Raw genomic sequence first — 55,474 nt, forward strand, 5'->3', positions numbered from 1 at the left:
GTGGAACAGCCGTCCGAGCCGCACGGTCTCCTCGCGGTAGCGCCGCAGGGAGAACGCGATCAGCACGTCGGAGGCGCGCACATCGGTCAGCACGGTGAGCGGCTGCAGTGCGTGCCCGTCCACGAGGAACACGTTGGACAGCGTGGCGGAGAGATCGGCGGTGAGCAGCTGCGCGTACGCGGCGGCCTTGCCCTCGCCCGCGACGTAGCGACGGCGGGCGCCGAGCAGGAGCGCGGCCGCCTGCGGCACCTGCGCCGAGCGGCTGAGCTCCTCGAACGTCTGCGCGAGGGTGCGCTGCTCGGTCTCGATGATGCGCGCCTGGATGCTCTCGGCCGACTGGTTGGTGCGGATGCGCTCGCCGAAGCGGTCGCGCGGTGAGACGAGGTCGCGGTCCTCGTGGTGGTGGTCGCTCATGCCGGGCCCTCCCCTGGTGTCGCGCGGTAGACCGCCGTCTGATCGTCGAGGCGCGTCGCCGCCACCAGGACCTCCCCGCGGTGGAACACCCCGGTCATGCTGCGCTCGAGGTCGCGGCGCAGCGCCTCGCGCTCGGCCGGGCTCAGGCGGCCGGGGTGCACGGGGATCGCGATCCAGGTGCCGTCCGGTGCGGCGACCGCGCGACCCCAGTCGTCCGGCCCGAGCGCCGGGGCGGACGGCGGCGTGGCACGCGGAGACCGCGTGGCGGCGGTGAGGTCCCACGAGACCACGAGCCGGTCGGTGTCGGGGCGCGCGTAGTAGTCGCGCTCGAACGCGATGCCGACGGCGCCGAGCGAGCTGAGGTTGAAGTGCGCGTTGCGCGACAGCAGCGGGTCGAAGGTCCAGCGCATGGTGCGCTGCCCCCACCGGAGGGCGACCGCGCGCTGCGCGAGCTTGAGGGCCTGACCGACGCCGCGGCCCTGCTGGGCGGCCTCGACGGCGGCCGCCTGCGAGTAGTGGAACAGCGTGCCGTCGGTGTCGCACCCGGCGAAGCCGTAGGCGAATCCGATGAGCGCGCCGTCGTCGGCGAAGGCCCCGATCGCCGAACCGCCGTTGCGGGCGAGCGCGGTGAGCAGGTTGGCGTTCAGCGCGTACTCGCTCTCGGTGTAGGCGAACACCCTGGCGTACAGCGCCGCGGCCTCTCGGAACTCGGTGTACTGGGTCAGCTCCCGACAGCCGTAGCCGATGCCCGCGTCAGCGGCCACGGAGAAATGAGGCACGATACGTTTCCTAAGATTGAAGAGTCCTGCTGCTCTGAGCGATGTTATCGGCGGCTTGCACGGGGATCAAGAGGCAGATACGGTTCGTAACTGTGACCACTTCTCCGGCGGCGCAGCACGCGGACCACTCTTCTGACGACATCATCGCACTCGTGCGCGAGCTCGTGTCGATCGAGTCGCCGAGCCGCGACACCGCCGCTAGCGCCCGCATCGCCGACGTCCTGAGCGCCCGCTTCGAGGCCATCGGCGGCACCGTCCGCCGCGAGCCCACGAGCGCCGGGACCGACCTGGTGATCGACGTGCCGGGGACGGGCGATCCGCTCCTGTTCATCGGGCACACCGACACCGTGTGGCCCGTCGGCGCCCTCGACGGCGAGGTGCCCTGGGTGGAGGACGGCGACGTCGTCCGCGGACCGGGCGCCTACGACATGAAGGCCGGGATCGCGGTGATGCTCGAGGCTCTGCGCACCCTCCAGCCGCTGGCGGTCGAGCGGCGCCGGGCCGTGCGGGTGGTGCTCGTGTGCGACGAGGAGATCGGCTCCCCCGTGTCCGGGCCGCTGCTGGCCGCACGCGCGCGCGGGACCGCGGCGGCGATCGGCTTCGAGTCGCCGCACCCCGACGGCGCCCTCAAGGTCGGCCGTCGCGGCAGCGCGCGGGTGCGCCTCTCGGTCACCGGGCGCGCCGCCCACGCCGCCCTCGATCCGGAGCACGGGATCTCGGCCGTGGACGAACTCGTCGACCAGCTGCTCGCGGTGCGACGCATCGTCGCGGATCCCGCCCTGCCCGGTCCGGTGCTGTGCAACGTCGGCACGATCGCCGGAGGAGCCCGCACGAACGTGGTGCCGGCGGAGGCGGCGGCGGAGATCGGCCTGCGCTTCACGGATCCCGTGACCGAACGCCAGGTGCTCGACGCCCTGGCCGCGCTGCACCCGGTGCGCGAGGGCGCGACCGTGACGGCGGAGGTGCTCAGCGCGCGGCCGGCCTGGCGGGCCTCCGCGCAGGACGCCGCCCTGCTGGAGCAGATCTCCGAAGCGGCGGCCGGTGTCGGTCAGCGCATCGAGGGTCGTCCGGCCGCGGGCGCCGGGGACACCAACCTGCTGGGCGGGCTCGGGCTGCCGACCGTCGACGGCTTCGGGCCACGGGGCGGGGGCGCGCACGCGGTGGACGAGCATTTCCTGCGCTCCTCCCTGCACGACCGGGTCGCGCTCCTGCGTGCCGTGCTCACGATCGCCGCGGACTGACGATACGATTCCCGTTCGCGTGCCCCGGGACCCCTGGCGAGGATACGTTCCGGATCTCCACGGTGACGATGCGACGCCGTCTCGGCGGTTCCCGCACGTGCGCATCCTGGCAGCCCCGTGTTTCCGCCGTGTTACACCCGAACGGCGCCGGGGGGTCTTCTCCACGACCGCAGTTTTTCTTCCGCGATACGCATCGAATCTCTTGACCCCGGGCCCGACTTCCGCTTGCATGGTCTCCACCGACCCGGCTTCATCGTGGATCCGGGCGGCGCCCGAAGGGACTTCTTCCATGCGTCTTGCCCCCCGCTCGAAATCAGTGCGAAGTCTGACCGCCGCCGCGATCGCGACCGCGCTTCTCGTCGCCGCGCCGGTCGGTGCCGCCCAGGCGCAGACCGCGAGCGCCGCCACCGAATCCCCCGCATCGGACACCACGCTGCGCATCGCGACGTCCGGGTTCGTCGACACGTTCAACCCGTTCATCTCGATCTACCTCACGCCGACCAACATCATCCGGTACGTGTACGAGTCGCTCGTGCAGAACGACGCCGAGGACGGCTCCCCGACCAAGGGTCTGGCGGACTCGTGGGAGGCCACCGACGGGGGCCAGACCTGGACCTTCACGCTGCAGGACGACCTGGTGTGGTCCGACGGCGAGCCGATCACCTCCGCCGACGTGAAGTACACGTACGACCAGATGCTCACGGTGCCCGCGCTGGGCACCGCCAACGGCAACCTGGTGTCGAACTTCGACACGGTCGAGACGCCCGACGACAAGACCGTCGTCATCACCCTGAAGACCCCGCAGGCCCCGAACCCCGGCTCCGAGATCCCGATCGTGCCGAAGCACATCTGGGAGAAGGTCGACGACCCGACCACGTTCGCCAACGACTCCGAGGTCGTCGGCTCCGGCCCGTTCGTGCTCGACAGCTACTCCGCCAACCAGTCCATCACCCTGAAGGCGAACGAGAACTTCTGGCGCGGCGCCCCCAAGATCGACGCGATCCAGTACGTGTACTACACGAACTCCGACGCGCAGGTGCAGGCCCTCAAGGCGGGCGACGTCGACCTCGTCACCGGTCTCACCCCCACCCAGTTCGAGGCGCTCGACGGCGTCGACGGCGTCACCACCCACTCCGGTGAGGGCCGCCGCTACCACTCGATCAGCATCAACGTGGGCCAGCAGACCCGCGACAACGTCCCCTACGGCACCGGCAACGCCGCGCTCAAGGAGCTCGAGGTGCGCCAGGCCATCCGCCTCGGCACCGACACCGCGACCCTGCTCGACAAGGTGCTCGACGGCGAGGGCACGCTGGCGACGAGCTTCATCCCCGCGTCCTTCCCGAAGTGGCACCTGTCAGAGGACGACGACGTGATCGTCGGCTTCGACCCCGAGGCCGCGCAGGCGAAGCTCGACGAGGCCGGCTGGACGCCCGGGGCCGACGGCATCCGCGAGAAGGACGGGCAGCGTCTCGCGCTGCGCCTGCTGATCGATGCCGACGACGCGAACGAGCAGTCCATCTCCGACTTCTTCGTGCCGTGGATGAAGGACATCGGCATCGAGATCACGGTCGAGTCCACCGACTCCGACACCATCAGCGCGAAGGCCACGTCCGGCGACTACGACCTGTACTTCAGCGGCTGGTCGGTCAACCCCGACCCCGACTACCAGCTCGGCATCAACACCTGCATGAACCTGCCGACCGCGACCGACGGCACCGGCGGCACCACGCAGGACGGCTACTGCAACCCCGAGTTCGACGAGATGTACGCCCAGCAGCGCTCCGAGATCGACGAGGAGAAGCGGCAGGAGATCGTGCACGACATGCTCGCGCTGAACTACACCGACACCGCGCAGGTGGCCACCTGGTACGCCAACTCGCTCGAGGCGTACCGCTCCGACCGCTTCACCGGGTTCACCCTGCAGCCCAAGGACGGCGGCATCATCGCCAACCAGGCCGGCTACTGGGGCTACCTGACCGTGGAGCCGGTCGAGGGCGCGACGGCCGGCGGCACGGGCACCAACACGGGCCTCATCATCGGCGGAGTCGTCGTGGGAGTGATCGTCGTGGGCGCCCTGGTCTTCTTCCTGATCCGACGCCGCAACATCGCCGACGTCGAATGAGCCCCGCGAGACGTCGCGGGCGGCGATAGCCCGCCCCCGCGACGTCTCCGGCTCCGCAGCAAGGAGACCCCCATGTCCAACGCGGTACCCCCCTCCACCTCGGCCATCGCCACGAGCGCGGCCGCCGAAGAGCAGCCGACCGGCGTCGGCGCCCTCCGGTACATCCTCGGCAAGCTCGGCGGCGCGGCCATCAGCCTCGCGATGGTGATTCTCCTCGGATTCTTCGCCTTCAAGATCCTGCCCGGCGACCCGGTCGCCTCGATCGCCCGCGAACGCGGCATGAGCGCCGAGCAGGCCGACCAGCTGCGTGAGCAGCTCGGCCTGAACAAGCCGCTGTGGCAGCAGTTCTTCGACTACCTCGGCAACGTCTTCACCCTCAACTTCGGCACGAGCTACGTGTACCGCACGTCGGTGTCCGAGCTGATCGGCCAGTACTTCTGGAACACGATCCTGCTCACCGGGACCGCGGCGGTGATCGCGATCGCGCTCGGCCTGTGGCTCGGCCAGAAGGCGGCGTGGAAGCACGGCTCCACCTTCGACCGCATCGTCTCCGGCACCTCGCTCGTGTTCTGGTCGGTGCCGACGTTCTGGCTGGCCCTGCTGCTGCTGATGATCTTCGGCGGCACGCTGCACTGGTTCCCCACCGGCGGCATGGTGTCTCCCAACCCGCCGACCGACCCGGTGGGCATCGTGCTCGACGTGATCTCGCACATGGTGCTGCCGGTGATCACGATGGTCGCCGTGGTGTACGCGCAGTACCTCATGGTGATGCGCAGCTCGCTCCTGGAGGAGATGGGCGCCGACTACCTCACCACCGCACGCGCCAAGGGCCTCCGCGAAGACCTCGTGCGCCGCCGCCACGCCGTGCCGAACGCGCTGCTTCCCACCGTCACCCTCGTGTTCATGCACATCGGCGGCCTGATCGCGGGAGCCGTGACCGTGGAGACGGTGTTCTCCTGGCCCGGCCTCGGCAAGCTCACGTTCGAGGCGATCTCCGGCCCCGACCTCCCGCTCCTGCAGGGCACCTTCGTGGTGTTCTCCACGATCATCATCGTGATGAACCTCATCGCGGACCTCATCTACCGTCAGCTCGACCCGAGGGTGAGGCGCGCATGACCACGGCATCCCCGACCATCCGTTCGCCCCGCGCCCTGGCATGGCACCGCCGCGGCGTCGCCTTCACCGGCTTCTGCCGGGAGTTCGCGCACCACCGCGCCGGCATGGTGGGGCTCGTCTTCCTCATCATCGTGGCGCTCGTCGCGATCTTCGCGCCCGTCATCGCCCCCGCGAGCATGCTCGACGTGACGAAGCTCGTCGACGTGCAGCGGTTCGCCCCGCCCTCGTGGGAGCACCCGCTGGGCACCGACCACCAGGGTCGCGAGATCTGGGTGCGCATGGTGTGGGGCGCCAGGGTGTCGCTGCTCGTCGGCCTCGCCGCCACCGCGATGTCGATGATCATCGGCACGCTCGTCGGCATCGCCGCCGGACACTTCACCGGCTTCTTCGGCGGCCTCATGATGCGCATCATCGACTTCTTCCTGGTGCTGCCGTCGCTGATCCTCGCGATCGTGCTGTCGTCGGTGCTGAGCCGCGGAGTGTGGACGATCATCATCGCCATCGGCCTCACCTCCTGGGCGGGCACGGCCCGCGTGGTGCGCGCGCAGACGCTGTCGGTCGAGTCGCGCGACTACATCGAGCGCTCCCGGGCGCTCGGCGCCGGCCACTGGCACATCATCCTCAAGCACCTGCTGCCCGGGGTGCTGCCGCTCGTGCTCGCGAACACGACCCTCACGGTCGGCTCCGCGATCATCTCCGAGTCGACGCTGGCGTTCCTCGGCCTCGGCGACACGACCCTGCAGTCCTGGGGCTCGATCCTGAAGAACGCGATGGACGTCTCCGCCGCGACCAGCGGCTACTGGTGGTACGTGCTCGTGCCCGGTATCGCGATCGTGCTCGTGGTGCTGGCCTTCACCGTGATGGGCCGCGCGGTCGAGAACATCACCAACCCGACGCTGAGGAGCCGCTGAGATGCCCGACCTGATCTTCGACGACGTCTCCATCACCTACCGCACCTCCGGCCGCTCCGGCCGCGACGAGGTCGCCGCGGTGCGCAACGTCTCCCTCACCCTCCCCGCCGGGCAGACCCTCGGCATCGCCGGCGAGTCGGGGTCGGGCAAGAGCACCCTCGCGATGAGCGTGCTGCGCCTGCTCCCCCGCAACGCCCGACTCAGCGGACGCGTGCTGCTGGGCGACCAGGACGTGGCGACGCTGTCGTTCGGACAGCTGCGCGCCGTGCGGTGGGCGCAGACCTCCATCGTGTTCCAGGGCGCGATGCACTCGCTGAACCCGGTGCGCACGGTCGCATGGCAGCTGAACGAGGCGCTGGAGCTGCACGCCTCCGATCGCTGGAAGACCGAGAAGGCGCGGAAGGAACGGGTGCGCGAGCTGCTCGACGTCGTCGACCTTCCGCCGCAGAAGGGCGAGGCGTATCCGCACGAGCTCTCCGGCGGGCAGCGGCAGCGCGTCATGATCGCGATGGCTCTCGCGTGCGACCCCGAGGTGATCATCGCGGACGAGCCCACCACCGCGCTCGACGTGATCGTGCAGAAGCAGATCCTCGACATGATCTCCCGGCTGGTCGCCGAGCGCGGCATCTCGATGCTGATGATCAGCCACGACCTGTCGGTGCTCGCGACCGCGTGCGACCGCATCGCGATCATGCGCAACGGCGAGCTGGTCGAGGTCGGCGAGAGCTACGCGGTGTGCACGACGCCCGAGCAGGCGTACACGCGCCAGCTCGCCGACGCGTTCCCCACCATCGGCGACCCCGCCTCCCGCATGGCGCCGGTGACCCGGCACGGACGCGACGCCGACGACGTGCCGGAGATCGTCCACGGCGACGAGGTGCTGCTGGAGGCGAAGGGCCTCAACGTCACCTACCGCTCGGGCGGCCGCCCCGTGCACGCGGTGCGCGACGTCGACCTCGCGGTGCGGCGCGGCGAGATCGTGGCGCTGGTCGGCCAGTCCGGCTCGGGCAAGTCGACCCTCGCCCGCGCCCTCATGGGACTGCAGCCCGCCGACCCGGGGTCGCAGATCCTGTTCGAGGGCTCTCCGATCGCGGCGAAGGGCCGGGCGCTCGCGCAGTTCCGCTCGCAGGTGCAGCTGGTGCTGCAGGACCCGTGGGCGGCGCTCAACCCCAAGCACAGCGTGTACGAGTCGGTCGCCGAGGGCCTGCGCGTGCAGCGCTACCCCGGAGACGAGCGCGAGCGCGTGGCGCAGAGCCTCGCCGACGCCGAGCTGACGCCGCCCGAGCAGTACTTCGGCGCGATCCCGCAGGAGCTCAGCGGCGGTCAGCGGCAGCGCGTCGTGATCGCCGGGGCCCTGGCCGTGCAGCCGCAGATGCTGATCGCCGACGAACCCGTCGCCTCGCTCGACGCCTCGGTGCGCGGCGAGATCCTGGGACTGCTGCTCGACCTGCGCCGCCGCCTCGGGCTCTCGGCGCTCGTCATCACGCACGACCTCGGGCTCGCATGGAACATCGCCCACACGGTCGCCGTCATGTACCACGGGCAGATCGTGGAGCACGGCCCCACGGAGGAGGTGCTGCTGAACCCGCAGCACGAGTACACGCGGCACCTGCTCTCTGCGGCACCGCGCATCGAGGAGAGGACCGCATGACCGACACGATGGAGGGCACCGCGATCGGCACGGACTCGCCCTACCTGGACTCCGCGCCGCTGCGACCGGGCGACACCGTGGCGATCGTGTCGCCCTCGGGCCCCGGCAACGAGGAGAACACGCAGCGCGCCGTCGACTACTACGAGTCGTGGGGCCTGAACGTGAGGGTGGGAGAGCACGTGCTCACGCCGCACCCGCGCGCCTCCTACCTCGCCGGCCCCGACGACCTGCGCCGCGCCGACCTCGTGGCCGCCTGGCTGGACCCCGAGGTCGACGCGGTCGTCACGGCCCGCGGCGGCTACGGCGCCCTGCGGCTGCTCGACGGCATCGACTGGGCGGCCATGCGGCGCGGAGCCCTCCGGCGCGACGGACGGCCGAAGCTGCTCACCGGCTCGTCCGACGTGACCGCGCTGCACGAGACCTGGCGCGCGCACCTCGGCGTCGCCACGCTGTTCTGTCCGATGGCGGGCAACAACGTGTTCCGCGATTCGCCGACCGTGCGCGACGACGTGCAGCGCTGGCTGTTCGAGCCCTGGCGCGGACGCGAGCTCATCGGCCCGAAGACCGAGATCATGACGCGGGGCCGGGCGGAGGGACGCTTCACCGGCGGCAACCTCAGCCTCCTGGCGGCGGGACTGGGGGCGCCGGAGGCCGCCGTCGCCGCCCCGGGCATCCTGTTCCTGGAGGACATCACGGAGGAGCCGTACCGGCTGGACGGCTTCGTGACGCAGCTGCGCCGGGCCGGGCGGCTCGCCCAGGCCTCGGGCATCGTGCTGGGCTCCTGGCACGAGTGCGGCGACCTCGAGCTCGTGCACGCCCTGATGCGCGACGAGTTCCAAGACCGCGGGGTGCCGGTGCTGTGGGAGCAGGGCTTCGGCCACGACCCGCACGCGCTCACGATCCCGCTCGGCGTGGACGGGGTGCTCGACGCGACCGGGGACGAGCCGCGCCTCACGGTCGGGCTGCCGGCATGATCGCCCTCCCCCCGCTCGACCCCCGGGCGACCTGGTCCGTCCGGCTGCTCGACGCGGACACCGGGGCGACCCTGGCCGAGCACGACCCGGACGTGCAGTGCGAGACCGCGAGCATCGGCAAGATCTTCCTGCTCATCGAGGTCGCCCGGCGGCTGGAGGACGGGACGCTCGCGGCGGACGCGCGCATCGACATCCCCGACGAGCACCGTGTCGAGGACTCGGGGCTGCTGTACCGGATGCACGACCAGCGCGTCACCGTGCACGACGCGGCACTCCTCGTCGGCGCCGTGAGCGACAACCTCGCCACGAACGCGCTCCTCCACCTCTGCGGACTCGACGCCGTCCGCGCGGTCGCCCCGGAGCTCGGCTACCGCGACACCGCGCTGCACGACTACATCCGCAACGAGCGCACGCCCGACCTGCCGTGGACGCCGTCGTTCGGCACCGCGGCCGAGCTGTCCGACGTGATGCGGCGGCTCGGCGCCGGCGAGGTCTTCTCCCCCGCCGTGAGTGCGCGCGTGCTGGACTGGCTGGCCGCCGACACCGACACGTCGATGGCCGCCGACGCGTTCCTGCTCGACCCCCTCGCGCACGTCGAGGCCGAGTACCAGGGCCTGGTGCTGCGTCACAAGACCGGCAGCGTGGGCTTCGCGCGGGTGGACGTCGGACTGCTGCGCGGCCCGGAGGGCGCGGTCGCCTACGCCGTCGCGGCGAACTGGAAGACCGCGGGCACCGATCTGCGAGCGCCCGTGCTCGACGGCATGCGCGCGGTCGGCGAGCTCATCCGGGCGCACGTGACCGGACGCCCGCGCGACGACGGAGGGGACGCATGAGCGCGATCGACGTGGAGCTGCCGAGCGGGAACGGCACCGTGTGGTCGGTGCTCGTGCAGGACGTCGACACCGGCGAGGTGCTGCTGCGCCACGACCCCGAGGCCGTGCAGGACACCGCGAGCGTGGGCAAGATCTTCCTGCTGCACCGGCTGCTCGCCGAGGTCGACGCGGGCACCCGCACGCTGGAAGAGCGCGTGACCCGGCGCCCCGTGGAGGCCATCGAGGACTCGGGGCTGTGGTACCTGCTGCAGGCCGACGAGCTGTCGCTGTACGACGTGGCGGCGCTGATCGGCGCGGTGAGCGACAACGCCGCCACCAACACCCTGGGCCGCGTGATCGGCATCCCCGTGGTGCAGGAGCACACCCGCGCGCTCGGCTACACCGCCTCCGCGCTCGACGACATCGTGCGGTGGCCGATCCCGCCCGGCGCTCCCCGGACGCTGTCGCACGCGAACGCCGCGGAGCTCGTGCGCTTCATGTCGCGGCTCGCCGACGGCGCCGATCTCTCGCCCGCGTCGGCCGACACGCTGCGGCGGTGGCTCGGTGCAGGCATGGACCTGTCGATGGTCGCCTCGGCGTTCGAGCTCGACCCGCTCGCGCACTGGGGTTTCGACCGTGGCGTGTGGCTGCTGAACAAGACCGGGACGATCTCGCGGGTCCGCGCCGACACGGGCCTCGTCATGTCCCCCACCCGGCGCATCGCCTACGCCGTGCTGGCCACCTGGAACAGCGGTGCGGACGGCCGCGGCCCGGTGCTCGCGGCCATGCGCCGGATCGGCGAGGGCATCCACGCCGCGCTCGCCGACTGAGCACCGCTCGCACCGCACGACATCCGGGCGCGGTTGCCGCGACACGTCGCGCGTCCGTCCTCCACGGCGACGTTTCCCCCCCGCCGGTCAGACGACCCCGGCGCGCGCCAGGCGCTCGCGCACCCGATCGATCGGCACCGCGTGCGCCGTCCGCCCCTCGGGGCCCACGGTGGTCTCGGCGGCCAGCACGGAGTTGATCAGCGCCTCCTCGACCGCGTCCATCGTCGCGGCGAACAGCGGCGAGAGCTCGTCGTCCGCCGCGAGCCCGCCCGTCGCCGGGTCGTGCACGGAGAACGCGATGGCGTAGTCGCCGCTGCCCTGCGCGTAGTCGGCACCGACGCCCCGCATCGCGAACACGGCGCGGTTGGCCACGCGCCCGAGCTGGCGGCCGTCGACCGGCGCATCGGTGGCGACGACGATCATGCAGGAGTTCCCGACCGGCTCCGCAGGGTCGTCCGTGAGCAGCTCCTCCGCGGGCAGGGGCACCCCGGCGATGCGCAGCGTGCCACTGAAGTTCGTCTGCACGAGCGCGCCGACCGTGCACGGGGTTCCGGCCACGTCGACCACCCGTGACGCCGTGCCGATGCCGCCCTTGTAGCCGAGGGCGACCGTCCCGGCACCCGCACCGACACAGCCCTCCGCGACGGGACCGGACGCCGCCGCCTCCAGTGCCGCGACCACCTGCTCCTCGCCCACGGCCCGCCGACGGATGTCCGAGAGGAACCCGTCGTTCGTCTCCCCCACCACCGGGTTCAGCGTCGTCGTGTGCGCGTGCGCGGGTGTCGCCAGCAGGTGCCCGAGCAGCGCGTCGGCCACGCGGAACACCGACAGGGTCGACGTGAGGAGGATCGGCGTCTCCAGCGCGCCGAGCTCGCGCAGCTGCGTGGCACCGACGAGCTTGCCGTAGCCGTTGCCCACGGAGAGGTTCGCGGGAAGGCTGCGGCGCCGCGCGGTGAGCGCGTCCGGCACGATCGCCGTGACCCCCGTGTGCAGACCGTCGCCGTGCAGCGTGGCGTGGCCGACCCGCACCCCGGGCACGTCGGTGATCGCGTTCTCCGCACCGCGCGCGAAGGCTCCGGGCGCGACGCCGAGGTCGGCGAGCCGGGGACGGGTGGACGAGGACGACGGCGATGTCATGCTCCGATCCTCCCAGTCGCGGCGGGTGCGGGTCCGCGCCGCGCCGAGTGCCCGCCGCGGTCGAGCGACCCGCCCGCACGCTCGGTAGACTGGGCGGCACCACCCACACTCAGGCACGCTCACACAGTGCCGCATACATCGCTCGAGGAGACCTCCATGTCCGCCATCCCTGACAAGCCCGCACTCGAAGGTCTCGAAGCGAAGTGGGACGCCGCCTGGGCGGAGCAGGGCACCTACCTGTTCGACCGTCTGCGCGCCGCGGAACTCGGCCGTGAGGGCGTGTACTCGATCGACACCCCGCCGCCCACCGCCTCGGGCAGCCTGCACATCGGGCACGTGTTCTCGTACACCCACACCGACGTCAAGGCGCGGTACGAGCGGATGCGCGGCAAGACCGTGTTCTACCCGATGGGCTGGGACGACAACGGCCTGCCCACCGAGCGCCGCGTGCAGAACTACTACGGCGTGCGCTGCGACCCCTCGCTCCCCTACGACCCCGACTTCACCCCGCCGTTCGAGGGCGGAGACAACAAGTCCAGCCGTGCGGCCGACCAGCAGCCCATCAGCCGGCGCAACTTCATCGAGCTGTGCGAGCGCCTCACGATCGAGGATGAGAAGCAGTTCGAGGCACTGTTCCGGCAGCTCGGCCTGAGCGTGGACTGGACGCAGACCTACCGCACGATCTCCGACGACACGATCCGCCAGAGCCAGCTCGCGTTCCTGCGCAACATCGACCGGGGCGAGGCTTACCAGGCCCTCGCGCCGACGCTGTGGGACATCGACTTCCGCTCCGCCATCGCGCAGGCCGAGCTGGAGGACCGCGACCAGCAGGCCGCGTATCACACGATCGAGTTCCCCTTCGCGGACGGCTCCGGCTCGATCGCGATCGACACCACGCGTCCGGAGCTCCTCCCCGCGTGCATCGCGATCGTGACCCACCCCGAGGGCCCGCACAAGCACCTGATCGGCACGAAGGTGCGCACCCCGTTCTTCGGTGCCGAGATCGAGATCCACGGTCACCACCTCGCCCAGCCCGACAAGGGCACCGGTGCCGCCATGGTGTGCACCTTCGGCGACGTGACCGACATCGTCTGGTGGCGCGAGCTGCGCACGACCGATGGTCGCGACCTGCCGAACATGACCACGATCGGCCTCGACGGCCGGTTCCTCCCGGAGGCTCCGTCTCTCGTGGCCGACGCCGACGCCCGCGCCTGGTACGCGGCCGAGGTCGCCGGCAAGACCGTGTTCAGCGCCCGCAAGGCGATCGTCGAGAAGCTGCAGGAGACGGGCGACCTGACCGCGGTCGGCAAGCCCTTCCAGCACGCCGTGAAGTTCTTCGAGAAGGGCGACCGTCCGCTCGAGATCGTGTCCACGCGCCAGTGGTACATCCGCAACGGCGCCCGCGACGGCGAGCTGCGTGACCAGCTACTCGCGCACGGGCAGGAGCTCGCGTGGCACCCCGACTTCATGCGCGTGCGGTACGAGAACTGGGTCGGCGGTCTCACCGGCGACTGGCTCGTGTCCCGGCAGCGCTTCTTCGGCGTGCCGATCCCCCTCTGGTACGCGCTGGATGAGAACGGCGACCGCGACTACGACCGCGTGCTCGTCCCCGACACCGCGAGCCTGCCGATCGACCCGACCACCGACGTGCCGGCCGGGTACACGGAAGACCAGCGCGGCGTGCCGGGCGGGTTCGACGCCGAGGCCGACATCCTCGACACGTGGGCCACGTCGTCGCTCACGCCGCAGCTCGCCGGCGGCTGGCAGCGCGACGAGGAGCTGTGGCAGCTCACGGCCCCGTTCGACCTGCGTCCGCAGGGGCAGGACATCATCCGCACCTGGCTGTTCTCCACCATGCTGCGTTCCACGCTGGAGGACGGCAGGGCCCCGTGGAAGAACGCCGCGATCTCCGGCTTCATCGTCGACCCGGACCGCAAGAAGATGTCGAAGTCGAAGGGCAACGTGGTCACCCCGGCCGACGTGCTCGACGCGCACGGCTCCGACGCGGTGCGGTACTGGGCGGCCTCCAGCCGACTGGGCATGGACGCCGCGTTCGACCCGCAGAATCCGACCCAGGTGAAGATCGGGCGGCGCCTGGCCATCAAGGTGCTCAACGCCGCGAAGTTCGTGCTGTCGTTCCCGGTGCCGGAGGGGGCGCAGGTCACCCACGCGCTGGACGCCTCGATGCTCACGGCCCTCGACGCCGTGGTGGCGGAGGCGACCGCGGCGTTCGACCGCTACGACGCCGCGCGCGCGCTCGAGCTCACCGAGGCGTTCTTCTGGACGTTCTGCGACGACTACCTGGAGCTGGTGAAGGAGCGGGCGTACAACCAGAACGACGTGGGACAGGCGTCGGCGGCACTGGCGCTGCGCCTGGCGCTGTCCACGCTCCTGCGTCTGCTCGCGCCCGTGCTGTCGTTCGCGACCGAGGAGGCGTGGTCGTGGTTCGAGCAGGGTTCCGTGCACACCGCCGCGTGGCCGGAGCCGCTGGGCATCGAGGGCGACGCCGCGGTGCTGGCCGCCGCGAGCGAGGCCCTGATCGGCATCCGTCGTGCGAAGACCGAGGCGAAGGCGTCGCAGAAGACCCCGGTGTCGCGCGCGGCGATCGCCGCCCCTGCCGCGAAGCTCGACGCGCTGCGCGCCGCCGCCGACGACCTCCGCGCGGTCGGCCGCATCGCCGAGCTCGAGTTCACCGAGGCCGAGGAGTTCGCGGTGACCGCGATCGAGCTCGCCCCGGTCGAGGCGTCGTGATGCAGCTCGGCACCCGCTGGGCCACCGGCACGCAGCCGCCCGCGTCGGTCCCGGAGGCGCTGCGCCCCGCGATCGCCGAGGTCGAGGCCCGCGGGCTCACCGGACACTGGACGCTCACCTGGCTGGAGGGCCGGGCGCTCGCCGAGCTCGACGCGGGCTGGGAGGTCGTGCAGACGGCGTCCGGCGAGGTGGTGGCGCGTCCGTTCGAGGACTGAGCAGCCCCCGTGCGACGAGAGCCCCGGATCCTCTGCGGATCCGGGGCTCTCGCGTCCGTGGCAGGGGCCGTCAGCGGCGCGGCGCCCCGAGCTGGGCGAGCAGGTGGTCCACGGCGTGCGGGTCGTGGCGGCGAGCCTGCTGCTCCGCCAGCAGGTCGAGGGCGAGCTGGCGGCGCCGCGCGCGCTCGGCCACGCGATGCTCGACGAGTCCGGTGAGGCGGTCGGCGAGGCGCAGCAGCCCCCGCTCCGTGCGCGTGGGGGCGGAGAGATGCAGCGTGGCGGCGGTCATGATGCGGACCCCGGCTCGGCCGCCCCCGCCGCGGACGGCGGCGTCGGCAGATCGAACAGCTCGGCGCGCACCGACACCCGCCGCACGTCCGGCCCGGTCTGGCCGCGGTACCGCTCGATCGCCGACTCGATGACGGCCTCCAGCTCCGAGCGCAGGGCGAGAGCCTGGGCGGGGGTCACGTCGAGGTGCGTGGTGAGCGTGATGCCCACGTCACCCCACCCGTCGGGAACCTCGGACGCCGGTCGGTTCAGGTACGACATCAGCGTCTCGTGCCGCAGCCGGAAGAACTCGGAGGTCACGATCTGCGCGGCGGCGCGGTTCGCGGGCGAGGTCATGTCGTCCGGGCCCGGTACGTCGATGCGCCCCTTCGGCCGCTCCCACCAGCGCTCCCTGGCGGTGCCGCGGCCCTCGACCTCGCGGATGAGGTCGTGCGCGGCGAGGGCGCGCAGGTGATAGCTCGTGGAACCCGAGGTCTCCCCCACGAGCGCGGCGAGGGAGCTCGCGGTCTGGGGGCCGCGCGAGGCGAGCAGGTCGAAGATCTTCACGCGAAGCGGGTGGGCGAGGGCCTTCAGCGCTCCGGCGTCGAGCGTTCGCACCTGGGTCTGTTCGGTCATGAATGCAAAGATACCCTTGCAAACGATTCTTTGCAAGAGTTTCTTTGCATCCGGATCCGCTCCCGTCAGCCCACCGCGTCACGCGCCGCCACGAACGCGGCGACGCACTCCTCCACCTGCTCCGGCGTGTGTGCGGCGGACAGCTGCACGCGGATGCGCGCGAGCCCGCGCGGGACGACGGGGAAGCTGAACGCGGTCACGTAGATGCCCCGCTCCTGCATGGCCTGGGCGATCCGCGCCGTCTTCGCCGCATCGCCGAACATCACCGGGACGATCGGGTGCTCCCCCGGCAGCAGCTCGAACCCCTCCTCGGTCATCCGGCGCCGGAACAGCGCCGCGTTCTCGCGCAGTCGCGCCCGCAGCTCGGCGGATCCCTCGACGAGGTCGAGCGCCGTCAGGGTTCCCGCCACGATCGCGGGGGCCAGCGTGTTCGAGAACAGGTAGGGGCGCGACCGCTGTCGCAGCAGTGCCACGATGTCGGCGTGGGAGGCCACGTACCCGCCCGAGGCGCCGCCGAGCGCCTTGCCGAACGTGCCGGTGTAGATGTCGACGCGGTCCGACACCCCGCACAGCTCCGGAGTGCCGCGGCCGTGCTCGCCCACGAACCCGACGGCGTGGGAATCGTCCACGAACACCAGCGCGTCGTAGCGCTCGGCCAGGTCGCAGATCTCGGCCAGCGGCGCGATGTAGCCGTCCATCGAGAACACGCCGTCGGTCACGACCACCCGGAACCGGGCATCGGCCGCCGCCCGCAGCTGCTCCTCCAGGTCGGCCATGTCGCGGTTGCGGTAGCGCAGGCGACGCGCCTTGGAGAGTCGGATCCCGTCGATGATCGACGCGTGGTTGAGCTCGTCCGAGATGATCGCGTCCTCCGCCGAGAAGAGCGTCTCGAACACCCCGCCGTTCGCGTCGAAGCACGACGAGTAGAGGATCGCGTCGTCCGTCCCGAGGAAGTCCGCCAGGCGCCGCTCCAGCTCCAGATGCTGCTCCTGGGTGCCGCAGATGAAGCGGACGCTCGCGAGCCCGTATCCCCACTCCTGCAGCGCGGCGGTGGCCGACGCGAGGATCCGGGGGTCGTCCGCGAGGCCGAGGTAGTTGTTGGCGCAGAAGTTCAGCACGGGCGTCCCGTCGGCCGTGATCTCCGCGCTCTGCGGTCCGCGGATGCCGCGCTCGCGCTTGGTGAGCCCGGCCTCCTCGATCCCGGCGAGCTCCGCCGCCACATGAGTCTTGAAGTCTCCGTACATCACAGCTCCGTCCAGTCGAGGATGATCTTGCCCGTTCCCGCCGATTCCGCGGCCGCGAAGCCGCGCTCCCACTCGCGCGCCGGCACGACGTCGGCGATCACGCGGCCGATCGCCTCGCGCAGCGCGGCGCTGGTCTGCAGCATCGCGCCCATGGCGTTCCACGTCTCGAACATCTCGCGGCCGTAGATGCCCTTGATCGTGAGCATGTGCGTGACGAGCTTGCCCCAGTCGATCTCGAAGCCGGCGCTCGGCAGCCCGAGCATCGCGATCCGTCCGCCGTGGTTCATGTTGTCGATCATGGCCGGGAGGGCCGACGCCGCGCCGCTCATCTCGAAGCCGATGTCGAAGCCCTCGCGCATGCCGAGCACGCGCTGGGCGTCGCGCACGTCGCGCTGCGACACGTCGACCACCTCGTCCGCGCCCATGCGCCGCGCCATCTCCAACCGCGGTGCGCTCACATCGGTCGCGGCGATGAAACGCGCACCGGCGTGCCGCGCCACCGCGATCGCCATGAGGCCGATCGGGCCGCACCCGGTCACCAGCACGTCCTCACCGACCAGCGGATACGTCAGGGCCGTGTGCACGGCGTTGCCGAGGGGGTCGAAGACGGCCCCGAGTTCCGGGGTCACGTCGGCGTGGTGCACCCAGACGTTCGCGGCAGGCAGCGACAGGTACTCCGCGAACGCCCCGTCGCGCTGCAGCCCGAGACCGATCGTGCGGATGCACATCTGCCGGCGCCCCGCGCGACAGTTCCGGCAGGTGCCGCACACGATGTGCCCCTCTCCGGAGACGCGGTCCCCGACGACGATGTCGTGCACCAGGGGCCCGACCTCCACGACCTCCCCGTAGAACTCGTGTCCGGGGATGAGCGGGGTCGAGATGGCGGAGGCCGCCCAGTCGTCCCAGCGGTGGATGTGCAGGTCGGTGCCGCAGATACCCGTCCGCAGCACGCGGATGACCACGTCTCCCGGTCCGGCCGTCGGTTCGGGGCGGTCGACGAGGGTGAGTCCGGCGCCCGGCTCCTCCTTGAACAAAGCCTTCATGTCTTCGATCTCAGCGCATCCATCGCTGTAGAACAATCGGCAGATCCTGCATCGTCCCTGTAGTTCTGGCTAAACTATCGCGATGGAGCTCCACCAGTTGCAGATCCTCCGCGAGCTCGGCGCCCTCGGGAGTGTGACCGCGGTCGCCGAGGCCCTGCGCGTCACGCCGTCCGCGGTGTCGCAGCAGCTCGCCGCCCTCCAGCGGGCGTTCCCCACACCGCTCACCCGTCGCGAGGGACGCTCGCTCGTGCTTACTGCGGCCGGAGAGGTCCTGGCCGCGGCGGGCACCGAGGCGATCGACGCGATGGCCGCCGCGAGGCACGCCCTCGACGACTTCGAGGAGGCGGCGACGGGCGTGGTGAGCCTCAGCGGCTTCCACAGCGTCGGGCAGGCGCTGTTCGGGCCGCTGCTGCGTGAGCTGTCCGCGCTGGATGCCGCGCCCACCGTGCAGCTCACCGACGAAGACGTCGCCCAGAGCGAGTTCCCCGCCCTCACCTCCCGGTACGACCTGGTGCTCGCGCATCGCATGGAGCACTCCGATCCGTGGCCCACGGCGGGTGTGCGCAGTGTCACGCTTGTGCGCGAGCCGCTCGACGTGGCGGTCGCCGCCGATCATCCCCTCGCCACGCGGTCGAGCCTGAAGCCCGCCGACGTCGCGGCAGAGCGCTGGGTGACCAGCCGCACCGGCTACTCCCCCGACGACGTGCTGCGCGCCGTGTCGGCCGTCGCGGGGCGCCCGGTCGACGTGCTCCACCGCATCAACGACTACGGCGCCGTGTCCGCCGTCGTCGCCGCGGGCGGGGTGCTCGGCATGCTGCCGCGCTTCACGTCGCGCAGCGTCGACGACCGTGACATCGTGCGCATCCCGCTGCGTGGCGTGAGCACGCACCGCATGATCGACGTCCTGGCGCGGCCGGAGAACCTGCGCCGGCGGTCCGTCCGCGTGGTCGTCGACGCGCTGCGCGCCGTGATGATCGGACTGCGCACCGAGGCCGACGATGCGCACGGCACGGGTCGTTAGGCTCGGGGAATGACCGACGCCACGAACCCGCTCCTCCAGCCGTCGTCCCTTCCCTTCGGACTGCCGGACTACCGGGCGATCCGCGCCGAGCACTACCTCCCGGCGTTCCAGGCCGGGTTCGCGGCGCAGCTCGCCGAGGTCGCGAACATCACGCGGGTGCGATCGATGCCCACGTTCGAGAACACGATCGAGGCGCTCGAGCGGTCCGGGGAGCTGCTCGACCGCGTGGCGCACACGTTCTACACGGTCAGCTCGGCCGACGCGACACCGGAGATCCAGGAGATCGACGAGCAGCTCGCGCCGCTCATGGCCGCCCACCAGGACGCGATCACCCTCGACGCGGCGCTCTTCTGGCGCGTCGAACGCGTGCACGAGCAGCGCGACGCTCTGTCCCTCGACCCCGAGCAGCGCTACCTCGTGGAGCGGTACCACCGCGAGATGACGCACGCGGGCGCGGGCCTCGACGACGCGGCCAAGGCGGAGCTCACGACCCTCAACCAGCGCCTGTCCGTCCTCACCAACACCTTCGAGCGCAACCTGCTGAGCGACACGAACGACCTCGCCGTGGTGTTCGACTCCGCGGCCGAACTCGACGGCCTCAGCCAGGGCGAGCTCTCCGCGGCCGCCCGCGCCGCCGCCGACCGCGGGCTCGACGGCCGGTACCTCCTCACCCTGCCGCTGTTCACCGGCCATCCCGCCCTGGCCCGCCTCCGCGTCCGGGAGTCCCGGCGGCGCGTCCTGGCCGCGTCGCGCGCCCGGGGCTCGCGCGACAACGCGAACGACAACCGTCCGGTCCTGCGCGAGATCGTGCGTCTGCGGGCCGAGCGCGCCGCGCTTCTCGGGCACCCCTCGCACGCCGCATACGTCACAGCCGACGAGACGGCGGGCTCTCCCGAGGCGGTCGAACGGATGCTGCGCCGGCTGGCTGCTCCGTCGGCCCGCAACGCGCGCGCCGAGCGCGCGGCGCTCCAGGCGCTGGTCGACGAGTCGGAGCCCGCTCCCTTCCCGGTCGAGGCGCACGACTGGGCGTTCTACACCGAGAAGGTGCGTACGGCCCGCTACGACATCGACATGGCTGCGCTGCGCCCCTGGTTCGAGGCGGAGCGCGTGCTGCAGGACGGCGTGTTCTTCGCGGCGACCCGGCTGTACGGAGTCACCTTCCGCGAGCGCGACGACCTGGTCGCCTACCACCCCGGGGCCCGGGTGTTCGAGGTGCGTAACGCCGACGGTTCCCCGCTCGGCCTCTACGTGCTCGACCTCTACACCCGCGACTCCAAGCGCGGCGGCGCCTGGATGAACGCGATCGTCAGCCAGTCACGACTCCGCGGCAGCGCGCCCGTCGTGGTCAACAACCTCAACGTCCCCCAGCCCGGAGAGGGAGAGCCCACGCTGCTGACGCTCGATGAGGTGACGACGCTGTTCCACGAGTTCGGGCACGCCCTGCACGGTCTGTTCGCGACGGTGACGTACCCCCATTTCGCCGGCACCAACGTGTTCCGCGACGTCGTCGAGTTCCCGAGTCAGGTCAACGAGATGTGGATCCTCTGGCCCGAGGTCCTGGACAACTACGCCCGCCACCACGAGACGGGAGAGCCGCTCGACCCCGCGATCGTCGACCGCCTCCGGGCGACCGAGACCTTCGATCAGGGACACGCGACGAGCGAGTATCTGGCCGCCGCCTGGCTCGACCAGGCCTGGCATCGGCTCTCCGTCGACGACGACGTGGACGACGTCGCGGCGTTCGAGGCCGCGGCACTGGCAGACATCGGGCTCGACGACCCCGCCGTGCCGACGCGGTATTCGTCGACGTACTTCGCGCACGTGTTCTCCGGCGGTTACAGCGCGGGGTACTACTCGTACATCTGGAGCGAGGTGCTCGACGCCGACACGGTCGAGTGGTTCCGGGAGAACGGGGGCCTCACCCGCGAGAACGGCGACCGCTTCCGGGAGCGTCTGCTCGGGGTCGGCGGGTCGAAGGACCCCCTGGAGGCGTATCGCGACTTCCGCGGCCGCGACGCCGAGATCGCGCCCCTCCTGAAGCGCCGTGGACTCGACGGCTGACCCGTGGCACCCTGAGCACATGAACGCCTTCTCCGACGCCCCGTTCGGCCCTGCCGACCGGCTCGACCTCGACCCCGTCCCGCTCGCGGTCATCCGCCACGAGGCGCTCCGTCTCGCCGATCTCCGTGACGCCTTCGACTCCGGGTATCGTGCCATCGGCGACGCGTTCGCCGCCGGCACGCTGCTTCCCGCCGGTCCGGCACTGGCGATCTACCACGGCGACCCGATGGGCGTGTTCGATCTCGAGCTCGGGTTCCCCGTGCAGGCCTCGCCGTCCGACCCCCTCGCCACCGGTGACGGCACCGCCATCGTCGCATCCACGCTTCCGTCCGGATCCGCGGTGGCGACCACCGTCCTCGGCTCCTACGACGGTCTCGGGGCCGGATGGGCGGCTCTGGTCGCACGGGCGGCGGAGGCGGGCCTCCATCCGCGCGGCGTCTGGATCGAGGTGTACGTCTCCGACCCGGACACGGCGCCGGAGGACCTGCGCACCGACCTCATCATGCCGGTCGGTTGACCGCGGTCCGCGGTCGCGCGCGGCGTCGCGTTCCGCCCGTCGCCGCGACCCGTCAGGACCGCAGTAGCTCCTGCGCCTTGTACCAGGTGAGCAGGTGGTAGCTCTGCGTGAGCCGGGTGCCGGCCTCGTCGAGCGGGACCCGCTGCAGCGCGATCATCTCGGTGTCGTCGAGCGACGGCTCCCCCACACGGGTGCAGCCGAGAGCCAGGTAGTGGTGCACACGGTTGGTGTGACTGCCGAAGTTGGCCCAGGTTGCTCCGAGTTCGTGGAGTTCCGTCGCCTCATGGCCGGTCTCCTCACGCAGTTCGCGGACGGCCGCCGCGCGGGGCTCCTCCCCGCTCTCGGCAGCGCCCCCGACTGTCCCGAGGGCGACCACGCCCGCGCCGTGCCGATACTCCTCAGCGAGGATGGCGCATCCCTCGGTGTCCACGGCGAGCACGGAGACCCAGTCGCCGTACTCCAGCACGTAATAGGGGGCGATCCGGCGTCGCTGGGCATCGACGCAGTCGTCCGCACGCAGATGGATCCATCGGTCGGCGATAACGGTCTCCCGCGCGACCGTGCGCCACGGTTGCGGCGTCGCGGTCACGCGCTCTTGCGCTTGCGCTCCATCACCACGGTGGGCGGGGCGCCCTCGTCGACCGCGGCGCGCGTGATGATGACCTTCGCGACGTCGTCGGCGGACGGGATCTCGAACATGACGGGGCCGAGCACGTCCTCGAGGATCGCGCGGAGCCCGCGGGCACCGGTCTTGCGCTCCACCGCGAGGTCGGCGATCGAGCGCAGCGCCTCCTCCTCGAACTCCAGCTGCACGCCGTCGAGCTCGAACATGCGCTGATACTGCTTCACGAGCGCGTTGCGCGGGCCGGTGAGGATGTCGATCAGCGCGGCCTGGTCGAGCGGCGACACGTTGGTCACGACCGGCAGACGCCCGATGAACTCGGGGATGAGCCCGAACTTGTGGAGGTCTTCCGGCAGCACCTCGCTGAACAGGTCGAGGTCCTTGCCCTTGTCGTGGAGCGGGGCGCCGAAGCCGACGCCGTGCTTGCCGACGCGCGCCGACACGATGTCCTCCAGCCCGGCGAAGGCGCCGGCCACGATGAACAGCACGTTCGACGTGTCGATCTGCAGGAACTCCTGGTGGGGGTGCTTGCGGCCGCCCTGCGGCGGGACCGACGCGACCGTTCCCTCGATGATCTTCAGGAGTGCCTGCTGCACGCCCTCGCCCGACACGTCGCGGGTGATCGAGGGGTTCTCGGCCTTGCGGGCGATCTTGTCGACCTCGTCGATGTAGATGATGCCCTGCTCGGCGCGCTTCACGTCGTAGTCGGCGGCCTGGATGAGCTTGAGGAGGATGTTCTCCACGTCTTCACCCACATAGCCCGCCTCGGTGAGCGCGGTGGCGTCGGCGACGGCGAACGGCACGTTGAGGCGCTTGGCGAGCGTCTGTGCCAGGTAGGTCTTGCCGCAGCCGGTCGGCCCGATGAGCAGGATGTTGCTCTTGGCGATCTCGACCTCTTCGGCCTTCTGCTCCGCGGGCTGCAGAGTGCCGTGCGCACGGACCCTCTTGTAGTGGTTGTAGACGGCGACGGCGAGGGCGCGCTTCGCGGGCTCCTGGCCGACCACGTACTCCTCGAGGAACGAGAAGATCTCCCGCGGCTTGGGCAGTTCGAACTCGGCGACGCCCTCGGCGGACGACTCCGCCATGCGCTCCTCGATGATCTCGTTGCACAGCTCGACGCACTCGTCGCAGATGTACACGCCGGGACCCGCGATGAGCTGCTGCACCTGCTTCTGGCTCTTTCCGCAGAAAGAACACTTGAACAGGTCAGCGCTTTCACCGATGCGGGCCATGCGCGTCCTCCTATGGGGGATCAGAGATCGTCCTTCGAGCCTAACCGCTGCATGCGACACCGGGCCGCATTGGCGCGGACTCGCTTCCGCGCGGCCCCGGCATCGAGAAGGGCCCCGCCCGCGGGATGCGCGACGGGGCCCCTCCTGCGGTCCGAGCTCAGACCATGCTCTTGGTGTGCCAGACGGTCTTCACCTCGGTGAACGCGGCGATCCGCTCGGGCGAGGCGACGACCTCGCCCGGAGCGACCACGCGCTTCAGGGTCTCCGCGGCGGCGATCTGCAGGTCGACCCAGTCGAGCGCTCCCGCGCCGGACAGGTCGAGCGCGTTGACGTCCTGGTGCGCGGCGAGCCAGGGCGCCATCTCCGCGGGCGACCCCGTCAGCACGTTCACGACGCCGCCGGGGAGGTCGCTCGTGGCCAGCACCTCCGCGAGGCTGATCGCCGACAGCGGGTGCTGCTCGCTCGCGATCACGACGACCGTGTTGCCCGCGACCAGCGCGGGCGCCACGACCGAGACCAGCCCGAGCAGCGCCGAGTCCTGCGGCGCGACGATCGCGACCACGCCGGTCGGCTCCGGCACGGAGATGTTGAAGTACGGGCCGGACACGGGGTTCGCGTTGCCCGCCACCTGGGCGTACTTGTCGCACCAGCCCGCGTACCAGACCCACAGGTCGATCGCCTCGTCCACCTGCGCGGTGGCCGCCGAGGACGACACGCCCTCCTGCGCCACGATCTCGTCGATGAACTGCGCGCGGCGCCCCTCCAGCACCTCCGCGACGCGGTACAGCACCTGGCCGCGGTTGTACGCGGTCGCCCCCGACCATCCCTTCACGGCCGCGCGCGCCGCGGTGACCGCGTCGCGGGCGTCCTTGCGCGAGGCCTTGGCGGCGTTCGCGAGGAAGCCGCCCTTGCGCGACACCACCTCGTACGTGCGACCCGACTCGCTGCGGGGGAAGGCCCCGCCGATCGCGAGCTTGTAGGTCTTCGGAACGCTCAGTCGCTTGCTCATGCTGCGGCTCCCTTGAGGTACGCGGTGAGCCCCTGGCGGCCGCCCTCGCGGCCGTATCCGGACTCCTTGTAGCCGCCGAACGGGCTCGACGGGTCGAAACGGTTGAACGTGTTGGCCCACACCACACCGGCGCGCAGCCGGTCGGCGACGGCGAGGATGCGCGAGCCCTTGTCGGACCAGATCCCCGCGGAGAGCCCGTACGGCGTGTTGTTCGCCTTCGCGATCGCCTCGGCGGGCGTCCGGAAGGTCAGCACGGACAGCACGGGCCCGAACACCTCGTCGCGCGCGATGCGGTGCGCGGCCTCGACACCGGTGAAGATCGTCGGCGCGAACCAGAAGCCCTGGTCGGGGATGGCGCAGTCGGCGGTCCAGCGCTCGGCACCCTCCGCCTCGCCGATGTCGCTCAGCTCGCGGATCCGCGCCAGCTGGGCGGCGGAGTTGATCGCGCCGATGTCGGTGTTCTTGTCGAGCGGGTCGCCGAGGCGCAGCGTCGACAGCCGGGCCTTGAGCCGGTCGACGACCTCGTCGTGGATGGACTCCTGCACCAGCAGGCGGCTGCCGGCGCAGCACACGTGGCCCTGGTTGAAGAAGATGCCGTTGACGATGCCCTCGACGGCCTGGTCGATCGGGGCGTCGTCGAACACGATGTTCGCCGCCTTGCCGCCCAGCTCCAGCGTCAGCTTCTTGTTCGTCCCAGCGACCGCGCGAGCGATGTCGCGACCCACGCCGGTGGAACCCGTGAAGGCGACCTTGTCCACGTCGGGGTGGCGCACGAGCGCGGCCCCGGTCTGCCCGGCACCCGTGACGATGTTCACGACGCCCGCGGGCAGGTCGGCCTGCTGCAGGATCTCCGCGAACAGCAGGGCCGTGAGCGGCGTGGTCTCGGCCGGCTTCAGCACGACCGTGTTGCCGGCGGCGAGAGCGGGCGCGAGCTTCCACGCGAGCATGAGCAGCGGGAAGTTCCAGGGGATGACCTGTCCGGCGACGCCGAGCGACCGCGGGTTCGCGCCGAGCCCGGCGTAGTCGAGCTTGTCCGCCCAGCCCGCGTAGTAGAAGAACCAGGAGGCGACGAGGGGAACGTCCACGTCGCGGCTCTCCTTGATGGGCTTGCCGTTGTCGAGGCTCTCGGCGACCGCGAGCTCGCGCGCGCGCTCCTGCACCAGGCGCGCGATGCGGAACAGGTACTTGCCGCGGTCGCGGCCGCTCATCCTCGACCACGTCTTGTCGTAGGCGCGGCGGGCGGCGGCGACCGCACGGTCGATGTCCTCCTCGCTCGCGGACGCGATCTCGGCGATGCGCTTCTCGCTCGACGGGGAGATGGTCGTGAAGGGGGTGCCCGAGCCGTCGACGAACTCGCCGTCGATGAACAGGCCGTAGCTGTCCCGGAGGTTCAGGATCGCGGTGGACTCCGGTGCCGGAGCGTATTCCAGAAATGACATGGTCGTCTTCCCGTCAGTCGATGGTGACGTAGTCGGGGCCCGAGTAGTGGCCGGAGCGGAGCTTCTGTCGCTGCAGGAGCACATCGTTGAGGAGGCTGGAGGCGCCGAAGCGGAACAGGTGCGGCTGCAGCCACTCCTCCCCCACGGTCTCCGCCACGGTGACGAGGTACTTGACCGCGTCCTTCGAGGAGCGGATGCCACCGGCCGGCTTCACGCCGATCCGCTCGCCCGTGCCGCGGTACCAGTCGCGCACGGTCTCCAGCATGAGCAGCGTGGTGGGCAGCGTGGCCGCGGGCTGCACCTTGCCGGTCGACGTCTTGATGAAGTCGCCGCCCGCCAGGATCCCGAGCCACGACGCGCGCTTGATGTTGTCGTACGTGTTCAGCTCACCGGTCTCCAGGATCACCTTGAGCGAGGCGTAGGAGCCGTCCTCGCGGCGGCAGGCCTCCTTGACCTGGGCGATCTGGTCGAACACCAGGCCGTACCGGCCGGAGAGGAAGGCACCGCGGTCGATCACCATGTCGATCTCGTCGGCGCCCGCCGCGACCGCCTCGGCGGTGTCGGCCAGCTTGATCGCGAGCGACGACCGGCCGCTGGGGAACGCCGTGGCGACCGCGGCGACCGAGATGAGGCCGTCGTCCGGGTCGCCGTGCACGGAGCCCAGCGCCTCGACCGCGCCGCCGACCATGTCGCCGTAGACGCACACCGCGGCCACGCGCGGCGTGGAGGGGTCGGCGGCGTCGGGGGTCTTCGCCTTGGCGACGAGCGAGCGCACCTTGCCGGGGGTGTCGGCACCTTCGAGCGTCGTGAGGTCGATCAGACGGATGATGGTGTCGAGCGCCCAGGCCTTCGAGGTCGTCTTGATCGAGCGGGTGCCGAGACCGGCCGCCCGCTGCTCCAGCCCGACCGCGTCGACGCCCGGGAGTCCGTGCAGGAAGCGGCGCAGCGTGGCGTCGTCCGGCTCTCCGCCGAGGACGTCCACCGCCGCCCTGCGGCTGAGTTCTGTGGTGGTCACTGTTCCTCCAACAATGCTCGTGCTGTGGTCTCGTCGGTGACCAGCACGCTGCACAGGCCGCTGGTCACCACCGTTCGTGCGATGTCGTGCTTCGCGGGTCCCGCGGTCACGAAGACCGCGCGGTCGGCGCCGCGCAGCCGGTCGAGCGAGACGCCCACGGTGCGGGCGTCGAGCTGCGGGTCGACGATGTTCCCCTCCGCGTCGACGTAGCGGCCGAGCACGTCGCCGACGGCTCCGCGGCGTGCGAGCTCCTCCACGTCGTCCGCGCGGAGGTAGCCGTTCTCGACGTGCGCCGACGACGCGTCGCAGGGACCGGCGGTGAACAGGAATGCCTGCGCCTCCGCGGCCTCCTCGAGCACGGCCGCGACGGTGCGGTCGCCCTCGATGGCCCGCTTGGTCTCGACGTGCTCCAAAATCGCGGGACTCGGCAGCAGTGAGACCTGGCCGGACGCGCGCTGCGCGATCGTGACGGCCAGTCCTGCCGCGCCTCCGGAGCGGCGGTTGAGGCTGACCCCGCCGTTGAGCTGCACGACGGTGACGCCGTTGGCCCAGCCGTCGGGGAGCGCCTCGGCGACGGCGCGGAGGGTCTTGCCCCAGCTCACGCCGAGCGTGCGGGGTACCGGACGCATCGCGGTCAGGAAGTCGGCGGCCGCCTGGGCCACCCGCTCGAGCGTGCCGTCGTCGCCCTCCGGAGCGGGCACGACCACCGCGTCCTTGAGCCCGAAGCGCTCGACGAGCTCTCTCTCGAGCCCGAGGCGACGTGCACGGGGGTGCACGATCTCGATGCGCACGATCCCTCTCTCCCGGGCCTGGGTGAGCAGCCGCCCGACCTTCCAGCGGGAGATCTTGAGGAGGCCGCCGATCTCGTCCTGCGTCTTGTCCTCGTCGTAGTACAGCTCCGCCACGCGCACCATGAGCAGGTCTTCTTCCACGGCATCCTCCTTCCCTGTCCAGGGTAGGCCCGATTCAGCGTTCGCGCACGCTTCTGCTCATATGCGCACCCGATCCCCGTCCCGACGCACATCCGCCGGGCACGCGAAAGGGCGCCCGTCTCTCGACGGACGCCCTCTCGAACGGCGGGGCTTACGCGCGCTTGCGCGACGTGAGCACCTGGTCGACGATGCCGTACTCCAGCGCCTCGTTGGCGGAGAGGATCTTGTCGCGATCGATGTCGCGGTTCACCTGCTCCACGGGCTTGCCGGTGTGACGCGCCATGGTCTCCTCGAGCCAGGTGCGCATCCGGAGGATCTCGGCGGCCTGGATCTCGATGTCCGACGCCTGACCGTGACCGGCCTCGCCCATCGCCGGCTGGTGCATGAGCACGCGGGCGTTCGGCAGGGCCAGACGCTTGCCCGGCGCACCCGCGGCGAGCAGCACCGACGCGGCCGACGCCGCCTGGCCCAGCACCACGGTCTGGATCTGCGGCGCGACGTACTGCATCGTGTCGTAGATCGCGGTCATGGCCGTGAACGAGCCACCGGGCGAGTTGATGTACATCGTGATGTCGCGCTCGGAGTCCTGGCTCTCCAGAACGAGCAGCTGCGCCATCACGTCGTCAGCGGACGCGTCGTCGACCTGCACGCCGAGGAAGATCACGCGATCCTCGAACAGCTTGTTGTACGGGTCCTGGCGCTTGAAGCCGTAGGCCGTGCGCTCCTCGAACTGCGGGAGCACGTAGCGGCTGGACGGCAGGTTTCCGGCGGACTGGAACGTGGGTGTGTACATGGTGTCCTCTCGCATCCTCACTCGGCGCCCGTGCCGCCGCCGCCGGTGACATCACTGGCGTGCTCGCGGATGTGGTCGACGAAGCCGTACTCGAGGGCCTCCTCCGCCGTGAACCAGCGGTCGCGGTCTCCGTCGGCGTTGATCTGCTCGACCGGCTTGCCGGTCTGACCCGCCGTGATCTCCGCGAGACGCTTCTTCATCGACAGGATGAGCTGCGCCTGGGTCTGGATGTCGCTCGCCGTGCCGCCGAAGCCGCCGTGCGGCTGGTGCAGCAGCACACGCGCGTTGGGCGTGATGTAGCGCTTGCCCTTGGTGCCGCTGGTCAGCAGCAGCTGACCCATCGAAGCGGCCATGCCGATGCCGACCGTGACGATGTCGTTCGGCACGAACTGCATCGTGTCGTAGATCGCCATGCCTGCGGTGATCGAGCCGCCGGGCGAGTTGATGTAGAGGTAGATGTCCTTCTCGGAGTCTTCGGCGGCGAGAAGGAGGATCTTCGCGCAGATCTCGTTGGCGTTCTCGTCTCGCACCTCCGAGCCGAGCCAGATGATGCGGTCCTTCAGCAACCTGTCGAAGACGCTTGTCGCGACGAGGGGTTCAGCCATGTCAGCTCCTGCTTCCGTGTTTCAGTGATTCGAATCTACCGGCGTCAACGCAGCACTCAGGTCGTGTTCGCCGTCGGCATATCAGGTGTCGCGCTCGGCCATCTCCTGCGCGTACGCGGTCATCGAACGGTGATAGCGCGGCAGGTGCGGAACCAGCGCCAGCAGCGCCACCGAGAGCCCCTGATGCGGGCGTCCGGCACTCGCGAGGATCAGCGCATGCACCACGGCGACCGCGTCGCGGTACGGGCCGTCGGCGGAGGCCTCCTCCTCGGCGCGGATCACCGCCAGCGCCTCGTCGTACTCCCCCAGGTTGCGCAGCGAGCTCGCCAGCTGGATCACGCACTGCGGGCGATGCTCCTCATCGAGCCCGAGAGCCAGCGCCCGGCGATACAGCTCGACCGCCTCGGCCGGGCGCCCTGCGGAGTCCCTGGCGCCCGCCCGCTCGAACTCCGCCCGCGCGTCGTCCGGGCCGCGCTCGGCGGCCAGGGCGTCGATCCGTGCGATCGTATCGTCGCCGACCTCGTCACCGGTCGCCTCGGCCCACACCTGCTCGACCCGGTCGTCCCACGCGCTCATGCATCCTCCTCGTCGATGCGAAAGAAGAGGGCGGATGCCGCAGCATCCGCCCTCTTCACCGTTCGTGCGATCACTCGCCCTTGTCGGCAGCCTTCTTGGCCGGAGCCTTCTTGGCGGCCGGCTTCTTGGCGGCGGGCTTCTCCTCCGCGTCGGCGTCCTTCTGGGCCGGAGCCTTCTTGGCCGGAGCCTTCTTGGCGGGAGCCTTCTTGGCGGCAGGCTTCTCCTCCGCGGGCGTCTCCTCGGCGGCCTCGTCCTGAGCGGCCTCGTCGTCGGTCACCACGAAGTCGGACAGATCGACGGGCTTGCCGTTGGTGTCGACGACCTTGACCTTGCCCAGCGCGATCGCGAGCGCCTTGTTGCGGGCGACCTCACCGACGAGGGCGGGCAGCTGGTTGGACGACTGCAGCGCCTCGACGAACTCCTGCGGAGCCATGCCGTACTGCGCGGCGGACTGGATGAGGTACTGCGAGAGCTCCTCCTGCGAGACCTGCACGTCGGCCTGCTCGGCGATCGTGTCGAGCAGCACCTGCGTGCGGAACTGCTTCTCGCTCGCCTCGGTGACCTCGGCGCGGTGCACGTCGTCTTCCAGGCGACCCTCGCCCTCGAGGTGGTTGTGCACCTCGTCCTCGATGAGCTGCGGCGGAACCGGGATGTCGATCTGCTCGAGCAGCGTCTCGACGAGCTTGTCGCGGGCGGCAGAACCCTGCGTGAACACGCCCTGCTGCGCGACGCGCTCGGCCAGGCTCGCGCGGAGCTCGGCGATCGTGTCGAACTCGCTGGCGATCTGCGCGAACTCGTCGTCGGCCTCGGGCAGCTCGCGCTCCTTGACGGCCTTGACGGTGACGGAGACCTCCGCCTCCTTGCCGGCGTGGTCTCCGCCGACCAGGGCGGAGCGGAACGTGGTCTCCTCGCCGGCGGTGAGCGACTCCACCGCGTCGTCGATGCCCTCCAGCAGCTCACCGGAGCCGATCTCGTACGAGACGCCCTCGGCGCGGTCGATCTCGGCGCCGTCGATCGTCGCGACCAGGTCGAGCTCGACGAAGTCGCCCTTCGCGGCCGGACGGTCCACGGGGATCAGCGTGCCGAAGCGCGCGCGCATGTTGTCGAGCTCGGCGTCGAGCGCGGCCTCGTCGGCCTCGACGGCGTCGACGGTCAGCGTGACACCCGCGTAGTCGGGGAGCTCGATCTCGGGACGGACATCGACCTCGATGTCGACGAGCAGGTCGCCCGAGAAGTCCTTCTCGTTCGGCCACTGCGTGATCTCGGCGGCCGGGCGGCCGACGATGCGCAGCTTGTGCTCGGTCGTCGCCTCACGGAAGAACTTGTCGAGGCCCTCGTTGACCGCGTGCTCGATGACCGCGCCGCGGCCGATGCGCTGGTCGATGATCGGCGCGGGGACCTTGCCCTTGCGGAAGCCGGGGATCTGCACGTCCTGGGCGATGTGCTCGTAGGCGTGAGCGATGCTGGGCTTGAGGTCTTCCGGGGTGACCGTGATGCTGAGCTTGACCCGGGTCGGGGTCAGCTTCTCGACGGTGCTGTTCGCCATGCTGGTGTGTTCTCCTTGTGGTTTCCGCGCGGACGCGGCTGAAAAGTCGAGGATCTGAGTCGGGGCGACAGGAGTTGAACCTGCGACCTCCCGCTCCCAAAGCGGGCGCTCTACCAAGCTGAGCTACGCCCCGGGGAATCCGCACGCAGATTCAGCCCCACCGAGTCTAACGGACCGGAGCATGCCCGACCGTCCGCTATGATCGTGGGAGTCCGGACTCCGGTTCCGGGGGTGTAGCTCAATGGTAGAGTCTCAGTCTTCCAAACTGATTGCGCGGGTTCGATTCCCGTCACCCCCTCTCCCACGGCAGAGCGTCAGCGCTCAGAGCCGTTTCCGCATCTGCTGCGTCACGACCGCGTAACCCGCCGCGTCGTACATGCGGATCGCCGCCGCGTTGCCGCCGAACACGTTGAGCTCCAGCGCCTCGGCACCGGCATCGCGCGCCGCGCTCTCCACCGCGGCGAGCAACGCCCTGCCCAGGCCCTCTCCTCGGCGATCCCGCACGACCTCGATGTCATAGAGGAACGCGACGCCGGGCGCCCCTCGCGGGTGGTCGAGCCCCACCCAGGCGCGACCGATCGGACGTCCGTCCTCGTCGAGCCCTCGCAGCACGAGCATGCGCGACGTCGCTGGTCCCTTCGGAAGCATCCGCGCATTCTCCGCCCGCGCGCGATCGACGGCGCCATCCCGCTCCCACCGGCCGGCAGCGACCTGCTCCGCCGCATACTCGCGGGCGATCGCCCCCATCCATTCCTCGAACTCGTCGGTCGTCATCCGTCGGACGCTCACCTGTGCCATCGACTCATCCTGTCACCGGCCGGTCGCGGGACGCAGCGCCGGTCCAATACGCTGACAGCAGATCTCCGCAGCCCGACCGGAAGGCATCAGCGAATGGGCACGTCGTGACGGACCCCGGCGCCCCGAGCGCCGCACCCGCCGGCCCCCCGGGAGGAGCGGGCCATCGGCTTCCGCCGCGGTTCGCGAGCGCGCCCTCCGCTCCCCTGCTCGCCCCGCTCACCCGCCGCCGCCGACGCCGGCCGCGGGGCCCCGTCGTCGCCGGCGTGATCGGCGCGGTCGCCGTGGTCGCGGCCCTCGCGATCACCCAGGTGTCGGCAGCGCTCGGTTTCGATGACGCATCGGCGCGCGTCGAAACAGCCGCGCGCGCCGTGGACGCTCAGCGTTCGGAGGTCGATCACCGGTACGCCGCTCTGCTGGAGTCCACGGACGCCGGTCACGTGATCCTCGACACCGGCAGTCCGACTCTCCCGGTGCCGGAGGAATCCTGGTCGGCCCTCACCGCCGCGGTCGCGGACGGCGAGGGGATCGGAGCGGCCGTGGAGGACGCCGTGGCGGCCGATCGACCGCCCGCACGCGACAAACCGGCCTGGTTCTGGGAGCTCTTCGGCACCACCGCCCAGTTGGAGGACGACGAACGGGCGCTCGTTGAGCTCGACGCGAACCTTGAGCGGGCGTCGGCGGACGCCTCGCGCGGACGGGACGCCGTGGCCGAGAGCGGACTGGCCGTGCTCGCGACGGCAGGGCAGGCGGCGACCGCGTTCGAGGCGGCGCACGTGTCGGCTCGCAACGATGCCGTGATCGCCCTGCGCGACGCCGCGGCCGACGTCGCCGCCGTGACGACCATCGACGACACCGCGGTCGCGGCCTACGTCGCGCTGCAGGATGCGGCGGCCCAGGTCGTCGCCACCGAGGCGGCGGAGTTGAGCGAGAAAGACGGCCCCCTCCGCGGCGCACGCCTCGAGATCGAGGCGTTCGCCCGGTCGCTGGCCCCCGGAGTGCTCCTGGAGTTCGACTGGGCCGCGACCGTCAACGGCGCGGGCGCCAACGGCAGCATGGGCGGCTACACCACGTGGTGGTGGGACGAGCCGGGTCGCGCCGTCATCCAGCTGTCGGACTCGGTCGCCCAGCAGTGGCCCGCCGATCGGAGCAAGGCGCTCGTCGCGCACGAGGTGGGACATGCCATCAGCGTCAAGTGCCAGGGCATGTACGACTCCTCCACGCAGGACAGCATCGAGAAGTGGGCGACGGCCTGGGCGATCAGCATGGGCTTCACCGACGACGCGAACGGCGTCTGGGCCTACGGCTACCCACCGCAGAACTACATCGACGCGGCCGCCGGCTGCCGCTGACGGAAACAGAGAACCGCCACGGATGATCCGTGGCGGTTCTCAGTTCGACTCGGCGTCTGTCCGACTCAGCGGGAGGTCACTGCCCCCGGCGCTCACGCAGCTGCGTCAGCGCGTCTTCGAGGAGCTGTACGGCCTCCTCGTCGGTGCGACGCTCCTTCACATACGCGAGGTGCGTCTTGTAGGGCTCCGTCTTGGCGACGGCGGGAGGGTTCTCCTTGTCGCGCCCCGCGGGAAGGCCCGACTGCGGGTGGTCGATGATCTCGGGGATCTCCTCCTCGGGCAGACCGGCCGCGAAGTAGCGGACCGTCTCATTGCCGAGGCCGTCCCAGTACGTGACGGCGATGCGGTCGGCGTGGTAGCCGTGGTCCTGCTCGCCCATCGGGCCGGAGCCCACCCGGGTACCGCGGATCGCGTTTCCACCGGTAGCCATCAGATCACCTCGAACTTCGTGATGAGGCCCAGCGCGACGATGGCGACGAACCACGTGAGCGCCAGGACGACGGTGAAGCGGTTGAGGTTCCGCTCCGCGAGACCGGAGGAACCCACCGCGGTGGTCATGCCTCCGCCGAACATGTCGGACAGGCCGCCACCGCGACCCTTGTGCAGGAGGATGAGGAGAGTCAGCAGCACGCTGGTGATACCCAGCACGACCTGCAGGACGAACTCGAGAATTGCCACGAGAAAGAGCCTTTCGCTGGGGCCGGAGCGCCCCCGTAACGGTCAAGTATACGGTGCAGCGGGGCCGCAGCCCCGCCGCACTCACACGCCGACGTGCTTCTCGAAACGGATGATCGCGGCGAACTCGTCGACGACGAGGCTCGCCCCGCCGACCAGGGCGCCGTCCACATCGGGCTCCCGCATGAAGCTGGCGATGTTCGCCGCCTTCACCGATCCGCCGTAGAGGATGCGCGTACGCGCCGCCGCCTCGTCGCCCAGGACCTTCGCGATCACCCCGCGCAGCGCGGCGCACACGTCCTGCGCCTGCTGCGGGGTCGCGGCCTGACCGGAACCGATCGCCCACACGGGCTCGTACGCGACGACGATGTCCGCCGACGGCGAGACGCCCTGCAGCGCCGCCTCCAGCTGACCGGCCGGAACCGCGCTCGCCCCGAACTTCTCCAGGTCCTCCGCGGTCTCGCCCACGCAGATCACCGGCACCAGGCCGTGCTTCAGCGAGGCCTTCACCTTGGCGGCGACGACTTCGTCGGTCTCGTCGTGGTACTCGCGACGCTCGGAGTGACCGATGATGACGTAGGTCGCGTCGAGCTTTGACAGGAACGCGCCGGAGATCTCGCCGGTGTACGCGCCCGAGTCGTGCGCCGACACATCCTGCGCACCGAAGGCGAACGGGATCTTGTCGGCGTCGATCAGCGTCTGCACGCTGCGGATGTCGGTGAAGGGCGGGAACACCGCGACCTCCACCGAGCCGTCCTCGTGCTTCGCATCCTTCAACGTCCAGTGCAGCTTCTGCACGAACGCGACCGCCTGCAGGTGGTCGAGGTTCATCTTCCAGTTGCCCGCGATCAGCGGGGTACGGGAGCTCACGCCCATCCGAGGACCTCCAGCCCAGGTAGTTTCTTGCCCTCGAGGAACTCGAGGCTCGCTCCGCCTCCGGTCGAGATGTGACCGAAGCGGTCGTCGGCGAAGCCGAGCTGGCGCACGGCAGCCGCCGAGTCGCCGCCGCCGACCACGCTGAGGCCGTCGACCTCGGTCAACGCCTGCGCCACGGCCTTGGTGCCCGCCGCGAAAGCCGGGAACTCGAACACGCCCATCGGCCCGTTCCAGAACACCGTCTTGGATCCGCGGATCACCTCGGCGAAACGGGCCGCCGTCTCCGGACCGATGTCCAGGCCGATGCCCGACGCTCCGAACGCGGTCTCCTCGATCGCGTCCGCGGCCGCCACCTCGTGCGCCGCGTCCGCCGAGAAGGACGCCGCAACGACCACATCGGTCGGGAGCACCAGTTCGACGCCGCGCTCCTGCGCCTCCGCGATGTAGCCGCGCACCGTGTCGAGCTGATCTTCCTCGAGGAGGCTCGACGCCACCGGGTGGCCCTGCGCCTTGAGGAAGGTGAACAGCATGCCGCCGCCGACCAGGATGCGGTCGACACGCGGCAGCAGGTGCGAGATCACGCCGAGCTTGTCGCTCACCTTGGAGCCGCCGAGCACGACCGCGTACGGCCGCTCCGGGTTCTCGGTGAGGCGGTCGAGCACGTCGAGCTCAGCCGCGATCAGCAGGCCCGCCGCCGAGGGCAGACGCTTCGCGAGCTCGTACACGCTCGCCTGCTTGCGGTGCACCACGCCGAAGCCGTCCGAGACCAGCACGTCTCCCAGCTCGGCGAGCTGACCGGCGAACGCCTCGCGCTCCGCCTCGTCCTTCGACGTCTCCCCCGGGTTGAACCGGAGGTTCTCGATCACCACGACCCCGCCGTCCTCCAGGGAGGCGACCGCGTCCTTCGCGGATTCCCCGACGGTGTCGCGCGCGAACGCGACGGGAGCGCCGAGGAGCTCGGACAGACGCTGAGCCACGGGCTCCAGGCTGTACTGCGGGTCGGGGGCACCGTCGGGGCGGCCGAGGTGCGAGCAGACGATCACGCGGGCGCCCGCGTTGATCAGCGTGTTCAGGGTCGGCAACGAGGCCCGAACGCGGCCATCGTCCGTGATGACCCCGTCCCGCAGGGGGACATTGAGATCACAACGGACGATGACGCGCTTGCCCTCGAGCGACCCCAGGGAGTCCAGGGTGCGCAGAGTCATGTGTCTGAGCTTAGAGGCGCTCGGCCACGTACTCGGTCAGGTCGACCAGACGGTTGGAGTAGCCCCACTCGTTGTCGTACCAGCTCGAGACCTTGATCAGGTTGCCGCTGACGTTGGTGAGCGTGGCGTCGAAGATCGACGAGTGCGGGTTGTGCACGATGTCGCTCGACACGATCTGGTCCTCGTTGTACTGCAGGTAGCCCGCGAGACGACCGTCGGCGGCAGCCTTCTTGTAGGCCTCGTTGACCTCCTCGACCGTGAGGTTCTCGCGGTCGGTGATCAGCGTGAGGTCGACGATCGAGCCCGTGGGGACCGGAACGCGGTACGACGAGCCGCTGAGCTTGCCGTTCAGCTCGGGCAGCACGAGACCGATCGCCTTGGCCGCACCGGTCGACGCCGGAGTGATGTTGATCGCGGCGGCGCGTGCACGACGCAGGTCCTTGTGCGGGCCGTCCTGCAGGTTCTGGTCGGCCGTGTAGGCGTGCGCGGTCATCATGAAGCCGCGGTCGATGCCGAAGGCGTCGTTGAAGACCTTCGCCAGCGGCGCGAGGCAGTTCGTGGTGCACGAGGCGTTGGAGATGATGTGGTCCGTCTCCGGGTTGTACGTCTCCTCGTTGACGCCCATCACGATGGTGCGGTCGTCGCCCGTGGCGGGAGCCGAGATGAGGACCTTCTTCGCGCCGGCCTCGATGTGCTTGCGTGCCGCGTCGGCGTTGGTGAAGAAACCGGTCGACTCGATGACGATGTCGACGCCCAGCTCGCCCCACGGAAGGTTGGCGGGGTCGCGCTCAGCGAACGCCTTGATCTCCTTGCCGTCGACGGTGATGCTGTCCTCGTCGTAGCTGATCTGCGCGTCGAGGACGCCGCCGACCGAGTCGTACTTCAGGAGGTGCGCCAGGGTCTTGTTGTCGGTGAGGTCGTTGACCGCGACGATCTCAAGGTCTGCTCCCTGCGCGAGCGCCGCGCGGAAGTAGTTGCGTCCGATGCGGCCGAAGCCGTTGATACCGATCTTGACAGACACTCAGGTCTCCCTGTTTCTCATGCGCCGGAGACCGCTGTCGAAGCGGGCGCCATGCGCGGGTTTTTTGGCTGAGATGGCGCCCCGACGAGCCGTGGGCCCGCCGGGACGCGACCCGGTTACGACAGTACCAGCAGGCCGTTCGTCTGCTTGCGGGCGACCTCGAGGCGCTGGGCGACGTTCTCCCAGTTCGCGATGTTCCATGCGGCCTTGACGTAGTCGGCCTTCACGTTCAGGTAGTCGAGGTAGAACGCGTGCTCCCACATGTCGAGCTGGAACAGCGGGATCGTGCCCTGCGCCGTGTTCGACTGCTGGTCGAACAGCTGCTGGATGATCAGGCGCGAACCGATCGAGTCCCAGCTGAGGACGGCCCAGCCGGACCCCTGGATGCCGGTCGCGGCAGCCGTGAAGTGCGCCTGGAACTTCTCGAACGAGCCGAAGTACTCGTCGATGGCGGCCTTCAGCTCGCCCTCCGGCTGACCGCCGCCGTTGGGCGACAGGTTGGTCCAGAAGATCGAGTGGTTGACGTGACCGCCGAGGTTGAACGCGAGGTCCTTCTCGAGCTTGTTCACGTTCGCCAGGTTGCCGCTCTCGCGGGCCTCGGCCAGCTGCTCGAGCGCGGTGTTCGCGCCGGCGACGTAGGTCGCGTGGTGCTTGTCGTGATGCAGCTCCATGATCTTGCCGCTGATGTGCGGCTCGAGGGCTGCGAAGTCGTACGGGAGGTCGGGGAGGGTGTAGGTCGCCATATCGCTTTCATCCAATCCGCGCCGCGCCCGCGGCGCTTGCCGATCCTCCGCGCCACCGATGTGCGGCGTGGAGCGGACGTCTCTCATCCTAGTGAGGACAACACCGGGTCGGACCGGATCCTTCCTCCCGTTGACGACGGCCCGCCACCCCGGGTAGGGGCGACGGGCCGTCGGAGAAGAGGGCGGGTGGATCAGACGTCGAGCCCGGCGGGGACAGCGGCCTCCGTGCCGGGGATGCCCTCCTGCTGGGCGCGCTTGTCTGCCATGGCGAGAAGACGACGGATGCGACCGGCGACCGCGTCCTTGGTGAGGGGCGGGTCGGCGTGGTGGCCGAGCTCGTCGAGGCTGGCGTCCCGGTGCGCGAGGCGCAGTTCGCCGGCGACCCGCAGGTGATCGGGAACCTCGTCGGCGAGGATCTCCAGCGCGCGCTCCACACGGGCGCACGCGGCCACCGCCGCCTGCGCGGAACGCCGCAGGTTCGCGTCGTCGAAGTTGACCAGGCGGTTCACGCCCGCGCGCACCTCGCGACGCTGACGCAGCTCCTCCCACGCCAGCGCGGTACGGTGAGCGCCCATCTCGCTGAGAATCGTGCGGATCGCCTCGCCCTCGCGCACCACGACGCGGGGCATGCCGCGGACCTCGCGCGCCTTCGCGGCGACGCCCAGACGGTGTGCGGCGCCCACGAGCGCCATCGCCGCCTCGGACGACGGGCAGGCGACCTCGAGCATCGCCGAGCGGCCGGGCTCACTGAGCGATCCGGCGGCCAGGAAGGCCCCACGCCACAGACCGGCGATCTCGGCGCGCGAACCCGTGGTGAGACGGTTCGGCAGGCCGCGGACCGGACGGCGACGCGGGTCGAGCAGGCCGGTCTGGCGGGCGAGGGTCTCCCCCTGCGCGATCACGCGCACGGCCCAGCGGGCGCCGTCGTTCGCGGTGCTCGACTGCACCTGCGCGATCTCCGGGCGCACGCCGTAGATCTCGGCGAGATCCCTGGCGACGCGGCGGGCGAGGGTCTCTGCGTCGACCTCGGCCTCCACGGCCACACGGCCCGCGATGGAGTGCAGTCCACCGGCGAATCGGAGGATGGCTGTCACCTCCGCCACGCGCACCGTCGGGGGTGCATTGCGGATGCTGACGAGCTCAGCCTTGACGTCGGTGGTTAGTGCCACGACACTCCTTCACGTTCACGCGCCGGATCGCGACGCAAACCTCCAGCTTACTCGCCCGGGGGGCTATTCCCTGCCGAGGTCGCGGTGCCGCACGTTCACGGCGACCCCCGGAATCGCGGCGATCCTGCGGGCCAGCTCCTCGGACATCGCGACCGAGCGGTGCTTGCCGCCCGTGCATCCGATCGCGATCGTCGAGTGGCTCTTGTTCTCCCGCTGATACCCCTCGAGCACCGGCACGAGCGCCTTCGCATAGGAATCGAGGAAGTCGGTCGCACCCTCGCGGGACAGCACGTACTCACGAACCGTCTCATCCTGCCCGGTGAGGCCGCGCAGCTCCTCGTTCCAGTACGGATTCGGGAGGAAGCGCATGTCGGCGACCAGGTCGACGTCGGTGGGCAGCCCGTACTTGAAGCCGAAGCTGAGCAGCGTCACCCGATGCCGCGCCTCCCCCTCCTCCGAGAAGATGTCGGAGACCTGCGTCGCGAGCTGGTGGATGTTCAGCGCCGAGGTGTCGATCACCAGGTCGGCGGCCTCGCGGATGGGGGCCAGACGCGTCCGCTCCGTGCGGATGCCGTCGAGCAGAGTGCCATCGCCCTGCAGGGGGTGCGGGCGGCGCACCGACTCGAAGCGACGCACCAGGACGTCATCGGAGGCGTCGAGGAACAGCACCCGGATCTCGCCGCGCGTGCGCAGCAGTCGGGCGACACCCGGGAAATCGTCGAAGAGGTTGCGGCCGCGCACGTCGACCACGGCGGCGACCTTGGGCAGCGAATCGCCACCCATGCCCGTCAGGTCGAGCAGCGGCCGGAGGATCTGCGGAGGCAGGTTGTCGACGACATACCAGCCGAGATCCTCCAGTGCGTTCGCCGCCGTCGTCCGGCCTGCGCCGGACATCCCAGTGACGATGAGGAACTCGCCCTTCTCCCCGTCAGTCATCGCTCCCTGCTCCTTCTCCCCCTCGGTCTCCCAGCCTAGCGAGTGGACAGGTGCGAATGGATGGTCTGAGCGAGCACCGGACCGATCCCCTGTACCTCCTGGATCTGCGACGGGTCGGCGGCGCGGAGGGCCGTGACCGAGCCGAAGTGCTTGAGCAGCACCTTGATGCGAGAGGCGCCGAGCCCCGGAACCTCGGCGAGCACGCTGCCGATGTCTTTCTTGCGCCTCTTGCGCTGGTGCGTGATCGCGAAGCGGTGGGCTTCGTCTCGCAGTCGCTGGAGAAGGTAGAGGGCCTCGCTGGTGCGGGGCAGGATCACGGGGAAGTCGTCTCCCGGCAGCCACACCTCTTCAAGACGCTTGGCGATGCCGCACACGGCGATCTCGGTGTGCCCCGCGTCGTGGAGCGCGCGCGCGGCGGCCTCCACCTGCGGCTTCCCTCCGTCGACGAGGAGCAGCTGCGGCGGATACGCGAACCGCGGCTTGCGCCGTGCGGTCGCCTCGCCCAGGTCCTCCCCCACGACCTCGTCGGTGGTCGGGTCGAGGACCTCCTGCTCCTCCTCCGGCCGATCCAGGTGTGCGAGCCTGCGGCGCAGAACCTGGTACATCGAGTCGGTGTCGTCTGTCGTCTCGGCGATGTTGAACGACCGGTACTGGTCCTTGCGCGGAAGGCCGTCCTCGAACACGACCATCGAGGCGACCACGTTGGTGCCGCCGAGGTGCGAGATGTCGAAGCACTCGATGCGCAGCGGCGCCTCCTCCATTCCCAGCGCCTCCTGAAGATCGGTCAGCGCCTGGGTGCGCGCCACGTAGTCGCTCGTCCGGCGGGTCTTGTGCCGGATCAGCGCCTGCTGCGCGTTCAGCGTCGCGGTGCGCATCAGGTCGGCACGCTGACCCCGATGTGCGACCGCGATCTCGACCTTCTTGCCACGGCGTTCGCGCAGCCAGTGCTCCAGCTCGGTCGCGTCGTCGGGGAGCGTCGGGACGAGGATCCGTCGCGGAACGTCCTGCGCGTCGCCGTACGCCTGCTGGAGCACCTGGTCGACGAGCTCGGCGCCCGTGATGTCGATCTCCTTCTCGATCGTGAGAGCACGGACACCGCGCACGCGGCCGCCGCGGATCACGAAGTGCTGCACGGCGGCGGCGAGCTCGTCTTCCGCGATGCCGAACAGGTCGGCGTCCTCATCGGCCGGCAGCACCAGGGCGCTCTTGCCGAGCACGGCCTCGATCGCGGACAGCTTGTCCCGGTACTTCGCGGCGGCTTCGTAGTCCATCGCGGCGGACGCGGCGAGCATGCGCTTCGTGAGCTCGCGGGTGAAGCGCTCGTCTCCGCCCGCCATGAACGCGATGAAGTCGTCGACCATCGCCCGGTGCTCCTCGATGGACACCGTCATCGAGCACGGCCCGCCGCACTTGCCGATCTGCCCGGGGAAGCACGGGCGCCCGGTCTGCATCGCCCTCTTGTAGCTCGCATCGCTGCAGGTGCGGATCGGGAAGGCCCTGATCATCAGGTCGATGGTCTCGTGCACCGCCCACACCTTGGGATACGGACCGAAGTACCGCGCCCCGGGGATCTTCCTGTTCCGGGTGACGATCACGCGGGGCGCCTCATCGGCGAGGGTGACCGCCATGAAGGGGTACGACTTGTCGTCGCGGTAGCGCACGTTGAACGGCGGATCGAACTCCTTGATCCACATGTACTCGAGCTGCAGCGAGTCGACGTCGGTGGGAACGACCGTCCACTCCACCGACGCAGCGGTCGTGACCATGCGCCGGGTGCGCTCGTGCAGCGTGCGCAGCGGGGCGAAGTAGTTCGACAGCCGCTGGCGCAGGTTCTTCGCCTTGCCGACGTAGAGCACCCGTCCGTTGGCGTCGCGGAACCGGTACACGCCGGGGTCGGTCGGGATCTCCCCCGTCCGCGGCTTGTACGGGAGCACGTCGGCCATCAGCTGGCCTTCCGCGCGGCGCGCCCCTCACCCAGGATCTCGGCGAGGAACTGCCCGGTGTGGCTCTCCTCGACGCGGGCGATCTGCTCCGGCGTACCGGTCGCGATGATCTGCCCGCCACCCGAACCACCCTCCGGTCCGAGGTCGATCACCCAGTCCGCCGACTTGATCACGTCGAGGTTGTGCTCGATCACGATCACGGTGTTGCCCTTGTCGACGAGGCCGTTGAGCACCTCGAGGAGCTTGCGGACGTCTTCGAAGTGCAGACCCGTGGTCGGCTCGTCGAGCACGTAGATGCTGCGGCCGTTGCTGCGACGCTGGAGCTCCGTGGCGAGCTTGACGCGCTGCGCCTCGCCGCCCGAGAGCGTCGTGGCCGACTGCCCCAGCCGCACGTAGCCGAGCCCGACGTCGACGAGCGTCTTCATGTAGCGGTGGATCGCCTGGATCGGCTCGAAGAACTCCGCGGCCTCCTCGATCGGCATCTCCAGCACCTCGGCGATGTTCTTGCCCTTGTAGTGCACCGCGAGCGTGTCGCGGTTGTACCGCTTGCCGTGGCAGACCTCGCAGTCGACGTAGACGTCGGGCAGGAAGTTCATCTCGATCTTGATGGTGCCGTCGCCCGAGCACGCCTCGCAGCGGCCGCCCTTGACGTTGAAGCTGAAGCGACCGGGCTGATAGCCCCGCACCTTCGCCTCCGGCGTCTCGCTGAACAGGGTGCGGATGCGGTCGAACACGCCGGTGTACGTGGCCGGGTTCGAGCGCGGGGTGCGGCCGATCGGCGCCTGGTCGACGTGCACGACCTTGTCGAGGTTGTCGAGGCCGGTCACCCTGGTGTGCTTGCCCGGAACGGTCCGTGCACCGTTCAGTCGCGAAGCGAGCACCTGGTACAGGATGTCGTTCACGAGGGACGACTTGCCCGAGCCGCTGACGCCGGTGACGGCCGTGAGCACGCCCAGCGGGAAGTCCGCCGTGACGTTGCGCAGGTTGTTCGCCCGCGCGCCGACCACGCTCAGCATGCGCTTCTTGTCGATCTTGCGACGCTTCGACGGCATCGGGATCGCCCGGCGCCCGGACAGGTAGTCGCCGGTCATCGAATCGCTGTCGCCGAGGAGCGCGCTGTACGGCCCCGAGTGCACAACGGTACCGCCGTTCACTCCGGCGCCGGGACCGATGTCGACCACCCAGTCCGCCGCCTCGATGGTCTCTTCGTCGTGCTCCACCACGATGAGCGTGTTGCCCAGGTCGCGCAGCGTGAGCAGGGTCTCGATCAGCCGGCGGTTGTCGCGCTGGTGCAGGCCGATCGACGGCTCGTCGAGCACGTAGAGCACGCCCGTCAGGCCGGAGCCGATCTGCGTGGCGAGCCGGATGCGCTGCGCCTCGCCACCAGACAGTGACCCCGCCGAACGGCTGAGGTTGAGGTACGACAGCCCCACCTGGAGGAGGAAGTCGAGGCGCAGGCGGATCTCGCGCAGCACCTGGGCGGCGATCTTCGCCTCCCGCTCCGTGAGGTGCAGCTTCTCCATGAAGCCCCGCGCGTCGGCGAGGCTCAGGTGCGACACCTCGGCGATCGAGTGGCCGTGCACCTGCACCGCGAGCACCTCGGGCTTGAGGCGGTCGCCGTTGCACACGGGGCACGGCACCTCACGGAGGTACTCGCCCCAGCGGTTGCGCTGCGTGTCGGACTCGGCCTGGAGGTACTGCCGCTCGATGTATGGCACGACGCCCTCGAACCCGGACGCGTACCGCATCTCCCGGCCGTAGCGGTTCTTCCACTTGACCGTGACCTTGTAGTTCTCGCCGCGGAGCACGGCCTCCTTGACGTCGGAGTGCAGCTCGCGCCACGGCGTGTCGAGCGAGAAGTCGAGGTCGCGCGCCAGCCCCTCGAGCAGGCGCTCGTAGTACTGGAAGAGACCCTTGCCCTGCGTGGTCCAGGGAATGATGACGCCCTCGCGGATCGAGAGATCTTCGTCGCCGAGCATCAGCTCGACGTCCACCGACATGCGCGTGCCCAGCCCGGAGCACGCGGGGCAGGCGCCGAACGGTGCGTTGAAGGAGAACGTGCGCGGCTCGATCTCGGTGAGGGTGAGGGCGTGGCCGTTCGGGCAGGCGAGCTTCTCGGAGAAGGTCTGCCAGGCGTCGTCGCCCTCGCCGTCGACGTAGTTGATCTGCACGACGCCACCCGCAAGTCCCAGGGCCGTCTCCACCGAGTCGGTGACCCGGCCCAGGATGTCGGGCGACGCCACCAGGCGGTCGACGACCACCGCGATGTCGTGCTTGTAGCTCTTCTTCAGCGTGGGCGGCTCGGCCAGCTGGATGAGGTCGCCGTCGACGATCGCGCGGGAGTAGCCCTTGGCGCCGAGCTCGCGGAAGAGGTCGACGAACTCGCCCTTCTTCTGCGACACGATGGGGGCGACGACCTGGTACCGGGTGCGCTCGGGCAGCTCCATGAGCTGGTCGGCGATCTGCTGCACCGTCTGACGCTGGATCTTCTCGCCGCACTCGGGACAGTGCGGCACGCCGATACGCGCCCACAGCAGGCGCATGTAGTCGTAGATCTCGGTGATGGTGCCCACGGTCGACCGCGGGTTGCGGTTGGTCGACTTCTGGTCGATCGACACCGCGGGGCTCAGGCCCTCGATGAAATCGACGTCCGGCCGATCCACCTGGCCGAGGAACTGCCGCGCATAGGCGCTCAGCGATTCGACGTAGCGGCGCTGCCCCTCGGCGAAGATCGTGTCGAACGCCAGACTCGACTTCCCCGACCCGGACAGGCCGGTGAACACGACGAGGGAGTCGCGCGGGATGTCGATGTCGACGTTCTGGAGGTTGTGGACGCGGGCACCGCGGACACTGAGTTTTCCGGGGGAGGCAACGGGGACGATGGGCACCGAACAAGTCTACGAGGGGCCACGGACATCGGCTCCGCTAGAGGCGATCCCCTCCCGTCGACGGGGCCACGACGGCCCGCGGGACGGGGCCGTTCCCCCGCCGCAGGACCAGCCACCCGACGACCACGACGACCAGGAGGAGTGACGCCGCCGCGGGCGCGAGCCATGCCGCCCCGCGCTCGACCTGCCCCGGCGACACCGCCCAGACGCCGAGCGCGATCGACTGGGCCACCAGCTGGATCACGACGAACCGCACCGCCGTCGGCCGGAGCGACCTCAGCGTGAGGCGAGCGGCCGCGGGCACCGTGAGGCTGAGCGCGGCGAGGATGTGGATCGCATGGACGAGCACGAGGGCGACCGCCGTCCGTTCCGGCGCCGGCTCGGACAGCAGCAGCCCGAACGGCAGGCAGGCCGACCCCACCCATGTTGCGAGCGACCGGGGCAGCACGGCCCCCACGAGAGCCGCGACCACCGCCACACCCCGCCAGAACGGCGTGGGGTGCAGCACCAGCACGCCGAGCAGCACCAGAGCCACGGTCAGGACGCGCAGCGTCACCCCGGGCACCCAGGCGCCCACGTCGAACCCTCGCGTGCGAGCGGTCACCGCGCCACCCTCCGGCTCCGCTGCTGGCGCACCGCCGCCACCCGCAACGCCACATCGACGCCGTCGTCTGCCCAGGCCACCACCTCGACCCCCGCGCGCCGGAGCTCGGCGAGGATGTCGGCGCGCTCGGCCAGCAGCGTGCGCAGGGCGATGCGCTGCTCCCTGGTGAGCCGTGCGCCGTCGAGCTGCGGCAGCACATCGATCGCGACGACGGCGTGACCGGCGGCCCGCCACTGCGTCGCGAGTCGCGCAGCCACCCCGTCGGCGAAGGTCGAGAGCACGAACACGATCGAGCCCGTCGGTACGACAGGCGAGCGCCGGTAGGACGAGTCGGCACTCGGACCCGTGGCGGCGACGGCGGCGCGCAGCCGCGCGAGGTGCCGGGCTCCCCCGCCGATCGGCACGCTGCGTCCGCCCGGCGAGAGCGCGTGGAACGCGACCCGATCCCCGGCTCCGACCGCGGCGGTCGCCACGGAAAGAGCCGCCTCGCGCGCGAGGTCGAGCGAGGTGACACCCGTGCGGTCAGGGTCGTCGGTCCCCCACGCGGCCACCACCGATCCGAGGTCCTCCGCCGTGTCCATCGCGATCACCACCGAGGAGTCGCTCAGCGCGTTCACCCGCCGCACCAGCAGGTCGCCGGGGCGTCGGGCGGCACGAGCCGTCGCGCGCCAATCCACCCTCCGCACCTCATCCCCGGGGACGAACGGGTGGATGTCGTGGAAGTCGCCGCCCTGGCCCGCGCGACGCCCCTCGTGCGAGCCGTTCAGCCCCGCGAGGCGCGGAGCCACCGGCAGCCGATCGATCCTCCTCGTCTTGGGTGCGGCGTTCCACCCGATCGCCGTGCGCGGTCCGCGGTCGGAGACCCAGGCGCCGTCGATCGCGGTGCCCCGGGCGATCAGCCCCATCAGCTCGACCGGCCCCGAATGCGACAGCCGCGTCCGAGCGGACAGCACCGCCGTGCCCGGCCGCACCTCCGCGAGCGCGGTGCGACGCCCCCGCCCCTCGACCGCGAGCTGCACGTGCTCGGCGTCGAGGTCGACGTCCGCGGTGACGCGCACCACGGCGTCCTCCCCCGCGTCGGGCGCAGCGTGCAGGGCGACCCGCAGCTCCCCGTCGCGCGGACGGCGCAGCAGCGCCCACACCGCCGCGAGGGCGAGCGGCAGACCCACCGCGATCACGTCGGGGCGCGACAGCACCAGTCCGAGGCCCGCGAGCACGGCCGCCCCGGCGAGGCCGAGCGCGATCACGGGCGTCCGATGCCACGTCACCCCCGCGGATGCCGTCGTCGCGGTCTCGTCGGTCATCGCGCGGCCGCGACGGTCGGCGGCACCGGGGTGCGTTCGACCGCCGCCGCCACGACTCCACCCGGATCCACCCCCTGCGCCCAGGCCTGCGGAGTGAGTGTCAGCCGATGCGCCAGCACAGGGACGGCGACGCGTTTGACGTCGTCGGGCCGCACGTACGACCGCCCCTCGAGTGCCGCGACGCCCCTGGCGAGCAGCACGAGCGCCTGGGATCCGCGAGGCGAGGCACCCACCGACACGTTCGCCGCCTCGCGGGTCGCCCTCGTCAGGTCCACGGCGTAGCGCACCACGTCTCGATCGACGTTGATGCGCTCGACCGCCGCCTGGAGCGCGAGCAGCCCCTCCGTGTCGACCACGGCGGGCACGCGCACGTCGGGCGTCTGCCGCCGCACCCTGTCGACGATGATGCGCGTCTCGTCGTCCGGGGCGGGGTAGCCCACGGTGAGGCGCACCATGAACCGGTCGAGCTGCGCCTCCGGCAGGGCGTAGGTCCCTTCGTACTCGATGGGGTTGGAGGTCGCGATCACGTGGAAGGGCTGCGGCAGTGGGAAACGGTTCCCCTCCACCGTGACCTGCCGCTCGGCCATCGCCTCGAGCATCGCGGACTGCGTCTTGGGCGTGGTGCGGTTCACCTCGTCGGCGAGGAGCAGACCCGTGAAGATCGGCCCGGGCCGGAAGACGAAGTCCCCCTCGGTCGGGGCGTACACGTACGAGCCCGTCACGTCGCCGGGCAGCATATCCGGCGTGCACTGCAGCCGTCGGAACTCGAGTCCCAGCGCCTGGGCCAGGCTCCGCGCGGCCAGCGTCTTGCCGAGCCCCGGCACGTCCTCGAACAGCACGTGACCCCCGGCCAGGATCGCCGCGAGGGCGAGTGTGAGCGTCTCGTCCATACCGACGACGACGCTGCGCACCCCCTCCAGCACACGGCGACCCGTGGTCGCGATCTCGGTGGTCTCGTCCGTGGTCATGCTGTCTCCTCCGTGTCGGTGGGTATGCGTTCGAGCGCGTCCAACGCTCTCTCGATGTCGTCGCGCCGCACCTCGCGGCGGGACAGTCCCGCGCGGATGCCCTGGCCGAGCAGCGCGTCGATGGCCGCGTGGTCGGCGGGATCGTCGAGGTCGAGGCCGCGGTGTGCGAGCCGCCGGCGGAGCACGTTCTGCACGCGGCGCACGAGGATGGTCCCCGCAACGCCCGAACGTGTGTTGATCGCCCAGGCCAGCCGGGACACCTCGGAGCCCCTGGCCTCGCGCGGCGGACGCTCGGGCGGCCAGAGGACGGGATCGTCGACCAGGACCCCGCGCAGCGCGAGGGACACCGCCGCGGCGACCGTCGTCCACGACACCGCGAACGCCAGCGGGACACCTGCGGCGCGCAGCCCCAGCACGAGGGCGACCGCGAGCAGCACACAGCCCGCGGCGATCGCGACGGTCCGCGCCCTCATCGCCACCCCTCCCTGATGCCGCGCAGACTCGCGGCCGCGGCAGCGCGATCCGCCTCGTCGGCGACGCGGCCGCCGAAGCGCACCTGCTCGTAGAGACCGAGCAGCGTGATCACGTCGTCGCGGATGCCCGCCCGGCGCCCGACGATACGCACCGTGAACTCCGACGGCGTCTCCGTCGCCGAGCGGCCGGCCCCGGCATCCGCCGCCGACTCCTCCAGTCCGACCCAGGCGGAGACGATGGCGTCGGCGGCCCGCGGACGTTCCGCGATCGTTCGGAGCGCTGCGTCGACTCCCCGGCGGATGACCGCATCGTCGGGCGCAGCCTCGACCACAGGCCCGCCGGACGCGGCGTCCGGGACGACCGCGTCCGTGCGCCGCAGGGGACGATCGCGCCACAGATCACGGAGGCGGCGGACGGCCCACCGTGCCACGACCACGAGCACCAGCACCGCGACGGCGGCGAGCAGCGCTCCGAACACGACGCCGAGGATGTTCTGCAGCACCGAGTCCTCCGGCGGCTCCAGCTCCGGGAGGGGCGAGCTCGTCGTCTCGGGGACGACGACCGCGTCGGGCTGCTGTTCCGGCGGGGGCGGCGACGACGGCGCGAACTGCGGCTGCCCCTGAAGCGCCGCGGCGAGCATCAGCAGAGCGAAGAGACCGACCACCCCGCCGAGGAGCAGGATCCGGCGGAGTGTTCCGCGACCGCTCGCGCGCAGGGCTCCGCGAGTGGGGCCCTCGGTGCGCGACATGAGTCCACCCTAGGGTCGGGCGCGGCGCGGGCGTGGTCAGGCGGACGGCGGTGCCGTGGAGCCGCTGTCGAGCCGGCGCCCGGCGAAAGCGCCGAGTCCGTCGCGGAGCGCACCGACCTCCTGGATGCTCATGCCGACGGCGCGCATGACCTGCACGGGCACGTCGACAGCGCGAGTACGCAGCGCCAGGCCCGCCTCCGTGAGCGTGATCTCGAGCCGACGCTCGTCCTCGGCGCTGCGCTGTCGTGCCACGAGGCCGTCCGTCTCCAGGCGCTTGACGAGGGGCGAGGCCGTCGCCGGCTCCAGCGCGAGGTCTGCGGCGAGGTCGTTGAGGGTGCGCGGCGCCCTTTCCCACAGCGCGAGCATGACCAGGTACTGCGGATGCGTCAGTCCCAGCGGCTCCAGGATCGGGCGGTAGATCGCCACGATGTTGCGAGCGGCCGTGACGATCGCGAAGCACAACTGGTTCTCGAGGCGGAGCAGGTCGTCGGAGGCGGTCACGGATCGACTATACATCTGCACGAATCATTAGTACACTAATGAACATGTCGAACGACTCCACTCGGCCCCCGCTTCGCACCCGCATCCGCGAGGCCGGGGGCCTCTACACCTGGGTCAACACCAACCTGGTCCGTCTCGCCGGTCCCGCGTCCGTCGGACCGTACGAGAAGACGCCGCCTCCCAGCGCTGCCGAGCGCGCCGAGCGGGCCTGCCCGCTGTGCGGGGCGCCGATGACACAGCACGAGATCGACCGATCGGGTCCGAAGACCCTGGTGCACTGCCCCTAGCCCTCGTCGGAAGCCGCCTCGACCGCGGCGCCCGTCGACTCGCGCGCGACATCGAGCCACAGCATCAGCGCGGCATCGTCCTCGATCGCCGACGGCGCGACGTCGAGCCACCCGGAACTCATGGTGCGCGAGCCCATCACCGCGCGGGAGACCCCCGCTTCCGTGAGCATCGCCGCCCCGTTCTCGTCGTCCACGCGGACGAGGAGCACACCGCCCGTGCGCGCGCCGACCAGGATGCGCCCCCCGTCCAGGAACGCCTTGGTTCCGAACATCCGGCGCTCCTCGATCGCGTCGTCCGCGCTCAACAGCGCCCGGATCCGATCGGCGAGGTCGTTCCCTGCGTCATCCATCGCCACTCCACTCAGGCGTGCCCGGCCCGCTCCATCGAGCGGAGCTCCTTCTTGAGGTCTTGCACCTCATCGCGCAGGCGCCCGGCGAGCTCGAACTTCAGCTCGGCGGCCGCCGCGAGCATCTGATCGGTCAGATCCTGGATCGTCGCCTCGAGCTGCTGCGCCCCCTCGGCCGCGATGCCCGTGCGCCGGAGGTTCGGCGTCGGCGACTTGCCCTTGCCCGAGGCCCGGCCGCGGCCCGACATCAGGTCGGCGGTGTCGGCACCCTCGCGGGCGAGCACCTCGGTGATGTCGGCGATCCGCTTGCGCAGGGGCTGCGGGTCGATGCCGTTCTCCTTGTTGTACGCGATCTGCTTCTCGCGACGGCGGTCGGTCTCCTCGATGGCCTTCGCCATGGAGTCGGTCATGTTGTCGGCGTACATGTGCACCTCACCCGAGACGTTTCGCGCCGCGCGGCCGATCGTCTGGATGAGCGAGGTGCCGGAGCGGAGGAAGCCCTCCTTGTCGGCGTCGAGGATCGCCACCAGCGACACCTCGGGCAGGTCGAGGCCCTCACGCAGCAGGTTGATGCCCACGAGCACGTCGTACACGCCGGCGCGGAGCTCACTGAGCAGTTCCACTCGGCGGAGCGTGTCGACGTCGGAGTGCAGGTAGCGGACCCGCACGCCGTGTTCACCGAGGAAGTCGGTGAGCTCCTCGGCCATCTTCTTCGTCAGCGTCGTGACGAGTACGCGCTCATCGCGCTCGACCCGCAGCCGGATCTCTTCGAGCAGGTCGTCGATCTGCCCCTTCGACGGCTTCACGATGATCTCCGGGTCGACCAGACCCGTCGGGCGGATGATCTGCTCCACCACGCCGTCGGCGATGCCCATCTCGTACTTGCCCGGCGTCGCCGACAGGTACACGGTCTGCCCGATGCGGTTCTTGAACTCGTCCCACCGCAGCGGGCGGTTGTCCATCGCGCTGGGCAGCCGGAAGCCGTGGTCGACCAGCGTGCGCTTGCGGGAGGCATCGCCCTCGTACATCGCGCCGATCTGCGGCACCGTGACGTGCGACTCGTCGATCACCAGCAGGAAATCGTCGGGGAAGAAGTCGAGCAGCGTGTGCGGGGGCTCGCCCGGCATGCGGCCGTCCATGTGCCGCGAGTAGTTCTCGATTCCCGAGCAGAAGCCGAGCTGCTGCAGCATCTCCAGGTCGAACGTGGTGCGCATGCGGAGACGCTGCGCCTCGAGCAGCTTGCCCTGGCGCTCGAACTCCTTCAGCCGCTCCTCCAGCTCGTGCTCGATCGTGCCGATGGAGCGTTGGATCACGTCGGTTCCGGCGACGTAGTGCGACGCGGGGAAGATCGGCACGGCGTCGAGCTTCTCGATCACCTCGCCGGTGAGCGGGTGCAGCGAGTACAGCGCCTCGATCTCGTCGCCGAACAGCTCGATGCGGATCGCGTGCTCCTCGTAGACGGGGATGATCTCGATCGTGTCGCCGCGCACCCGGAAGTTGCCCCGCGAGAAGTCGACGTCGTTGCGGTTGTACTGCATCGCGATGAACTGCCGGATGAGCGCGTCGCGGTCGTACCGCTCCCCCACCTGCAGCGCCACCATGGCTCGCAGGTACTCCTCGGGCGCGCCGAGGCCGTAGATGCACGACACCGTCGACACCACGACCACGTCGCGCCGGCTCAGCAGCGAGTTGGTGGTGGAGTGTCGGAGCCGCTCGACCTCGGCGTTGATCGACGAGTCCTTCTCGATGAAGGTGTCCGTCTGCGGCACATACGCCTCTGGCTGGTAGTAGTCGTAGTACGAGACGAAGTACTCCACCGCGTTGTTCGGCATGAGCTCGCGGAACTCGTTGGCGAGCTGGGCGGCGAGGGTCTTGTTGTGCGCGAGCACCAGCGTGGGACGCTGCACCTGCTCGATCAGCCACGCCGTCGTCGCGGACTTGCCGGTACCCGTGGCGCCGAGGAGGACGATGTCGGTCTCGCCCGCGTTGATGCGCGAGGCGAGGTCGGCGATGGCCTGCGGCTGATCACCGGCCGGGGCGTACTCGCTGATGACCTCGAAGGGACGGACACTGCGCGTGGGCTGCATGCTTCCAGCGTAGGCCGCCCCTCCGACATCGGGGCCGGGTCAGGCGACCAGGACCGCCGTCTCCGCCGAGGGCTCGGTGGTCGCGGTCGCACTCCCGCCGTTGAGGAGCGTCATGGTCGCGGTCGAGCGCAGTTCGCCGGGCGCCGAGCCGATCACGTTGAAGCTCAGCGCGTCGCCGAAGCTCGACGGCGTCCTGATGAAGGTGAAGCTCGTGGCGGTGGAGCCGCCGACGGGCTGCGGCGCCCAGGCCCCGAACGACGACGCGGGGTCGAGCGTGACGGGAGAGGAGAACGTGACGACCACGACGAGCGAGCCACCCGCGGGCGGACTCATCCAGGGGTTCGCCCGATAGCTGATCTGGGTGCTGAAGGTGGCGCGCAGGCCACCGCTCGCCGCGACCAGGCTGGTGAACGCGCCCTGCGCCTCCGCGTCCCAGTAGTAGTTCGCCGTGCTGTTCGGGACGACGGTCGCGCTGGCTGCCGCCAGCGGCGCAGCGACGGCCACCGCGATGACGGGGGCCGACCAGGCCGCTCCCTTGATCAGAGTCCGACGCGAGATGCCATGGCTCGACTGAGTCACTTCTTCCACTCCCCAGCGCGCGGAAAAAAGCTCTCCCCCAGCAGACCATCCCCTGGTGCGTCCCCACGCCCTTCCAGAATATCGGCGACGTTCTGCGCACCTGGAGAAATGCTGAACGTCCGGTCGGTCAGCCGGTGCGGAGGCGCTCCCACAGCGCGTCGGCCTGCGCGACCGTCTCGGCGAGAGCGCCGCCGGTCTCGATCACCACATCGGCGATCGCCAGACGCTTCTCGTCGGACACCTGCGCGCCGATGCGCTCACGGGCGGCAGCCTCGTCCATGCCCCGCAGCTCGACCAGCCGACGCAGACGCTCCTCCGCCGGGGCATGCGCGACCACGATCAGGTCCCACGGGTCGTCGACCCTCGCCTCCACCAGCAACGGCACGTCGTACACCACCACCGCGTGCGGATCGGCGGCGAGCGCGTCCGTGAAGCGGCGCTGCGACTCGTCGCGCACGGCGGGGTGCACGATCGCGTTCAGCTGCGCCAGCTGCTCCGGGTCGCCGAACACCCGCGCGCCCAGCGCCGGCCGATCCAGGGAGCCGTCCTCCGCGATGACCTCCGGGCCGAACACCTCGGCGATCCGCTCCAGCACCGGCGACCCGGGCGCCTGCACGTCGCGCACGATCGCGTCCGCATCCACGATGATCGCTCCGTGCTCCGCGAGACGACGGGCGATGGTCGACTTCCCGGAGGCGATGCCACCGGTGAGGGCGATGAGGGGCATGACGTCAGTCTAGGTTCCCCGCCACGGGCCTCAGCGCGCGAGCAGCTGCCGTCGCGAGCTGATCACGCCGGTGTCGAATCCCGCGAGATGCAGTCCGCCGTGGAAGCGTGCGTGCTCGATCTTGATGCACCGGTCCATCACCACCGCGAGCCCCGCGGCCTCGGCGATCGTGGCGGCCTCCTCGTTCCACGACCCGAGCTGGAGCCACAGGGTCGAGGCCCCCGCGTCGATCGCCTCCTGCGCCACGCCCGGCAGGTCGTCGTGGCGACGGAACACGTCCACGATGTCCGGCCGCACGGGAAGGTCCGCGAGGGAGGCGTAGACGGGCTGTCCGAGGATCTCGGTCTCCCGCGGGTTCACCAGGTACACGTCGTAGGCCGTGCTGGACAGCAGGTAGGTCGCGACGAAGAACGACGCCCGTGCCGGGTTGTTCGACGCTCCGACGATCGCGATGGTCCTCGCCCTGCGGAGCAGCGCGAATCGCTCCTGCTGCGTGGGCCCCGTCCACGTGCGACCAGGGGCGGGCGCGGCCGTGGGAAGGGCGCAGCTCTGCCCGTCCGCGGGCGCCGCCGGAAGAGCGCAGGCGTCGCCGGTCGAGGTCGTGGCGCTCATCGGGTGACTCCCGTCGCGATGGTGAGGGCCTGATCCAGGTCCCAGAGGATGTCGTCCGCGTCTTCCAGCCCGACCGAGATGCGGATCAGATCGGGACGCACCCCGGCGTCCACGAGCTGCTCCTCGGTGAGCTGGCGGTGCGTGGTCGAGGCCGGGTGGATCACCAGGGTCCTGGCGTCGCCGATGTTCGCCAGGTGCGACGCGAGCTGCAGGTTCTCGATCAGCTTCTCCCCCGCGGCACGCCCGTCGTCCGCGGCCACCCCGAACGCGAACACGGAGCCGGGACCGAGCGGGAGGTACTTCGCCGCACGCTCGTGATGCGGATGATCCTCCAGACCCGCCCACGTGACGTAGGCGACCCGCGGGTCGGATGCCAGCCAGTCCGCGACGACCCGGGCGTTGGCCAGATGCGCATCGATGCGCTGCGGCAGCGTCTCGATGCCCTGCAGCAGGGTGAACGCCGACTGCGGGCTCAGCGCCGGCCCGATGTCGCGCAGCTGCTCGGAGCGGAGCTTGGTGAGGAAGCCGTACTCGCCGAAGTTGTCCCACCACCGGATCCCGCCGTACGACGCGACGGGCTCCGTCATCTGCGGGAACTTCCCGTTGCCCCAGTCGAAGGTGCCCTTCTCGATCACGACACCGCCGAGGGTGGTCCCGTGGCCGCCGAGGAACTTGGTGACCGAGTGGATCACGATGTCCGCACCGTGCTCGAGCGGACGCGCCAGGTAGGGCGTGGCGAGCGTCGCGTCCACGACGAGCGGGACGCCCGCCGCATGGGCGACCGCGGCGAGACCCTCGATATCGGCGATCTCGCCGGAGGGGTTGCCGATCATCTCGACGTACACGACCTTCGTCTCCGGACGGATCGCCGCGGCGAAGTCGACAGGGTCGGTCGAGGCGACGAACGTGGTCTCGACGCCGAAGCGGCGCAGGGTCACGTCGAGCTGCGTCACCGTGCCGCCGTAGAGCTGTGCCGCGGCGACGACGTGGTCCCCGGCCCCGACGAGGGCCGCGAAGGTGAGGAACTCCGCGCTCATGCCCGAGGCGGTCGCGACGGCCCCGATGCCGCCCTCCAGCGAGGCCAGGCGCTCCTCGAGCGCGGCGACCGTGGGGTTGCCGATG

Annotated in this window: 55 protein-coding genes and 2 tRNA genes (2 of these 57 cut by a window edge); 16 read left to right on the top strand and 41 right to left on the bottom strand. The window is 70.5% G+C overall.

Features of this window, described 5'->3' with window-relative positions:
• Together ACFWCH_RS15690 and ACFWCH_RS15695 are read right to left on the bottom strand one after the other, a co-directional pair.
• A protein-coding gene (locus ACFWCH_RS15690) for a MurR/RpiR family transcriptional regulator (RefSeq protein ID WP_136030929.1) crosses the window boundary here: on the bottom strand, positions 1–414 show its 5' portion. It extends 273 nt beyond the left edge of the window; only the first 414 of its 687 coding nucleotides appear in the window; it begins with the start codon at positions 412–414; the stop codon falls past the left edge of the window.
• Positions 411–1,193: a hypothetical protein gene (locus tag ACFWCH_RS15695; RefSeq protein ID WP_378803787.1), complete on the bottom strand. Its 783-nt coding sequence runs from the start codon at positions 1,191–1,193 to the stop codon at positions 411–413. The genes ACFWCH_RS15690 and ACFWCH_RS15695 overlap by 4 nt, the downstream gene beginning before the upstream one ends.
• 92 nt (positions 1,194–1,285) lie before the next feature.
• Between ACFWCH_RS15695 and ACFWCH_RS15700 the strand changes: the two genes are divergently transcribed.
• The 8 genes from ACFWCH_RS15700 to ACFWCH_RS15735 all read left to right on the top strand — a co-directional run bounded on the left by ACFWCH_RS15700 (position 1,286) and on the right by ACFWCH_RS15735 (position 10,850).
• Entirely contained in the window at positions 1,286–2,434 is a 1,149-nt protein-coding gene (locus tag ACFWCH_RS15700; RefSeq protein WP_378803788.1) for a M20/M25/M40 family metallo-hydrolase, read from the top strand.
• A gap of 316 nt (positions 2,435–2,750) precedes the next feature.
• Complete coding sequence (locus tag ACFWCH_RS15705; RefSeq protein ID WP_240745286.1) at positions 2,751–4,556, top strand: ABC transporter substrate-binding protein; 1,806 nt, start codon at positions 2,751–2,753, stop codon at positions 4,554–4,556.
• A 72-nt stretch (positions 4,557–4,628) separates the two neighbouring features.
• On the top strand, positions 4,629–5,672 hold the full coding sequence (locus ACFWCH_RS15710) for an ABC transporter permease (protein ID WP_136035442.1): 1,044 nt from the start codon (positions 4,629–4,631) through the stop codon (positions 5,670–5,672).
• Entirely contained in the window at positions 5,669–6,583 is a 915-nt protein-coding gene (locus ACFWCH_RS15715; RefSeq protein ID WP_136030919.1) for an ABC transporter permease, read from the top strand. Before ACFWCH_RS15710 ends, ACFWCH_RS15715 begins: the two co-directional genes overlap by 4 nt.
• 1 nt (position 6,584) lies before the next feature.
• Entirely contained in the window at positions 6,585–8,234 is a 1,650-nt protein-coding gene (locus tag ACFWCH_RS15720) for an ABC transporter ATP-binding protein (RefSeq protein ID WP_136030917.1), read from the top strand.
• The gene (locus ACFWCH_RS15725; RefSeq protein ID WP_240744545.1) at positions 8,231–9,208 is read left to right on the top strand and encodes an LD-carboxypeptidase; all 978 of its coding nucleotides are present in this window, start codon (positions 8,231–8,233) and stop codon (positions 9,206–9,208) included. Before ACFWCH_RS15720 ends, ACFWCH_RS15725 begins: the two co-directional genes overlap by 4 nt.
• The gene (locus tag ACFWCH_RS15730) at positions 9,205–10,041 is read left to right on the top strand and encodes a serine hydrolase (protein WP_136030915.1); all 837 of its coding nucleotides are present in this window, start codon (positions 9,205–9,207) and stop codon (positions 10,039–10,041) included. Before ACFWCH_RS15725 ends, ACFWCH_RS15730 begins: the two co-directional genes overlap by 4 nt.
• The gene (locus tag ACFWCH_RS15735; protein ID WP_136035491.1) at positions 10,038–10,850 is read left to right on the top strand and encodes a serine hydrolase; all 813 of its coding nucleotides are present in this window, start codon (positions 10,038–10,040) and stop codon (positions 10,848–10,850) included. The genes ACFWCH_RS15730 and ACFWCH_RS15735 overlap by 4 nt, the downstream gene beginning before the upstream one ends.
• An 87-nt stretch (positions 10,851–10,937) precedes the next feature.
• On the opposite strand, the gene ACFWCH_RS15740 is transcribed toward ACFWCH_RS15735, so the two are convergent.
• Positions 10,938–11,987, bottom strand: a complete 1,050-nt coding sequence (locus ACFWCH_RS15740; protein WP_206251091.1) for a P1 family peptidase — start codon at positions 11,985–11,987, stop codon at positions 10,938–10,940.
• Between the two features lie 156 nt (positions 11,988–12,143).
• Between ACFWCH_RS15740 and valS the strand changes: the two genes are divergently transcribed.
• Both valS and ACFWCH_RS15750 read left to right on the top strand, forming a co-directional pair.
• Complete coding sequence (gene valS / locus ACFWCH_RS15745; RefSeq protein ID WP_247638940.1) at positions 12,144–14,738, top strand: valine--tRNA ligase; 2,595 nt, start codon at positions 12,144–12,146, stop codon at positions 14,736–14,738.
• The gene (locus ACFWCH_RS15750) at positions 14,738–14,953 is read left to right on the top strand and encodes a hypothetical protein (protein WP_136030907.1); all 216 of its coding nucleotides are present in this window, start codon (positions 14,738–14,740) and stop codon (positions 14,951–14,953) included. The genes valS and ACFWCH_RS15750 overlap by 1 nt, the downstream gene beginning before the upstream one ends.
• 70 nt (positions 14,954–15,023) lie before the next feature.
• Here the strand turns inward: ACFWCH_RS15750 and ACFWCH_RS15755 are convergent, their stop codons facing one another.
• From ACFWCH_RS15755 to tdh, 4 genes are all read right to left on the bottom strand, one after another.
• Positions 15,024–15,242, bottom strand: a complete 219-nt coding sequence (locus ACFWCH_RS15755; protein ID WP_136030905.1) for a hypothetical protein — start codon at positions 15,240–15,242, stop codon at positions 15,024–15,026.
• Positions 15,239–15,856, bottom strand: a complete 618-nt coding sequence (locus ACFWCH_RS15760) for a helix-turn-helix domain-containing protein (RefSeq protein WP_366626618.1) — start codon at positions 15,854–15,856, stop codon at positions 15,239–15,241. The genes ACFWCH_RS15755 and ACFWCH_RS15760 overlap by 4 nt, the downstream gene beginning before the upstream one ends.
• Before the next feature lie 65 nt (positions 15,857–15,921).
• Positions 15,922–17,100, bottom strand: coding sequence for a glycine C-acetyltransferase (locus ACFWCH_RS15765; protein WP_136035433.1), 1,179 nt, complete (start codon positions 17,098–17,100; stop codon positions 15,922–15,924).
• Entirely contained in the window at positions 17,100–18,143 is a 1,044-nt protein-coding gene (gene tdh / locus ACFWCH_RS15770; RefSeq protein WP_136030898.1) for an L-threonine 3-dehydrogenase, read from the bottom strand. Before tdh ends, ACFWCH_RS15765 begins: the two co-directional genes overlap by 1 nt.
• Positions 18,144–18,225: 82 nt before the next feature.
• Between tdh and ACFWCH_RS15775 the strand changes: the two genes are divergently transcribed.
• Genes ACFWCH_RS15775 through ACFWCH_RS15785 form a run of 3 tightly spaced genes read left to right on the top strand, consistent with a single transcriptional unit; the run spans position 18,226 to position 21,742 of the window.
• Positions 18,226–19,164: a LysR family transcriptional regulator gene (locus tag ACFWCH_RS15775; RefSeq protein WP_378803789.1), complete on the top strand. Its 939-nt coding sequence runs from the start codon at positions 18,226–18,228 to the stop codon at positions 19,162–19,164.
• 9 nt (positions 19,165–19,173) lie between these two features.
• Complete coding sequence (locus ACFWCH_RS15780) at positions 19,174–21,225, top strand: M3 family metallopeptidase (protein ID WP_378803790.1); 2,052 nt, start codon at positions 19,174–19,176, stop codon at positions 21,223–21,225.
• A gap of 19 nt (positions 21,226–21,244) precedes the next feature.
• Complete coding sequence (locus tag ACFWCH_RS15785) at positions 21,245–21,742, top strand: GyrI-like domain-containing protein (protein WP_247638936.1); 498 nt, start codon at positions 21,245–21,247, stop codon at positions 21,740–21,742.
• 52 nt (positions 21,743–21,794) lie between these two features.
• Here ACFWCH_RS15785 and ACFWCH_RS15790 read toward each other — a convergent pair whose 3' ends face one another.
• The 11 genes from ACFWCH_RS15790 to ACFWCH_RS15840 form a co-directional block, all read right to left on the bottom strand.
• Positions 21,795–22,331 carry an NUDIX hydrolase gene (locus ACFWCH_RS15790; protein ID WP_247638935.1) on the bottom strand — a complete coding sequence of 179 codons (537 nt, stop codon included), beginning with the start codon at positions 22,329–22,331 and terminating at the stop codon, positions 21,795–21,797.
• A complete protein-coding gene (clpX, locus tag ACFWCH_RS15795; RefSeq protein ID WP_136030889.1) occupies positions 22,328–23,596 on the bottom strand; it encodes an ATP-dependent Clp protease ATP-binding subunit ClpX in 1,269 nt (422 codons plus the stop codon). The genes ACFWCH_RS15790 and clpX overlap by 4 nt, the downstream gene beginning before the upstream one ends.
• Positions 23,597–23,753: 157 nt before the next feature.
• Positions 23,754–24,605: an aldehyde dehydrogenase gene (locus tag ACFWCH_RS15800; protein WP_136030887.1), complete on the bottom strand. Its 852-nt coding sequence runs from the start codon at positions 24,603–24,605 to the stop codon at positions 23,754–23,756.
• Positions 24,602–26,044: an aldehyde dehydrogenase family protein gene (locus ACFWCH_RS15805; protein WP_136030886.1), complete on the bottom strand. Its 1,443-nt coding sequence runs from the start codon at positions 26,042–26,044 to the stop codon at positions 24,602–24,604. The genes ACFWCH_RS15800 and ACFWCH_RS15805 overlap by 4 nt, the downstream gene beginning before the upstream one ends.
• Before the next feature lie 13 nt (positions 26,045–26,057).
• Positions 26,058–27,026 (bottom strand): deoxyribose-phosphate aldolase, encoded by a 969-nt coding sequence (gene deoC / locus ACFWCH_RS15810; protein WP_372490611.1) that lies wholly within the window; start codon positions 27,024–27,026, stop codon positions 26,058–26,060.
• Positions 27,027–27,055: 29 nt separating this feature from the next.
• Complete coding sequence (locus ACFWCH_RS15815; RefSeq protein WP_136030884.1) at positions 27,056–27,991, bottom strand: sugar-binding transcriptional regulator; 936 nt, start codon at positions 27,989–27,991, stop codon at positions 27,056–27,058.
• 151 nt (positions 27,992–28,142) lie between these two features.
• Positions 28,143–28,784, bottom strand: coding sequence for an ATP-dependent Clp protease proteolytic subunit (locus ACFWCH_RS15820; RefSeq protein WP_025105017.1), 642 nt, complete (start codon positions 28,782–28,784; stop codon positions 28,143–28,145).
• 17 nt (positions 28,785–28,801) lie between these two features.
• Positions 28,802–29,389 carry an ATP-dependent Clp protease proteolytic subunit gene (locus tag ACFWCH_RS15825; RefSeq protein ID WP_136030882.1) on the bottom strand — a complete coding sequence of 196 codons (588 nt, stop codon included), beginning with the start codon at positions 29,387–29,389 and terminating at the stop codon, positions 28,802–28,804.
• 81 nt (positions 29,390–29,470) lie between these two features.
• Positions 29,471–29,965 (bottom strand): tetratricopeptide repeat protein, encoded by a 495-nt coding sequence (locus ACFWCH_RS15830; RefSeq protein ID WP_247638934.1) that lies wholly within the window; start codon positions 29,963–29,965, stop codon positions 29,471–29,473.
• A gap of 70 nt (positions 29,966–30,035) precedes the next feature.
• Positions 30,036–31,511 (bottom strand): trigger factor, encoded by a 1,476-nt coding sequence (gene tig / locus ACFWCH_RS15835; RefSeq protein WP_378803791.1) that lies wholly within the window; start codon positions 31,509–31,511, stop codon positions 30,036–30,038.
• Between the two features lie 59 nt (positions 31,512–31,570).
• Positions 31,571–31,644: transfer RNA gene (locus ACFWCH_RS15840), tRNA-Pro, on the bottom strand.
• Positions 31,645–31,738: 94 nt separating this feature from the next.
• Between ACFWCH_RS15840 and ACFWCH_RS15845 the strand changes: the two genes are divergently transcribed.
• A tRNA-Gly gene (locus ACFWCH_RS15845) sits at positions 31,739–31,809 on the top strand.
• A gap of 23 nt (positions 31,810–31,832) precedes the next feature.
• On the opposite strand, the gene ACFWCH_RS15850 is transcribed toward ACFWCH_RS15845, so the two are convergent.
• The gene (locus tag ACFWCH_RS15850) at positions 31,833–32,309 is read right to left on the bottom strand and encodes a GNAT family N-acetyltransferase (protein WP_136030876.1); all 477 of its coding nucleotides are present in this window, start codon (positions 32,307–32,309) and stop codon (positions 31,833–31,835) included.
• Positions 32,310–32,413: 104 nt separating this feature from the next.
• On the opposite strand from ACFWCH_RS15850, the gene ACFWCH_RS15855 reads away from it, so the two are divergent.
• Positions 32,414–33,658: a hypothetical protein gene (locus tag ACFWCH_RS15855; RefSeq protein WP_378803792.1), complete on the top strand. Its 1,245-nt coding sequence runs from the start codon at positions 32,414–32,416 to the stop codon at positions 33,656–33,658.
• A gap of 76 nt (positions 33,659–33,734) precedes the next feature.
• On the opposite strand, the gene ACFWCH_RS15860 is transcribed toward ACFWCH_RS15855, so the two are convergent.
• From ACFWCH_RS15860 to ACFWCH_RS15935, 16 genes are all read right to left on the bottom strand, one after another.
• Complete coding sequence (locus tag ACFWCH_RS15860; protein WP_136028839.1) at positions 33,735–34,088, bottom strand: RNA polymerase-binding protein RbpA; 354 nt, start codon at positions 34,086–34,088, stop codon at positions 33,735–33,737.
• A complete protein-coding gene (secG, locus tag ACFWCH_RS15865) occupies positions 34,088–34,336 on the bottom strand; it encodes a preprotein translocase subunit SecG (protein ID WP_101845144.1) in 249 nt (82 codons plus the stop codon). The genes ACFWCH_RS15860 and secG overlap by 1 nt, the downstream gene beginning before the upstream one ends.
• 81 nt (positions 34,337–34,417) lie before the next feature.
• The gene (tpiA, locus tag ACFWCH_RS15870; RefSeq protein WP_136028837.1) at positions 34,418–35,209 is read right to left on the bottom strand and encodes a triose-phosphate isomerase; all 792 of its coding nucleotides are present in this window, start codon (positions 35,207–35,209) and stop codon (positions 34,418–34,420) included.
• A complete protein-coding gene (locus ACFWCH_RS15875; RefSeq protein WP_136028835.1) occupies positions 35,200–36,414 on the bottom strand; it encodes a phosphoglycerate kinase in 1,215 nt (404 codons plus the stop codon). Before ACFWCH_RS15875 ends, tpiA begins: the two co-directional genes overlap by 10 nt.
• Before the next feature lie 10 nt (positions 36,415–36,424).
• Complete coding sequence (gene gap, locus ACFWCH_RS15880; RefSeq protein WP_136028833.1) at positions 36,425–37,435, bottom strand: type I glyceraldehyde-3-phosphate dehydrogenase; 1,011 nt, start codon at positions 37,433–37,435, stop codon at positions 36,425–36,427.
• 116 nt (positions 37,436–37,551) lie between these two features.
• Positions 37,552–38,178 carry a superoxide dismutase gene (locus tag ACFWCH_RS15885; protein ID WP_017202787.1) on the bottom strand — a complete coding sequence of 209 codons (627 nt, stop codon included), beginning with the start codon at positions 38,176–38,178 and terminating at the stop codon, positions 37,552–37,554.
• Between the two features lie 191 nt (positions 38,179–38,369).
• Positions 38,370–39,347 carry a DNA-binding protein WhiA gene (whiA, locus tag ACFWCH_RS15890; RefSeq protein WP_136028831.1) on the bottom strand — a complete coding sequence of 326 codons (978 nt, stop codon included), beginning with the start codon at positions 39,345–39,347 and terminating at the stop codon, positions 38,370–38,372.
• Positions 39,348–39,410: 63 nt separating this feature from the next.
• Positions 39,411–40,283: an RNase adapter RapZ gene (gene rapZ, locus ACFWCH_RS15895; protein WP_136028829.1), complete on the bottom strand. Its 873-nt coding sequence runs from the start codon at positions 40,281–40,283 to the stop codon at positions 39,411–39,413.
• Positions 40,284–40,318: 35 nt separating this feature from the next.
• Entirely contained in the window at positions 40,319–42,226 is a 1,908-nt protein-coding gene (uvrC, locus tag ACFWCH_RS15900; protein ID WP_378803793.1) for an excinuclease ABC subunit UvrC, read from the bottom strand.
• A complete protein-coding gene (uvrA, locus tag ACFWCH_RS15905) occupies positions 42,226–45,114 on the bottom strand; it encodes an excinuclease ABC subunit UvrA (protein WP_136028825.1) in 2,889 nt (962 codons plus the stop codon). Before uvrA ends, uvrC begins: the two co-directional genes overlap by 1 nt.
• A gap of 37 nt (positions 45,115–45,151) precedes the next feature.
• Positions 45,152–45,718, bottom strand: coding sequence for a hypothetical protein (locus tag ACFWCH_RS15910; protein ID WP_378803794.1), 567 nt, complete (start codon positions 45,716–45,718; stop codon positions 45,152–45,154).
• The gene (locus ACFWCH_RS15915; protein WP_247638929.1) at positions 45,715–47,022 is read right to left on the bottom strand and encodes a DUF58 domain-containing protein; all 1,308 of its coding nucleotides are present in this window, start codon (positions 47,020–47,022) and stop codon (positions 45,715–45,717) included. Before ACFWCH_RS15915 ends, ACFWCH_RS15910 begins: the two co-directional genes overlap by 4 nt.
• A complete protein-coding gene (locus ACFWCH_RS15920) occupies positions 47,019–47,990 on the bottom strand; it encodes a MoxR family ATPase (RefSeq protein ID WP_136028819.1) in 972 nt (323 codons plus the stop codon). Before ACFWCH_RS15920 ends, ACFWCH_RS15915 begins: the two co-directional genes overlap by 4 nt.
• Positions 47,987–48,463, bottom strand: coding sequence for a hypothetical protein (locus tag ACFWCH_RS15925; RefSeq protein WP_240745375.1), 477 nt, complete (start codon positions 48,461–48,463; stop codon positions 47,987–47,989). Before ACFWCH_RS15925 ends, ACFWCH_RS15920 begins: the two co-directional genes overlap by 4 nt.
• Complete coding sequence (locus ACFWCH_RS15930; RefSeq protein ID WP_378803795.1) at positions 48,460–49,212, bottom strand: DUF4129 domain-containing protein; 753 nt, start codon at positions 49,210–49,212, stop codon at positions 48,460–48,462. Before ACFWCH_RS15930 ends, ACFWCH_RS15925 begins: the two co-directional genes overlap by 4 nt.
• 36 nt (positions 49,213–49,248) lie before the next feature.
• Complete coding sequence (locus tag ACFWCH_RS15935) at positions 49,249–49,713, bottom strand: MarR family winged helix-turn-helix transcriptional regulator (protein WP_378803796.1); 465 nt, start codon at positions 49,711–49,713, stop codon at positions 49,249–49,251.
• A gap of 44 nt (positions 49,714–49,757) precedes the next feature.
• Here ACFWCH_RS15935 and ACFWCH_RS15940 point away from each other — a divergent pair, with 44 nt between their 5' ends.
• Complete coding sequence (locus ACFWCH_RS15940; RefSeq protein ID WP_205812731.1) at positions 49,758–50,000, top strand: hypothetical protein; 243 nt, start codon at positions 49,758–49,760, stop codon at positions 49,998–50,000.
• On the opposite strand, the gene ACFWCH_RS15945 is transcribed toward ACFWCH_RS15940, so the two are convergent.
• The 6 genes from ACFWCH_RS15945 to ACFWCH_RS15970 all read right to left on the bottom strand — a co-directional run.
• Entirely contained in the window at positions 49,997–50,350 is a 354-nt protein-coding gene (locus ACFWCH_RS15945) for a TfoX/Sxy family protein (protein ID WP_206253332.1), read from the bottom strand. The two genes, ACFWCH_RS15940 and ACFWCH_RS15945, sit on opposite strands and share 4 nt — an antisense overlap.
• 11 nt (positions 50,351–50,361) lie before the next feature.
• Complete coding sequence (uvrB, locus tag ACFWCH_RS15950) at positions 50,362–52,434, bottom strand: excinuclease ABC subunit UvrB (protein WP_136028809.1); 2,073 nt, start codon at positions 52,432–52,434, stop codon at positions 50,362–50,364.
• 39 nt (positions 52,435–52,473) lie between these two features.
• Positions 52,474–53,013: a hypothetical protein gene (locus tag ACFWCH_RS15955; RefSeq protein ID WP_136045359.1), complete on the bottom strand. Its 540-nt coding sequence runs from the start codon at positions 53,011–53,013 to the stop codon at positions 52,474–52,476.
• A 127-nt stretch (positions 53,014–53,140) separates the two neighbouring features.
• Positions 53,141–53,740: a dephospho-CoA kinase gene (gene coaE, locus ACFWCH_RS15960; RefSeq protein ID WP_136028805.1), complete on the bottom strand. Its 600-nt coding sequence runs from the start codon at positions 53,738–53,740 to the stop codon at positions 53,141–53,143.
• 30 nt (positions 53,741–53,770) lie between these two features.
• Positions 53,771–54,352 (bottom strand): CoA-binding protein, encoded by a 582-nt coding sequence (locus tag ACFWCH_RS15965; RefSeq protein WP_247638927.1) that lies wholly within the window; start codon positions 54,350–54,352, stop codon positions 53,771–53,773.
• Positions 54,349–55,474 carry the 3' portion of an O-acetylhomoserine aminocarboxypropyltransferase/cysteine synthase family protein gene (locus ACFWCH_RS15970; RefSeq protein ID WP_136028801.1) on the bottom strand. It continues 179 nt past the right edge of the window, so 1,126 of the gene's 1,305 nt are visible here — the last part of the coding sequence; its start codon lies off the right edge, out of view; it ends in the stop codon at positions 54,349–54,351. The genes ACFWCH_RS15965 and ACFWCH_RS15970 overlap by 4 nt, the downstream gene beginning before the upstream one ends.

The organism is Microbacterium sp. NPDC060132 (assembly GCF_042729675.1).
GTDB classification, from domain to species: domain Bacteria; phylum Actinomycetota; class Actinomycetes; order Actinomycetales; family Microbacteriaceae; genus Microbacterium; species Microbacterium sufflavum.

What these genes read in the sequence shown, in the direction of transcription:
- ACFWCH_RS15710 (WP_136035442.1), top strand. Translation starts at nt 4,629, where the DNA reads ATGTCCAACGCGGTACCCCCCTCCACCTCGGCCATCGCCACGAGCGCG.
- ACFWCH_RS15715 (WP_136030919.1), top strand. Translation starts at nt 5,669, where the DNA reads ATGACCACGGCATCCCCGACCATCCGTTCGCCCCGCGCCCTGGCATGG.
- ACFWCH_RS15720 (WP_136030917.1), top strand. Translation starts at nt 6,585, where the DNA reads ATGCCCGACCTGATCTTCGACGACGTCTCCATCACCTACCGCACCTCC.
- ACFWCH_RS15725 (WP_240744545.1), top strand. Translation starts at nt 8,231, where the DNA reads ATGACCGACACGATGGAGGGCACCGCGATCGGCACGGACTCGCCCTAC.
- ACFWCH_RS15730 (WP_136030915.1), top strand. Translation starts at nt 9,205, where the DNA reads ATGATCGCCCTCCCCCCGCTCGACCCCCGGGCGACCTGGTCCGTCCGG.
- ACFWCH_RS15735 (WP_136035491.1), top strand. Translation starts at nt 10,038, where the DNA reads ATGAGCGCGATCGACGTGGAGCTGCCGAGCGGGAACGGCACCGTGTGG.
- ACFWCH_RS15740 (WP_206251091.1), bottom strand. Translation starts at nt 11,987, where the DNA reads ATGACATCGCCGTCGTCCTCGTCCACCCGTCCCCGGCTCGCCGACCTC.
- valS (WP_247638940.1), top strand. Translation starts at nt 12,144, where the DNA reads ATGTCCGCCATCCCTGACAAGCCCGCACTCGAAGGTCTCGAAGCGAAG.
- ACFWCH_RS15750 (WP_136030907.1), top strand. Translation starts at nt 14,738, where the DNA reads ATGCAGCTCGGCACCCGCTGGGCCACCGGCACGCAGCCGCCCGCGTCG.
- ACFWCH_RS15755 (WP_136030905.1), bottom strand. Translation starts at nt 15,242, where the DNA reads ATGACCGCCGCCACGCTGCATCTCTCCGCCCCCACGCGCACGGAGCGG.
- ACFWCH_RS15760 (WP_366626618.1), bottom strand. Translation starts at nt 15,856, where the DNA reads ATGACCGAACAGACCCAGGTGCGAACGCTCGACGCCGGAGCGCTGAAG.
- ACFWCH_RS15765 (WP_136035433.1), bottom strand. Translation starts at nt 17,100, where the DNA reads ATGTACGGAGACTTCAAGACTCATGTGGCGGCGGAGCTCGCCGGGATC.
- tdh (WP_136030898.1), bottom strand. Translation starts at nt 18,143, where the DNA reads ATGAAGGCTTTGTTCAAGGAGGAGCCGGGCGCCGGACTCACCCTCGTC.
- ACFWCH_RS15775 (WP_378803789.1), top strand. Translation starts at nt 18,226, where the DNA reads ATGGAGCTCCACCAGTTGCAGATCCTCCGCGAGCTCGGCGCCCTCGGG.
- ACFWCH_RS15780 (WP_378803790.1), top strand. Translation starts at nt 19,174, where the DNA reads ATGACCGACGCCACGAACCCGCTCCTCCAGCCGTCGTCCCTTCCCTTC.
- ACFWCH_RS15785 (WP_247638936.1), top strand. Translation starts at nt 21,245, where the DNA reads ATGAACGCCTTCTCCGACGCCCCGTTCGGCCCTGCCGACCGGCTCGAC.
- clpX (WP_136030889.1), bottom strand. Translation starts at nt 23,596, where the DNA reads ATGGCCCGCATCGGTGAAAGCGCTGACCTGTTCAAGTGTTCTTTCTGC.
- ACFWCH_RS15800 (WP_136030887.1), bottom strand. Translation starts at nt 24,605, where the DNA reads ATGAGCAAGCGACTGAGCGTTCCGAAGACCTACAAGCTCGCGATCGGC.
- ACFWCH_RS15805 (WP_136030886.1), bottom strand. Translation starts at nt 26,044, where the DNA reads ATGTCATTTCTGGAATACGCTCCGGCACCGGAGTCCACCGCGATCCTG.
- ACFWCH_RS15820 (WP_025105017.1), bottom strand. Translation starts at nt 28,784, where the DNA reads ATGTACACACCCACGTTCCAGTCCGCCGGAAACCTGCCGTCCAGCCGC.
- ACFWCH_RS15825 (WP_136030882.1), bottom strand. Translation starts at nt 29,389, where the DNA reads ATGGCTGAACCCCTCGTCGCGACAAGCGTCTTCGACAGGTTGCTGAAG.
- ACFWCH_RS15830 (WP_247638934.1), bottom strand. Translation starts at nt 29,965, where the DNA reads ATGAGCGCGTGGGACGACCGGGTCGAGCAGGTGTGGGCCGAGGCGACC.
- tig (WP_378803791.1), bottom strand. Translation starts at nt 31,511, where the DNA reads ATGGCGAACAGCACCGTCGAGAAGCTGACCCCGACCCGGGTCAAGCTC.
- ACFWCH_RS15850 (WP_136030876.1), bottom strand. Translation starts at nt 32,309, where the DNA reads ATGGCACAGGTGAGCGTCCGACGGATGACGACCGACGAGTTCGAGGAA.
- ACFWCH_RS15860 (WP_136028839.1), bottom strand. Translation starts at nt 34,088, where the DNA reads ATGGCTACCGGTGGAAACGCGATCCGCGGTACCCGGGTGGGCTCCGGC.
- tpiA (WP_136028837.1), bottom strand. Translation starts at nt 35,209, where the DNA reads ATGGGCGTGAGCTCCCGTACCCCGCTGATCGCGGGCAACTGGAAGATG.
- ACFWCH_RS15875 (WP_136028835.1), bottom strand. Translation starts at nt 36,414, where the DNA reads ATGACTCTGCGCACCCTGGACTCCCTGGGGTCGCTCGAGGGCAAGCGC.
- ACFWCH_RS15885 (WP_017202787.1), bottom strand. Translation starts at nt 38,178, where the DNA reads ATGGCGACCTACACCCTCCCCGACCTCCCGTACGACTTCGCAGCCCTC.
- rapZ (WP_136028829.1), bottom strand. Translation starts at nt 40,283, where the DNA reads ATGACTGACGGGGAGAAGGGCGAGTTCCTCATCGTCACTGGGATGTCC.
- uvrC (WP_378803793.1), bottom strand. Translation starts at nt 42,226, where the DNA reads ATGGCCGACGTGCTCCCGTACAAGCCGCGGACGGGGGAGATCCCGACC.
- ACFWCH_RS15915 (WP_247638929.1), bottom strand. Translation starts at nt 47,022, where the DNA reads ATGACCGACGAGACCGCGACGACGGCATCCGCGGGGGTGACGTGGCAT.
- ACFWCH_RS15920 (WP_136028819.1), bottom strand. Translation starts at nt 47,990, where the DNA reads ATGACCACGGACGAGACCACCGAGATCGCGACCACGGGTCGCCGTGTG.
- ACFWCH_RS15925 (WP_240745375.1), bottom strand. Translation starts at nt 48,463, where the DNA reads ATGAGGGCGCGGACCGTCGCGATCGCCGCGGGCTGTGTGCTGCTCGCG.
- ACFWCH_RS15930 (WP_378803795.1), bottom strand. Translation starts at nt 49,212, where the DNA reads ATGTCGCGCACCGAGGGCCCCACTCGCGGAGCCCTGCGCGCGAGCGGT.
- ACFWCH_RS15940 (WP_205812731.1), top strand. Translation starts at nt 49,758, where the DNA reads ATGTCGAACGACTCCACTCGGCCCCCGCTTCGCACCCGCATCCGCGAG.
- ACFWCH_RS15945 (WP_206253332.1), bottom strand. Translation starts at nt 50,350, where the DNA reads ATGGATGACGCAGGGAACGACCTCGCCGATCGGATCCGGGCGCTGTTG.
- uvrB (WP_136028809.1), bottom strand. Translation starts at nt 52,434, where the DNA reads ATGCAGCCCACGCGCAGTGTCCGTCCCTTCGAGGTCATCAGCGAGTAC.
- coaE (WP_136028805.1), bottom strand. Translation starts at nt 53,740, where the DNA reads ATGCCCCTCATCGCCCTCACCGGTGGCATCGCCTCCGGGAAGTCGACC.
- ACFWCH_RS15965 (WP_247638927.1), bottom strand. Translation starts at nt 54,352, where the DNA reads ATGAGCGCCACGACCTCGACCGGCGACGCCTGCGCTCTTCCGGCGGCG.